Raw genomic sequence first — 57,671 nt, forward strand, 5'->3', positions numbered from 1 at the left:
ACCCATCCTACCCAACATAGGCGTCAAACTGAGAATTGTGCATAGGCGTAAAGAAATATAATCCGGAAAATTCCGCGGTTTCAGTTTTTATTTCTCACCCTTCGGTTTTTTAACCGGCCGCTGCCAGCCCTCGATGCTCAGCTGCCTGGCTCGTGACAGTGACAGTTTATGCGGCGGCGTGTTTTTGGTGATGGTGGAGCCAGCGCCGATGGTGGAACCTTGTGCTACTGTAACCGGCGCAATCAGTTGCGTATCGGAACCGACAAAAACATCATCCTCGATGATCGTCTGGTATTTATTGGCGCCGTCGTAATTGCACGTAATCGTGCCGGCACCGATGTTGACGTTCTTTCCGATGATGGCATCGCCGATGTAACTCAGGTGATTCGCCTTGCTGCCGGCGGCGATGGCACTATTTTTGACTTCGACAAAATTACCGACATGGACGTCGTGGGCAAGCTTGGTTCCGGGACGGATGCGGGCGTAAGGTCCGACACGGCAGTTTTTTCCGATTTCAGCCGCTTCGATCAGGGTGAATGGTGCAATCGCCGACCCGGCCGCAACCTTGACATTTTTCAGGATACAGTGAGCGCCCACTTTCACGCCATCATCCAGTTGCACGTCACCCTCGAAAATGCAGTTGATATCTATTTCCACATCCCTGCCACAGACGAGCTGGCCGCGAATGTCGATACGGGCGGGATCCGCCAGCGTCACGCCCTGCTCCAGTAGTTTTGCTGCGAATTGGTTCTGGTAGATCCGCTCAAGCGCCGCGAGCTGGGTCTTGCTGTTAACGCCAACTGTTTCCCAGGCATGTGCCGGCTGGGCGACCCGTATCCCGACACCATCCTTGACTGCCATCGCAATAATGTCGGTAAGGTAATATTCCTTTTGTGCGTTGTTGTTTTCCAGCTTGTGCAGCCAGCCATGCAAGTACCGGTTCGGGATCACCATGATGCCGGTGTTGATCTCGCGGATTTGCCGCTGGGCCGCGGTGGCATCTTTTTCTTCGACAATGGCGACAACCTCGCCTGTTTCGCCATCACGCACGATCCTGCCGTAACCGGAGGGATCGACCAGCTCTACAGTCAGAAGACCGATGGTTTTTTCGCCAGCAGTCGAGATCAATTTTTTTAACGTTTCGACGCTGGTAAGCGGTACATCGCCATACAGGATGAGTGTCATACCATGCTCATCCAGATGGGGCAACGCCTGCTTCACTGCGTGGCCGGTGCCGAGTTGCGGCACCTGTTGCGCCCAAGTCAGGCTTTTGTCGTCTATCGCCTGCGGCACGGCCTCGCCGCCATGACCATAGACAATACAAATTCCTTGCGGCGACAATGCGCGCGCTGCATCGAGCACGTGTGCCAACAAGGCTTTGCCTGCGAGCGGATGCAAAACCTTGGGCAGCGCCGAGTTCATGCGCTTGCCGAGTCCGGCAGCGAGAATTACGATATTCAGTTTAGACACGTCAATGAAAGAGCGGTCAACGAAAGGAAATTCTGGCGAACAGCAGACGTCTGTCTGATTTATACGCCTTGCCGCACGCATGGCAATGTTCGGGAACACATGCGCGACAACGTCGTACCAATAACTTTGGTAGGCTAATTTATCACATCATGGGATCAGAATCCATCTACTACTTACCTGAACATCAGTCTCGGCGCCATGCCTGGTGTTACGCTTGGCAAGCCTGGCGTTGTGCGAGCGTTTTGTTTTGCAGGCTGCTTGTCGCCGTGCGGCTTATTCCAGACATAAAAAAAGGCGGTTGTCGCCGCCTTTTTTTGTCTGGAATCCCGCTTATCAGTGCCCGCTTTTTCGTAGCCGCTGAATGGTGGCCAATTGCGCGATCGCTTCGGCCAACTCGGCTTGTGCCCGCGCATAGTCCATCGCGGAAGATCGGTCTCTCATGGCTTCCTCTGCCCGTTTCTTGGCATCGATCGCCTTCAATTCGTCGAGATCGGCGCCCCGCACGGCGGTGTCGGCAAGAATGGTTACCACGTCCGGCTGAACTTCGAGCATGCCGCCGGAAACGTAGACCAGTTCCTCTTCTTGCAGAGGCACTTTGATGCGTACCGACCCCGGCTTGATTCTTGTCAGCATCGGTGTGTGTTGTGGATAAATCCCCACTTCCCCCGCCTCCGCCGGCGCTACCAGGAACTCAGCAGGACCGGAGTAAATCGATTCCTCGGCACTGACAATATCAACGTGAAACACACCCATTTTAGCTTCCATCCAGCATTGATTGGCTGATCTCTTTATTGTTCATAAAGAGAAGACCGGATTCATGCATATCTTTTCTATTGTAACGTCTTGGCTTTTTCGACCGCTTCGTCTATTCCGCCAACCATGTAAAACGCCTGTTCCGGCAAGTGATCGTATTCGCCGGCAACTATGCCTTTGAAACCTTTGATGGTTTCCTTCAGCGATACATATTTTCCGGGTGAGCCGGTAAATACCTCGGCCACGTTAAAGGGCTGCGAAAGAAAACGCTGAATCTTGCGCGCCCGGGCCACCGCCAGTTTGTCTTCGGGCGAAAGCTCATCCATTCCAAGAATGGCGATAATGTCGCGCAATTCCTTGTAGCGCTGCAGGGTTTGCTGCACGTCGCGCGCGGTATTGTAGTGTTCTTCGCCAACCACGAGCGGATCGAGCTGCCGCGATGAGGAGTCGAGCGGGTCCACCGCTGGATAAATGCCCAGCGAGGCGATGTCGCGCGACAGCACTACGGTTGCATCCAGGTGACCAAAGGTCGTCGCGGGGGATGGATCGGTCAAATCGTCCGCCGGGACATACACAGCCTGAATCGATGTGATGGAACCGGATTTGGTGGATGTGATGCGCTCCTGCAGCCGCCCCATTTCCTCGGCCAGCGTCGGCTGGTAACCTACCGCGGAAGGCATCCGCCCCAGCAAAGCCGATACTTCAGTCCCCGCCAGGGTGAAACGGTAGATATTGTCCACGAAAAGCAGCACGTCGCGCCCTTCATCACGGAAATATTCCGCCATGGTCAGGCCAGTCAGCGCCACGCGCAACCGGTTTCCGGGCGGCTCATTCATTTGCCCGTAAACCAGCGCCACCTTGTCCAGCACGTTCGAGTCTTTCATTTCGTGGTAGAAATCGTTGCCTTCGCGAGTCCGTTCGCCGACACCCGCGAATACGGAAAAACCGCTGTGCTCGACGGCGATGTTACGGATCAACTCCATCATGTTGACAGTCTTGCCCACGCCCGCGCCACCAAACAGCCCTACTTTTCCGCCTTTGGCGAAGGGGCAGACCAGATCGATAACCTTGATACCGGTTTCCAGCAATTCGGTAGATGCGGAGAGCTCGTCGAATGCAGGCGCTTTCCGATGAATCGACATGGTCTTTTCGGCGCCGATATCACCCATTTCGTCTATAGGCCTGCCGAGAACGTCCATGATCCTGCCCAGGGTCTTGGTGCCGACAGGAACCTTGATCTGTTCGCGGGTGTTCGTTACCATCATGCCACGGCGCAGTCCATCCGAAGATCCCAGCGCAATCGTGCGCACCACGCCGTCTCCCAGCTGCTGCTGTACTTCGAGCGTTAACTCTGTTCCCTCAAGCACGAGTGCGTCATACACTTTGGGCAGTTCTTCGCGCGCAAACTCGACGTCGACCACCGCCCCGATACACTGAACAATTTTTCCCTGGCTCATGTTGTTCCCTAAAATGCTAAATCAAAATATTAAACCGCTGCCGCGCCACCGACGATTTCCGACAATTCCTTGGTAATGGCGGCTTGGCGCGATTTGTTGTATATCAGCGTCAATTCGTTTATGACGCTGCCGGCATTGTCCGACGCAGCCTTCATCGCCACCATTCGCGCGGACTGTTCGGATGCCATGTTTTCCGTGAGCGCCTGATAAATGAGGGCTTCGACGTACCGCACCATGATGTCGTCGATAACAGGCTTGGCTTCAGGTTCGTAAATGTAATCCCATACGCCTCGCTGTCCCGTCGGACCATCGCCCGCTTTGAGCTGTTCATCCGAAAGCGGAAGCAATTGTTCCATCACCGGCTCCTGCTTCATCGTATTGATGAAGCGCGTATAAAAAATATACACGCGGTCGAAACGGTCCTGGGTATAGCCATCCAGCAGAATTTTTATCGCCCCGATCAGTTTCTCGAGGTCAGGCGCATCGCCCAGGCCTACGACGTGCGAAATGACGTTCGCGCCCAACCGGTTCATGAATCCAAAACCCTTGTTGCCGATACAGCACGCTTCGATCTGTTCGCCTTCTGCTTCCCACGCTTTCATTTTACCTATCGCCATGCGCAACACGTTCGTGTTGAGCCCACCGCACAATCCCTTGTCGGATGTCACTACGACGATACCGATCCGTTTCACCGTATCGCGGTCTATCAGGAACGGGTGGCGATACTCGGTATAGGCCCGGCTCATGTGCGCGGCTACGTTACGGATTTTTTCGCCATATGGGCGCGCCTTTTTCATGCGCTCCTGCGCCTTGCGCATTTTGGAGGCTGCCACCATTTCCATGGCGCGCGTGATCTTCTGCGTATTCTTTACGCTTTTGATCTTGTTGCGTATTTCTCTGCTGCCGGCCATGGGTTAGTATGTTCCGTTTTTCTTGAAATCCTGAATCGCGGCGTCGAGCGCCTTCTCGGTCTCCGCGTTCATATCTTTGGTGGTTTCTATCTTGTCCAGGATGGCGCCATACTTGCTGCGCATAAAACCTTTCAGCGCCGATTCGAACGCCAAGGCACGCTTGACTTCAACATCATCCAGATATCCCTTGGTGACGGCAAACAGGGTGAGCGCCATCTCGGATACGCTCAAGGTGGCGTATTGTGGCTGCTTCATCAATTCGGTCACCATCTTGCCGCGTTCCAATTGCTTGCGGGTGGCCTCATCGAGATCGGAAGCAAACTGCGCAAATGCCGCGAGTTCGCGATACTGCGCCAGAGCGAGACGTACGCCCCCTCCCAGCTTCTTGATAACCTTTGTCTGCGCCGCGCCGCCGACACGCGATACTGAAACACCGGCATTGATAGCAGGGCGAATACCCGCGTTGAACAAATCGGTTTCCAGAAAAATCTGGCCGTCGGTAATCGAAATAACGTTGGTGGGCACGAAAGCGGTTACGTCGCCTGCCTGAGTCTCGATCACCGGAAGTGCCGTAAGTGAACCGGTCTTCCCTTTGACTGCGCCGTTAGTAGCTTTTTCCACCCAGGCCGCACTTACCCGCGCTGCGCGTTCCAGCAGGCGCGAGTGCAGATAAAACACGTCGCCGGGATAAGCTTCGCGTCCGGGCGGACGCCGCAGCAGCAGCGATATCTGGCGATAGGCCCATGCCTGTTTCGTCAGATCGTCATAAATGATGAGTGCGTCTCTACCGGAGTCGCGGAAATACTCGCCCATGGTGCAACCGGAGTAAGGCGCAATGAACTGCATTGCCGCCGATTCCGACGCGGTGGCCGCCACCACGATCGTGTATTCCATTGCGCCGTGTTCTTCCAGCTTGCGAACGACGTTGTTGATGGACGAGGCCTTCTGTCCGATCGCAACGTAGATGCAAGTCATATTCTCGCCCTTCTGATTTATGATTGCGTCTATCGCTACCGCTGTCTTGCCTGTCTGGCGGTCGCCAATGATCAACTCACGCTGTCCCCGCCCGACGGGAACCATGGAATCAATGGATTTAAGGCCGGTTTGTACGGGCTGGTTAACCGACTGGCGCCAGATGACGCCGGGCGCTATTTTTTCAATCGGCTCAGAGTGTTTCGTGTTTATCGGGCCTTTGCCGTCGATTGGCTGCCCCAGCGCGTTCACTACCCGGCCTATCAACTCCTCGCCCACCGGTACTTCAAGGATACGGCTGGTACACTTGACGATATCGCCTTCAGTGATGTGCTCGTATTCACCCATGATTACCGCGCCCACGGAGTCGCGCTCGAGATTGAGCGCCAGACCGAAGGTATTGCCGGGAAATTCCAGCATTTCGCCCTGCATCACGTCCGCGAGGCCGTGGACACGCACGATCCCGTCTGTCACCGAGACAACGGTTCCTTGCGTGCGAACTTCCGCGGAAGCGGGGAGCCCTTCAATTCTGCTTCTAATCAGCTCACTGATTTCGGATGGATTCAACTGCATTTCAAATAGCTCCTAGCTTTTAAGTGCAACAGCCATGGCTTCCAGTTTAGCTCGCACGGAAGCGTCAAGCACTTCGTCGCCGATTTCAACCTTCACCCCGCCTATCAATTCCGGATCGATGCTTACTTTGGCTTCTATCTTGCGCTTGAACCTGGCCTCGAGGTCAGCCACCAGGTCTTTCAATTGCGCATCGCTCATGGCAAACGCGGAAGTAATTTTCGCGTCCAATACCCCATCATGACGGGTCTTGAGTTGTTCGAACATTTCGCTCACTTCCGGCAATACTTCGATTCTGCCGTTTTCCGCAAGCAGCAAAACAAAATTACGGCCTTCATCGGTGAGCTTGTCGCCACATATGCCGAGAAGCAACTCCCCCAATCGCTTAGCCGGAACCTTCGGATTACCGATAAGCGCCTGAATCCGCTCATCCACCGCTATTGTTGCCAGAAGCTGCAACATTTCCGACCAGGCGGGTAGTGTGCCACCGGTTTTTGCCAGCTTGAAAACGGCTTCAGCATAAGGCCGTGCGATCGTGCGCGCTTCGGCCATCGCTTAGAGCTCCGCTTTGATGGATGCGAGCAAGTCCGCGTGCGTTTTGGCGTCTACCTCGCGGCGCAAAATTTTAGCAGCACCGGCCAAAGCCAGGTCCGCTACATTCTGCCGCAACGTTTCCCTTGCGCGAAATACTTCCTGCTCGACCTCGGCCTTGGCACCGGTGAGGATGCGGCCGCCTTCATCTTTCGCCGCCGACTTTGCTTCCTCGACAATCTCGGAAGCGCGTTTTTCTGCCTGGGCAATGATTTCGGCCGCCCGCTGCTTGGCGTCCCTCACCACATCGGCGGAACGATGGCTGGCCAATTCAAGTTCGTTCTTGCCTCGCTCGCCTGCAGCCAACCCGTCGGCGATCGTTTTCTGCCGGTTTTCGATTGCGCGCATCAACGGTGGCCAGACAAATTTAACTGTGAACCAGATAAAAATGGCGAACGCCATCGCCTGGGAAAGAAGGGTCAAGTTGATATTCATGGCTAGTCTCTGATAATGGTACCGGGAGCAGGCATTATTACTTGATGACGGCCAGCAATGGATTACCGAATGCAAAGAGCATGGCCAGACCAACACCAATAATGAATGAGGCGTCGATCAACCCGAGCAACAGGAACACTTTGCCTTGCAGTGTCGGAATCATTTCAGGCTGACGCGCAGCGCCTTCAAGGAAGCTGCTGCACATGATACCGATACCGATACAGGCGCCGGCTGCGCCGAGGCCGATCATCAGGCCGATACCAATGCCCGTGTAGGCCTGAATCATCGCCAAGTATTGCAAATTGTCCATCTCGTTTTTCCTCTCTTCGTGGTAGTAAATAGTAATCTGGAAAGCAGGGTTGAAACTGAATCAGTGGGACTCGTGCGCCATGGAAAGATATACGACCGTCAGCATCATGAAGATAAACGCTTGCAGCGTAACGATCAAAATATGGAAAATCGCCCATCCCGCACCAAGCACCGTGCCGAATAGCGTACCGGCCAGGCCGGTGGCAGCCCACATGCCAAGCAGCAGAAAAATAATTTCGCCGGCGTAAATATTTCCGTAAAGACGCAGGGAATGGGAAAGCGGCTTGGAAACGTATTCAACCAGGTTGAACAGCAGGTTGACCGGCCACAGCATGGGATTCTTGCCGAAGGGGGTGCAGACCAGCTCATGTATCCAGCCGCCCAGCCCTTTGACCTTTATGTTGAAAAAAATCATCAACAGCCAGACGGAAAGCGCCAGCGCAAATGTGGTATTCACATCGGCAGTCGGAACGCTACGCCAGTTGTGCAGCCCCAATAGCTCATAGATCGAAGCCATGATATCGATCGGCAAAAAGTCCAGTGCGCTCATCATGAACACCCAGACAAACACGGTTAGCGCCGCGGGTGCTACGAACGCATGCCGGTCGCCGTGAAAAGTGCTCTTCACCTGATTATCGACGAACTCGATGGCCAACTCGACAAACGCCTGGCGTTTGCCGGGAACGCCGGAAGTCGCGCCGCGCACCACCCACCACAGGAAGCCGAAGCTGATGATACCGATCAGCGACGACATCACGAGCGTGTCCACGTGCAGTGTCCAGAACGAGCCTTCACCTACCGAACTGGTCAGGTTCGTCAGATGGTGATCCATGTATGAGGTTGGGGTGAGTTCCTTGTCCGATGCCATTTTTTGCCTATTCAAACTATTTAATTCGGGCAACCTTTGCGTCGTCCCTTACAAACAACGCCATTCCGAAAATCAGGACCGTCAGTGCAAATGTTCCGATAAATCCGGCTGCGACAACATCCTTGTAAAGCGTCAGTACCAGCCAAAGCAGGATAATCATGACGATAACCTTTACCGCCTCCGCTTTTAGCGCCGTTATCAATACACCCGTTGCGGTAGAACCGTTGTACCGCGAAACGATTGCTGAAAAAGCGGCTGCGGAAACCAGGCTGACCGCGCCCCCCAACAATGCGGAAGCGGCACCGTGAAATCCCCACAAAAATCCAAGACCCAGCACCATCGCCATGGTGACGATCAATTGCCAGCGCATGACAATGCGCACTGGCTCGTTTCGTATCAAAGGCATTGTTTTCTAGCGTCTGTCAGAGGCAACCGGCTAGCGTGAAGCCATGCGAATTGCCATTCTGTTTTCGGAAGACCTGATTTTCGTTCCAGCCGGCGCCCTCTTCGGGTTTTTTAGCCCATGCCGGATTGTGGAACCCGACGTTGGCTGATTTCAAAACACGCGGATTCTAAACTTCTTGAGCACGACAGTCAATTAAAACCACCCTGGGAGTAGGTAATACGCGTGAGATTTTGAGGCGCAGAGCTATGCCCAGCATGCGCTCATGGCTATAAACCTAAATCCGGCAGTTGACCGCTCGTTTGTCAACCAAGCGCGATAACCAAAGAAGACTTTTCGTATCCTGTGAGCTCCCACCTTTCCGGTAAGCTCGCTACGGAGCGGATTGAACAGTTTTTGCGGCACAGCGCTGCGTTGCAACTCCTTGAAATGGAATGGCGCCCTGAAGCGTCGCACGAGGGACCCCGCGAAGCGGGGATCGGGTAGCGCAGGGGATGCCGCGATCGCGTTCTACGCGCATGGGGTGCCCGCATCCCGCTTCGGGGTCGCACCTTCCTGCGGAAGGCACTGCTCCGCCCTGCGCGGTCGCATTCCGTGTCGTTGCGCCTTGCTCTGCACCCCAAAAACCGCTCACTCCACCCCGTCCAGCTGCCGGATCTAGGTTAAAGCAGCCGCAAGGACAAGTGAGGAGTATGGAATCATTCTCCATTGACTGTGGATGGTTTTATGAGCAAGAACGCCCGGATTTTACGCATCCTTATCCGGTGCGCGATAAAATTCCACGAAGAAACGTGCAGCGCCCAAAGGTTCCACATGATGCGGAACCTCCGGCACAACGACTCCGACGTTGTCCGTGGATAATTCCATGTCTGCGCCCAGCGCAGCCACGCAATATCGCAGCTTTCCTTCCAGAACCGTTATTTTTGCCCAAGTACCGGTTTTTGTGGAATGGTCTTTCGTCAACGCGGCGGGAACCGATTCCTCCGTAAATACAGGCGTCCGCTTGTACGGAATAAAACCATCGGGCATCTCGAACTTATCGCACCGAACGCAGTTGAGCATTTTTCCGATCATGCTGTTACGGCCTTCCTCGGAAATAACCCACGGGCGATTGATGAACGGTGGATTATGCCGTACATGCTGCGCATGGCCGCAGTTGAGGAGGGCTATCGGGTCGCCTTCGCTGTCCAGGTCGAATCCTGTAATTGGTCTTTCCATAAGTAATGAGGGTACCGTTAAAAGTTATTGGCCGAGTCCTGGAACAGATTGCTTATCAGACTCGTATTCTGAAGAGGCTCCTGCTGCCAAGGCCTGATTCGTTCTGGGAAACAAGCTTAATGAAGCAATCCCGAACTCGGGATATGAAATGCAGATGAGCTTATATGGATGCTGCTAAACCGTTTCCACGGTCCTGAGCATATTTTGAACCATCCGAAGGGTTAAACGCACCGGCCCCCGATCCCATGGGGTAAACCGCGGGAGCTGATATAAATCACTGTCCGTCCTTGCTGCGCCATGAGCAGTTGAAACCGCCGCATCAAAGCCCAGGTCCCTGACCATCCTGACGTGGTCTGGCAAATAGTCTTTTCCCGGTTTTCCGTTTGGATAAGCGAAAAGCCGCACCGGCGCGCGAATAATGCCCTCAAGTATTTCCTTGCCATGGGCAATATCGGCACAAGCTGCGCTATTTTCCATTTTTGCAAGAATGGGATGGCTAGCGGTATGTCCGCCAATTTCCATCCCTGCCTCGTGCAGAACCCTGACTTGATCCGATGTCATCATGAGATTGCCGCTGGAACCGGGGGCGACGGGGATGAGCGAGCTCATCGCCTCTACTTTCGATTGCCTCATCTCGGGAGGCAAGTACTTGAGTTCACCCAACAGATACTCGATGGCTTGACGACGCTGGGGAATAGTCTCAATCTCGAATTGCCCCAACCCCAAACTGCGGAGATCGATTATACCTGCGGTTGCATGGCGGATCAATTCGATGACTGTGTCGTTCCACATCCTCCCCCCATCGAGAAAACGGGCCGCCACAAAAAAAGTAGCCGAAATGCCATGTTTTTTCAAAATCGGCAAGGCGACTTCCGCATTATCGGCGTAGCCGTCGTCAAAGGTGATGGAGGCGGCGCGCGGCGGCAACTTCCCACGGCGCAGGCCTTGTATTGCATCCGAGAGCGGCATTATCCTGAAGCAACCCGCAAGCTGTTCCATGTGCCGGTCAAAGTCTTCCGCATGACCCTCTTCCGGAAATAACGGGTCCCGCCGAGGCAATACACGATGATAGATCAGTATCGACAAACGATTACGCGCGCCGCCGGGAGAAAACAAGTGCAAGAGCGCACGGCTCGGCATTAGGATTCGAGGTTGCATAGGGTTCGGGTGATTTGCAGCGTAATCAGATTCATGCGCCGGCATGGGCGAAATGCTGTAATGCTGAGGCAGGGAATTTACAGGAGAATATCCCTACCGATATACATATCCTTAGCTTGCATATCCTAGCTCGAGTCCCGGGTAATGGGTTGCGGGGATGAAGGTTCCAAAGTACCCAGTTGTCGTGGCGAGCCCGTACCTTTCTTGCCTGTCACGGACAACGCTCTCTGCTTGAGTTCTTTTTCCACCAGAACACGCATGGTTATCATGGCGCCCATGAGGTAATACGGCACATCGAAATAAAGCAGGCTAAGAAATGTTCCACCTACCGCAAAGCCGATAACCGACACCTGGATCATCGTTGCCAGGCTTGAGGCCCACTTGAATTCCTGAAGGTTTTTTGTATTGCGAATGATCCATGAACCCGTCCGCCAGGTATAGAACCCCAGCAGGAGATATAGCCCCAGGCCGACAAAACCATGCTCACCGAGGGCCTGAAAATAAATGCTGTGGGCAGCATGCAGGTCTTGGGGATTAGGCGCATAAGCCCAGAACAGTTCAGGCGTGATAATCTCAAAACCGCCGCCGGTCAACGGGTAGTCCTTGGCCAGGTTGTATGCCATCCACCAGGCATTGAAACGGCCCTGGACGGACCCATCCTCCTCGTAATCGTTAATGGTATCCATCCTTTCCGTCCACTGGGCAGGCATGAATGCGAGCGCTGGCGGAATAGCGAGCATAAACAGCGCGCCCATCCGCACTTTGTGCTGGCTTTTAAGCCACAGAAAAGCGACCATCGCCGCAATCGCCAGCAAGGCCCCACGTGAATATGAACCGAGCGCGGCAAGTGCGCAAAGCATCATTGCCGCCGTCAGGCTGTGGCGCACCCATGGCTTGGGGGAAATCGTCTGCAAATAGTGCATAAGGGGAATAGTCATGATAAGCGCCAGGGCGATTTCGTTATTCCCCCCGATAAAGGTGCCTTCCGGTCCCAGGACCATGTCCACCCCTCCGCCTATTACCGTGAAAATACCCCCCTTGACACCATAATAACCGAGCGAGATCACAATTATCCAGATGAGCCAGTTGATATGGTCTTTTGTCCTGATCAGCATGATGACGACAAAAGTCATCAGCATGATCTTCATCACCTTGTTCCACTGGATAAACGCATCCTCGGGATAAATTGAAAATACCGTGCTCACATTCATCCAAAATACGAATGCAATGAAGATCCACGTCAGCGACGTTTTCGGCAGATTTTTCGGTTCCCGCGTAATTACCAGCGTTACCAACGTGACGCCGCCAATGATAGCGGCAAAGGGAAAGGTGGTCGCAAACCCCCATCCCTGAGTATGGGGATTCATGACGCTGATCCACACCCACATCAATGCCCCCCTGTGCGGCTTTTTGAAGATAGTGGGCAGAAAACCGAAAACGATCAGGGTAACGAGAATGTCTCTCATGTTTGCATGACAAGACCTTAAACTGTTCGCATCTTTTTATGATGCAAGGAAAAGAAAGGGTGGTTCGGAAGAAACGATTACGCCCATGATGGCCTGATTCAAAGACATGCGATCGCGTATCCGCCAATCGTCAATCAGCGGTACCGCTAACGACTCTGCTCCGTCCGGCTTGAAATCTATTTCCGTCCTTGCCGTTCAGGTTCTCCCTGAAGACATTCCGCTGCTTCAGGTATTCAATCACCTGCGCAACGCAATCTTCAAGCGGCAATTCACCCGTTTTGACTGCAAGTTCCGGATTGAGCGGGGCCTCATACGGCGATGAAATCCCTGTAAATTCCTTTACTTCACCTTTTCGGGCGCGATTGTAGAGGCCTTTCACATCACGCTGCTCACACACTTCCAGGCTGGCCTCACAAAAAATTTCGATGAAATCGCCATGCGGAAAAATGCTCCGCGCCCGTTGACGATCGGCCCGAAACGGCGAAATAAAAGCAGTCATTGCGATTACGCCAGATTCGACCAGCAGTTTTGCCGCCTCGCCTATGCGGCGGATGTTCTCGGATCGATCCTGTACCGAAAAACCGAGATCCGAACATAAACCCTGGCGCACGTTATCGCCATCCAGGACAAAAGTGCGGCAGCCCAACTGGTAAAGCTTCTCCTCCACCGCATGAGCCAATGTGGATTTACCCGAACCGGAAAGGCCGGTGAACCACAGCACCGCCGAATGGTGCACATTCAACCGCTCTCGGAGAGCACGGGTTATCGTGGCGCTATGCCACACTGTATTGTTATTCATGTTGTCAACCTGCAACTCCCCGTTTCCGGCTGTCCAGAATCATAGCTGCGCCCGTTCATTAACGGCTCAAGGATCGGAATCTTTGATTTATTCAACCGATCGGCTCGCCCTTGGACTTGAATTGATGGAGAAAATGTTTCTACTGATAAATTCCTGCCTCCAAATTCTGGTGCGGCAAAGGCGATATCGGGTGGGGAATTACTTGATGCAGAAGCTTCTCGCCATGAAAGTTTCTGAAAATTATCCGTGCTTCTGACGAACCCTTGACCTGATCCCTCTATTCACGGATTGAACACAAGGACCGAGGTTTACCATCGAAAAGCTGAAATAATTATGGCAGCAAGCTGCTGCTCACACAATCTGATTTTAGACCCTTTCCGCCTCTTTGATAAATCCTCTTTGATAAATCCCCTTTGATTCCCCTTTGGTGCGACTACCGCCAGTTGGACTACAATGCTTAAACCTGAATCCATTAGTTGCCCGCTCATTTTTCAGTTCGTTGGCAACTTAAGCAGATAGCTGAAAGGGATTTTTTGTGCCGTGAACCTCACCTTCTTTGCAAGCTTGCTGTGGGGGGCAGATTCAGGCTAAACCGTTTCGGCAGGGTCGCCGTTATGTGCATAAGGCGTAATATGGATGAAATGCTGTGCGGACAAGGGACAAGCGTATATGAACAGAGGACTTGAGTGAAAGAGAACAACGCATTGATCATTTTAGGCATGCATCGTAGCGGTACTTCGCTGCTGACGGGGTTGCTGAGCCAGGTTGGCGTCAAGATGGGGAAGCGCCTGTATGCGCCCCAGAAAGGTGTTAACGAAAAAGGATTCTGGGAACATGAAGATATTGTCGATACCCACGATGAATTACTATTGAACCTGGGCACGCAGTGGGATGATTTGTTGCCTTTGCGCGACAAATGGTGGGAGGATCAAGCGATTCAACCATTTGTTACCCGATTGGACAAGCTGGTGAGACGGGATTTTTCGGACGCTTATGCCTGGGCGCTGAAGGACCCGCGGATGTGCCGGCTGCTGCCCTTATGGATTCCCATCCTTGAAGCCCGGCAGGCCAAGCCAACTTTTATCTGCATGAACAGAAATCCGTTCGAGGTGGTTGCGTCCTTACAAAAACGGGATGGGTTTTCCAAGGAAAAAGCACTGGTTTTGTGGTTGAGCCACTCGCTATCCGCCGAGTTTCATTCGAGAGGGTTGCCAAGGATTTTTGTCGATTTTGATCAGGTTGTAAGGAATCCTGTCGAGGTATTGTCAAGAATAGAGCGGGAGGCAAATCTTGTCTTCCCGATAACCGTAAGAGAAGCAAAAGAAAACATTAACGGCTTCGTCTCCCCCGGCCTGCGCCACCATCAGGCCGATGCGGCGCCGAAGCATGCGTATGAGGGATTATCATCGATGGCGCATGAGTTGCACCGTATCTTCACCGTAATGGCCATTGAGAATAATGGCCATTACGAGCAGATCGATAAAATCGCGGCGGATTTCATGGCTTATCAGAAAAAATGGAATGTGGAATTACTTGAGCAGATCCGTAATCTCAATCAGGAACATGCAGACTACAGGATCAAGTTTTTCCGGATTTATACTTCCTGGAGCTGGTTGCTCGTCAAGCCTTTCTGGCTGATAGAGAAAGTATTGCGCAAGTATTGAAAATTGCCTTGCAGTCGCCATTATCGGCACCGCCCATGCGCAGCATTGCTGAGTTTTTTACTCACCAGTACTAACCTAACCGATACTCACCCTTAGCTCACTTAGGCTCACCACTTCGGCCGCCACCCCAGTAAACCTGCAGGAACATATGCAAGCGTTTTCAAATTGATAGGGTGCTTCAGCCAAGCCTGCAGTAAAGAATGATTAGCCGTCTTCAGGTTGCCCGACGCCAGATGCCAAAGGCCAAACTCCCTCTGGTAGCGGGCAATATTCTGCGTGAACTGGCGTTTGGTAATGCAACGGCCGTCACGGCTGCATAAGCCCCATTTCGTGGCTGCATCACCTAACAGCTCAGTCCGGTAGTCGATAGTCCTCGCCATGCGGTTTCCCTGTTTCGGGTGCTGACGATACAGGGTTAACGGCTGATTCAGCTTGATAACGGGATACTCCCTGCAAATACGCAGCCACAGATCCCAATCCTCGCTATAAGGAAGAGATTCGTCGTATGCCCCACATTTATCGAACACTTCCGCGCGTATTAACGCCGCGCTGGTCAAAATCCAGCAATCCAGCAAAAGAAGATGATATATCCAGCCAGAAAATTCCTCATCGATGCCGGGTGGGAATGATGCCCGTTCAAAACTGGCGGGATTGGGAAATACTCCTTTTTCATCCGGATGCCACCAGATAAACGCGCTGTAGACCAATCCGACTTCCGGATGGCCTTCCATCTGCTCCAGCTGAAGCGCAAGCTTGTCGGGAAACCAATAGTCATCGTGATCCATCAGGCAGATGTACCGCCCCGCCGCCTCCCGGATTCCGTAGTTCCGGGCTGCACATACGCCCGAGTTGGCTTGTGTCAGGAGACGAACACGGGGGCCATGGGAAGCGACGATTTCACAAGTGCGATCCGTGGAGCCGTCGTCGACCACGATCAATTCCAGGTTGCCGAGCGTCTGACTGAGCACGCTATCAAGCGTCTCCGCGATATAGGCCTCGCAATTATAGGTGGGAATAATGACGGAAACGATTGGATTGTCTGCCATGCCAGGAAGGTTCTTTTGACGGGATTGGAAGAGGCTTGCCATAACCTCTAAAGGACGTCGAGTGGTTGGTCGTAATAGGGGTCAGGCGATAATTAATATTATATGGCAGGCCATGCATACACTTCGTCTCCTTTTTGACGGCGAGTTCGGTATCATGCAGTGTAGGCGATTTCCCACCAGGCATCGATCGTAGAAAACCCATGATGCCACCCCCTTACAACAAAACAAACAGACAAAGCCGTGGCTAGTTTTAGAGTATCACTGGCTTATTCATACCTGAACAAATATGTGACGCTCGTCATTCATTTCGGGACGAGCATCGTAATGGCGCGCTTGCTTACGCCAGCCGACATCGGCATTTATACTGTTGCGGCAGTGTTTGTGGGGTTGCGCCATTTGCTGCGAGAGTTTGGTATCAACGAATATGTTGTGCAGGAAAAGGATTTGACCCCAGATCGTATCCGGGCCGCCTTTACTCTCAACTTGTTATTTGGCTGGAGTATTGCCCTTATCCTGTATTTTGCCCGAACGCCGATAGGCAACTTCTACAACAGCGAGGGCATACGCGAAGTTATCGGCTTGTTGTGCATCAACTTCCTGCTAGTGCCGATCGGTGCGATTACTTTCGCTCACATCCGGCGAGAAATGCGGTTTCACCATACGATGGTGATTCAGGTCGCCAGTACGGTTGCTTCAGCGGCGGTCGGCATACTTGCCGCGCTTGCTGGTGAAGCCTACCGTAGTCTTGTATGGAGCGCCATCGCCGGCACCTTGACCAGTGTCATTTTCACGCTTGTCTATCGCCCGCCGGGCATGTTGCTGCTGCCGGGCCTGCGCGAAATGCCGCATGTTTTCGCTTTTTGCCGCTATGCCGGCCCTCGGCAACTCATCACCCATGCTGGGCAGACCGCACCGGACTGGATACTTGGAAAATTATTGGACGTAGCCGCGGTAGGCCTATATAGCCGCGCATTGGGCACAATCAATATTTTCAATAAAGCTTTTTTGGAAGGACTGTGGGGCGTCATATTACCCCACTTTTCAAAACAGCATCGCGACGAGGCCATAGATAAGGACCAGTATCTATTTTTGGTAGACTGCATTACCGCGGTTGCCTGGCCTTTCTTTGCGACGCTCGCTGTACTGTCTGAGCCGGTGATACGAATCTTATTTGGCGAGCAATGGCTGGAATCGGTGCCCGTGTTGCGCATCCTCTGCCTCGGGGCCATGTTCGTTTATACGACGGTGCTGGTGGATCAGATTTTGATATCCACTGGGCGCATCCGCAGTTCCTTTCGAATCATTCTCGCTATCCAGGTGCTAATGGTTATGTCGGTATTGATTTCAGCCCCCTATGGCCTGGTTTGGGTTGCCGTAGCGACGGCGGCGGTCAACATGGTTCAGCTTTGCATTTATCAAATTGTTGGTCAGCGTGCCTTCAATATAGATTTTAAGGCGTTCGCGCGCATTTATATCAAAAATATCATGCTAACCTGCGCGACAGCCGTTCCCTCACTCATTGCGGTTCTAACCTTGAACAGCTCACCATTTGTTTTTTTTCCCCATATGGTGGCAGTGGTTGCAGTGACGGGTCTTATCTGGATAGGGTTAATTTGGTTACTTAAGTCGCCTCTGTCGACGGAATTAATCAAAATGCTGTCATACATAAAAACATGGCGTGCCGCTAAAGTGGGCGGCGGATCACCTCGGTGACCGCGATTAGCAAGGCGCTACTAGTCTCCGCATGGCAGCCGACGAGGCCGGGCGCTACCCAAAGCGGGTTATATCGACGATTAACGATAATGATCGATGCGATCAAGCAAAATTGCTCGACGATCGAGGCTCTGTTTTTTTTGCGCCACCAGGATGACAATATCGCGGAAAACCAAGTTCGAGCAGTCGAGCGCGATTTGTCCGACCGTTGGGAGGTGGACGTTCGTGCATCATTTTGTCGGCGCGAACCGCCGAGAAATACCGAGCGCTTTGACCGATATCTCCAATCAGCCAGTAGTTTCTTTCGACTACCGGGTTACAGCGAATTTTCAGGCACGGCTCAGATTGCTGCTGTGGATGATTGCCTTGCGCGCAATCCAGACATCGTCTTCATCCATCGGCTTCAATGTATGACGCCGTTAATGCTGACGAGACAAATTTTGCCACCGGTGTTCTTCGATATCGATGACATCGAGCATGTCGCGATGCTACGTCACTTATCGCAACCTCCGCACTGGTGGCGCAAGAATCTTGCCTACTTACAGTTGCCTGCGCTTTTACGGGGGGAACGTAACGCAATTAAATTATCGTTCGCAACTCTTGTTTGCTCTGATCTTGACCGGGATAAACTCATGCGACTTTGTCCCGTCGGAAATATCATGACGATTCCCAATGCGGTGACGCTGCCAGTAGCCACGAACCCCTCGCAGGAGCCTAGAATCGTCATGTTGGGAAACTATGAATATTCACCCAACCGACTAGGTGCAGAGTTCTTTCTAGACAAGGTATGGCCCATAATATCTGCTGGTTGCCCTAGCGCCGAAGCTATCTTTGCCGGACATCGGGTTGAGGCAATACGGCATTTTGCGCATCCGCCGCCGCAGGTAACGTTTCCTGGATTTGTAGAAGACCTGGACGAACTCTATCGACGAGCCCGTATCGTAATATGCCCGATTCTGACAGGAGGCGGAACCAGGGTGAAGATCATGGAAGCTGCAGCTTACGGGCGTCCAGTTGTGTCAACATGCATAGGCGCTGAAGGAATCGATTTAATTGATGGAAAGGAAATTATTTTGCGAGATTCTGCCGAGGATTTTGCCAATGCGTGTACTGATCTACTTAAAGATTACGAAATGGCACGGATACTTGGGCTTGCGGTACGGTCGGTCGCTGAATGCAGGTATGATCGAAGCAGAATAGTGGCAAAGCTAGCCGGCTTGTTGCACCAAGCGGTAAAGTAGGTATAAGCCTGTTGGGCTTGGTAAGCGAGAACACGGGGGAAAGAACTGCTGCTCAACCGCGCCCTAAATTTGCAAAGGAATCGATAATCCTAGCCATAGAGGTTATGGACTGACTGGACCATTCATTCGCCTACGGTTAATGAACACTGCGTCATATTCGATTACTCTTAAATTTCGATCATGGTTAACGGGGAACATGCCGACGAGATCGAATTCCAGGTTGCGCATTTCTACGATGACCTGCTCTATAGATGGCATTCCCTCATAAATATTGAGTACCGAAACCTCAGTTTGGAGCGCCCAAATATTTTGCAGAGAATTTTTTGCGCCTGCAATGACTTGCATATCATAGCCTTGCGTGTCGAGCTTTAAATAAATCGCCTCCTTAACGCCATCTATTTTCATCTCGGACAACACTTCATCCAATGATTTTACGATTATTTCCTCCGTATGATCTATCACGTTGAGGTCTTGCAGTCCGTCAATGAACTTATGGGTTGGTTGGAGAAATGATGAAAACTGATCTGATTTCATCACGTTTATTTTCTGCGTTGAGTTTTCCTTCCCTAAAGCAAATTGACGTGTATCCCACAGCGGGTCCAACTCAGCTTTTTTTATAAGGGATTGGTAGCAATGAGAAACGGGTTCGAAAGAAATTACGCGTCCTTCATATCCCGCAAACTGCCGCAAAAATCGAACGTATTGTCCTGTATTGGCCCCAACATCCAATACGTAGTTAATCTTGTTGCGTTGGAACAAGTCGGTTAATAGTGTCGTAAAGCCCAGCGTTTCGAACCGCCAACTGGGCACTACTTCATAACCGAGGAGCCTCGCGGTGGAATACGCGATATGTTTGAATTTGTTAGCGATCTTCATTTCACTTGTCGATCCTGCTAGTTTATTGAAAGTGTATGCAATGAGCCCTTCGATCAATTTTATATTCGTGTAACCGCGTTGGCCGGATTATGGCGCAACACAGAAACTCCACTTCCAGCAGCGGCAAACCATGGGAATTGAGCGCTACATACCAAGCCCGCGCTTCTCACGACACGGGCGCTAGGTCGACTATCAGGCGAGAACCTATTTGACGCACCCAACGCTGCCTATTATAAAAAATTAAGGATGCGGACTGAGCTTATCATGAAGGACAATGGATCGATATATCGTTGGGGAAATTTGATAAACTGTTGAGGACACCCTGCATGAGTCTTGAGGCAAGCGTTCGCCGCTTACACAATGTCAAGAGGAATAATAGGAGCGACCGAACGTTCCATGCAACCTATGATGGATGAAAAGGGAGCTTATTCCATACGGTATAGCGCTAAATGTTCGCGAATTAAACTGCTGGGCTGGGCAGTTTTTTTAATTTCGAGCACCGCACTTTAGTAATCAAGATTGCCTTCCGTTATCCCTCAGTAAGCGTGATGACCGCAGATAATATATGAAAACTTGATTAACCAGCCTTCATCAATTACACATCGGCCCGCTGCAAAGAACGGCTTGACCTGCACGGACAAGCCCAGGACATCGCATCTATAATGAAAATCGTCGCCATACTAGCCAGTTACAACGAGCAGAAATTTATCCGCGCTTGCCTCGAGCACTACCTTCAACAGGGGATAGAAGTCTATCTGCTGGATAATGACTCCACGGACAAAACGCTGGACATCGCCCGTGAGTACCTTGGCCGCAACCTGATTGGTATCGAGCGAATCCCCCGCTACGGCATGTATCAGTGGCAGAAAATCCTCATGCGCAAGGAGGAATTGGCGGATGAGATTGAAGCCGATTGGCTAATGCACGCGGATCCGGATGAAATCCGGGTTGCGCCAACCTCGGCCCACACCCTGGCTGAAGCCATTGCCGACGTGGACCGGAAAGGCTACAACGCGGTCAATTTCATGGAATATACTTTTTTGCCGGTGCGTGAGTCGCCCGATCACGACAATGCGGAATTCCAGGAGACGATGCGCTGGTATTATCCTTTTGCCCAGCGCCACCCGCATCGATTAAATGCCTGGAAAAAACAGAGCCGGTGCTGGCCCGGCGCCAAGGCTTTTTTGAGCGAGTTGGCGCGCAACCACCGGACGACACCATCGGTGAATCTGCGCGATACCGGTGGGCATGTGGTTCAATTCCCAGGGATACATCCCTACCCGGTGGACTTCAAGCTGAAACATTACATCGTGCTGAGCCTTGAACATGCAATCCAGAAGTATGTGAAGAAATCTTTTGATCCTAAAGAAATAGCGGGTTCCCATGGCTGGCGCGCAACGGCCAAGGAGCATGAGTTTCTATTGCCTTCCCAATCCCAGATGCGCCTTTATACGTCGGATGATGAGCTGGATGCGGACCGCCCACTCAAAGAGCATTTGCTGGTGCAGCAATAATTGAGCCGGATATTTACGGCGAGCTGGATGCGTTCGGTTGCAGCAGCAATCGAACGTTCGCTATAACGCTCGTGCGCTTCCTAAATCGTTGAAGCTATGACGTACCATGCTACTGGAAGCTCAGGAATCGATGAATCGCTCCTGGCATCGAGAGAGAAGCTCGTTCGTTTGACTGAGGAGGAGTTAGCATGGTGAAACGTACTGCGATCCTGTTCAGCAGCCATCTTCTGGGAGACACGGTGCTGGCGAGGCTGGCAAAGCTACGCGCCGAGGTACCGTCCAATCATGACGTGATTTTTTATTATGATGAGACGAAACTGCGCCATGGACTTGTCAAACGTCGCGCTGGACCGGTGCTCGCGCATGGCAGCGATGACTGGCCGCGCTACAAGCGACCCAGCCATTATTTCCCAGGCAAAATCCCCGGAAATGAGGATGGCATGCTGCTCAGCGCATTTCATCGTTTGCCCGACTACGATAATTACTGGTACCTGGAATACGATGTGGTGTACTCAGGCAATTGGGGAAATTTTTTCGTAAATTTCACCGACAACACGGCGGACATGCTCAGTACCAGCATCACACGGCATGACCAGATTCCTGACTGGCCGTTATGGAAATCCCTGGAACTACCAGGTGAGATAATACTGCCGCGGCAGAAATGGCTACGTTCGTTCAACCCCATCCTGCGCCTGTCGAGGCAAGCTATGGAGACCCTTACCGCTGAGTACGATCGGCATGCCTGGGCTGGCCATTCTGAATGCGTCATGCCAACCGTATTGGAATATCGAGGACTGCGGATAGAAGATATCGGCGGCGAGGGGGAGTTTGTGCCAGAGGGACGGGAAAACCGCCACTATCATAATAACCGGCTCAACAAGGCGCTTACCCCTGGAACTTTTGTTTTCCGCCCGCCCATGGTAGCGCCTGGGCTGGAACCCAATCTCTTGTGGCATCCTGTCAAGGATGCAAATCACCGCACTTGGGATCGGGCTTCGGGGAAATTTGCTTCGCTTTTAATGCGACTACAAGGGTTGCTCAAGCAGTGAACAGGACGACGACGGTCGTAAAATTGTTAAGCGTCGTGAAAATGCTGAGCTCTCATCGTCTACCTGACCTATAACGGCATCTCTGACTTATAGACAGCATCCGATCGAACTGGATCGGAGAATGCTCCCCATTAGGCTAGAAAATTTACAACAGGTTGGATAAATCGTACTGATTTAATAGTTTGTTTCCAGCCAAAACGAAAATCCCTGAAACCCGAACATATGTGTAAGCGCATGCTTATATGCTTTGTGCATTTCCTGATGGTCCCATAATGGCTGAATTTCCTTGCTAAGCTGCTCGTCTTGACTCACAAAGACATTCGGCAACAGAACGTTGAATTTGGGTCCATCAGCGAGAAGCAATGCTGCCAGTAAATATTGCTCGGAGTAGTGCCTTTCTATCCACTGAGGCGGGTAGTCCAACGGCAGGAAAATATCATGAATTTGGACAATGACGCCCTTTTTTAGCCTAGGAAGGATGTCAAGAAATACAACTGTTGCGTCAGAGTTCATAAATACTCTATGGGAATTATCCACAAACAAGATATCCCCCGCTTGCAATTGATCGAACACGGCAGGGTCGATATCTTCTACTGGACTACGAATGACTTGATCGCATATAGCATCTATTTCAACACGCGGATATGGGTCGCACGATATGATTCTAGTGTCCAGTCTATGATCAGTAATTGCTCTCCGGGCAAATTTGGTCGAATTACCAGATCCGATTTCGAAAAAAATTGCAGATTTCTTTAACCGCAGCAGGCTATACAAAGCTGCTGCGTCCAAACCCATGAAATAAGGATTACACCAGATTGGAGCACCTGTGTTCTCGGGATTTTCATTAGAAATTGCGGCTAAATCATCGCTAAATTCCTGGAAAGAATTAAGTAAACTTACATATTTATTTCTATTGCTATCGATGAGATTGTTCAATAGCGTATGAGGCGGTTTACCATAACCATATCGAGGTTGACTGTTGATCGGATAGTCCAACAGGATTGGGTATGCTGGATAGAGCAACGAATCCAGACGCCACGACATATAACGATTAAAGATATAACGTAGAAGTTTATTTTTTTGCATTTCGTTCTCTAACGTTCGTTTAGCTCCGAACGAGGGCTAACCTTTTTGTATTGATTCTCATGGGATTGTTAATCGAGATGAACAATAGTGGTCCCAAGTATCTACGTTGGGTGAAATCAGGATAATAAGTTTCAGTAGGATGGATGAAGCGTAGCGCAACCCATCATTTGGTTATTCCTATACGTTGCCAAGCAAAATCGCCTATACCTGGTTGTGGGTAATATGTCGTATCGCTTATTTTTGATGGGTTGCGCTACGCTTCGCCCATCCTACACAAGCTGCACAGGTGTCGAACCTGAAATGACAGACGCACGAACCGCACACTGGTGGTATGGTCACCGTCGCCTTAACAGCGCATCGTTCCCTATTAACCCTAGCCAACCTTGCTCACAACATAACGAAACTTGCCCGATTTTTCCAGTGGAATTTCATTCACCTCTTCGACAACGATTTCCACTTCCTGGCCTAGCCTGGCCTTGAACCCTTCCTTGATTTTACTGGTCAGCCCGACTTCCAGCCTCTCATCCGAAACCACCCACACACGCGTCAGATTCAGATTTTCCTGGATGATCTTGAAGTTGCGTATCCGGGGCAGGTCACGCAGGATATAAATGAGCGCCAGGCCGTGGATAACCGTGCCATTCTGCGCAACAAGAAAATCGGTACTGCGGCCCTGGATTTCCTTGAGCAGAGGAAGACCTCTTTCACAAATACAAGGCTTGCTGTCCAGTACGCCGATGTCGCCGGTACGGTAGCGGATGAAGGGAAAATCCCCGGTGGCCAGATGGGTGACGATAATCTCTCCGGCCTCTCCGTAGGGCAATGGCGTGCCTTGCTGATCCACAATCTCGACGATGATATCCTCCGCGGTAATATGCATGCCGCCTTGTGGGCATTCATGGGCGATAAAACCGGCATCGCGCCCACCGTAGCCATTGGCCACCGGGCATCCGAATATTCTGCTGATCTGCTGGCGCTGCTCGTCGTAAAGGCGTTCTGAAGTAACGAATGCGACGTGGATGCCCAAGTCGTCCATCCGGCACCCGCGGGCCTCTGCATGGCGGGCGATATGCGATAGCGCGGAGGGATAGCCGAAAAGCATTTTAGGGCGAATGGCTCGGATTTCATGCAGGAACCGATCGAGCTTTTGCGCCGACATTTCGAAGGCGGGGAGCAGGCGGGTCCTGAGCAGCTTGTCGCGAAGTGCGCGAAGGCCGTCCTGGGCGCCAAGTTCAATGGGTGAACCCCAGATGACAACCTCGGGGTCGCCGATATCCACGTTCCACCAGCGTGTAGCGCGCCACTTGGCGGCGACATCATGGCCAACACGCTCTTTGCTGATATAAAAAATCAGCGGTTCGCCACTGGAGCCGCCGGTGTTAAAGCGGGAGAGGTCTCGGCCATTTGCGGACTTCAGCGCTTCGGTGTGGGCGCGAATTTTGGGTTTATCCAGAAGAGGCAGGCGTGACAGGTCTGCGAGGCTGTGCACGTCTGCCGCCTTGAACCCAACGCTTGCGAACAGGTCGCGGTAATAGGGGACGCTTATCTCGACGTGGGCAAGGAGCCGCTGCAGTTTGAGAAGCTGGAGCGCTTCCAGACGTTTTGTATCCCACCATTGCGATAGCTCCATCTCTTTGCGAACCGCAACGCTACTGTGATTTTTGATGCGCTCGTGAAGGGGGAAAACAAGGCTGGAGATCAGTGATGTATATAAGCTCATTTTGAAGGATCTCGCAGACTTGGCGCTGCCTGGTAGCGAATTAGACCGGGAAAGAGATTATGCTTTCGCCGCATCATGGCTGCCAGAAGCGGGAAACCAGGTACTCGGAGCCGGCTTGTGTCAGATGCGAGACATCCCAATGCATCATCGATTCGACGCGATCGCCAACCCTTGTGAGACAACCGTTCATATCGCACAAAATTGTGTATGGCGAGATGAAGTTTGCTCCATGCGCTTCAGCGAATTTTTTCATCTGCGAATCGAGTTGCTTCACCGCAGGGTCCAATCCAAGCGTGGTATGTCGAGGCAGTTCGGAAAAACCCACGCCGAACCTGGTTAGAACAACGGGCAGGGAAGGATGCCACCTGGGCGCGGGGCCTACGATATCTATTCGCTTGATTCCCAGCTTTTTCAACCCTTGCATGGTTTTCTCGAGCTTTTCCCATTTGTAGTTGCCCCATACCGCTGCGAGAATAACCCGATCAGGCATCTCTTCCTTGATTCTCGCGAAAACAAAATCATTGATATCACGGCAACCCGCTCTGGAGTCGCTATTGAGGAATGGGGGGCAGGCGCTGGCTGTCAGGTAGGTAACTTTATGGTCTGCCGCGAGCTGTTTTTTTAGACCCGAATATAGATGTGCGGCGTGGGAATCTCCCCACAGGAACACGGATTCGACAGGGGTAGGCGGCAGTTCCGTGCATTCCCCAAACGAGGTACTGTCCTGCTCCGGCCCCAGGAAACAGGGCTCGCTCGGGAATCCCCTTGTGTGATTCTCGGGGTCGTCGCCAAAAGACATGATCTCCTGCTGCTCAGGAGTAAGCCGATCAGGAAACCCTTCCATGCGGTGCCCGGCAAAACCCAACCCTATAAAGAGCAGCGAACCTGCCACGGACGCAAGAAAGATCTGTTTGCGAGAGAATTTTCGTTTGTCCCTGACAGGTTTCTCTACGAACTGCCAGGTAAGATATCCCATGCCTATGGAAAGAACGCCCAAGGCGGAAAAAACCAGCAGGGATGGCTTGTCCAGGCTATAGATGCGGGCGAATGCGAACAGGGGTTGGTGCCACAGGTAGACGCTGTATGAGATAAGCCCGATACCGACCATTCCGCGCCATGAAAGAAACGTCCCAACCAGGGTATCGCGATTAGCGAAAGCGATGATCAGCGCTGCACCAAGCGTAGGCGGAACCGCATATAAGCCCGGGAATCGGGTTGATTGCTCATAGAGGACGGCGGGTGCCAGAATTAACAGGAGCCCTGTGACGCTGAGGAAATTGCGCAGCATCAGGCCCAGGCGCTGTTCAGGTAGGCCGCTCGCCGCAACGATCGCAAGGAAGGAACCCAGCGCCAGCTCCCAGGCCCGTGTAGGCGCCAAATAAAAGTTGCCTACGGGATAGGCGCGCGAGGCCCATTCGCTGAGCCCGAATGAAACCAGTGCGGTGATGGCGACAAGCAATGTCAGTGCTTTTGGCCCCCATCTCCAGCACAAGAGCACGAGCAACGGAAAGCCAATATAGTATTGCTCTTCGACGCCGAGGCTCCATGTATGGAGCAGCGGTTTTTCATCGCTGTCGAGATCGAAGTAGCCACTCTTCAGGAAAAAATAAATATTCGGCGCAAAAAGGGAGACGGCGACCATGCTTTGCGAGAAAGCCTTGAGGTGGTGCGGTGTCATCCATAACCAGGCAAACGGAAGACTTGCCAACATCACCAGGAACAGGGGCGGGAGGATACGCCGCGCGCGTCGCTCGTAAAAGCTCACGATAGAAAATTTTCCGGCCTTGTGTTCGCTGAGAATTATTGAGGTGATGAGATAACCGCTGATGACAAAGAACACGTCCACGCCGATATAGCCGCCGCTAAACCACTCAAAACCAGCATGGAAAAGAACGACGGGGATTACCGCGATGGCTCTCAGTCCATCCACTTCGGCGCGATATTTGAATCCCCCTGCGTGCTCTTTCACCACGCTTTGTGGTATCACGGCAGCTTCACCTCATGCCTTTAGTTCACGTTATAACGCTAAACTGAATCCGGCAGCTGAGGGTCGTTTATTCGCTCATTTGACAACCAGCCGCTGTAACCGAACAGGATCCTTTTCGCCCCATGAGTTTCATTTTCTTATGAACTCACTACGGTGCACCAGATGAATCAGTTTATCGCAGTCTTGAAGCAAGACGTGGATGGATTTGCGGAATAGCGCCTTGGCAGGGCTGAAAAGCATGAACAGGCTACGTCTCGTCATTTTTGCAGAGCCTGCTTGTAAACCCGGAGCAGACGATCCCGAACATTCGGCCAAGTGTAGCGCTGCACGGCCTCGACGCCGGCCTTGCAGAGCTGCATTGCCTTGGCAGGGTCGTTCAGCAGTGCAAGAATCGCGTTTGCCATGGCCTCCGGGTTTTGCGGGGGGACAAGCAAAGCCGTCTTTTCATGCTCCACCATAAAGGGCACTCCGCCGACATCTGTGCTCACTACGGGAACGCTACTCGCCAATGCTTCCAGCAATGAGATGGGCATGTTATCGACCAGGCTGGGATTGATCATGATATCGGCGCTCTGATATAGAGCGGCCATGCCCTCATTATCCACGCGACCCGTGAAGGTGACCACATCCGCCAAGCCCAACCTGCATGCAAGTTCTTCCAGCATCTGTCGCTCTGGCCCGGACCCGGCCAAGGTAAGTTTTGCCGCTGGAAACGCGTGTTTTACGATATTGAAGGCGCGCAAGGCAGTGGCGTTGTCGTAAATCGGCTCCAGGTTACGGGTAACGATGATATGCGGAAAATCCGCTTTCAGCGGGAACGCGGGGCGCGTTGCCGCCCCGAAGCGGCTAAGGTCGATAATGTTGGGTACGATGCTGGTGGAGAAGCCTCGCTTTCCAAATACCGCTTCGAGAAAGCCGGAAGGAACGATGATTGCATCGGCCCGATGCAGGCTTGGCTTTACCCAGAAAAAAGCCTTATTGAAAAAGACATCTGCCTCACCGCCGCGGTAATTGATAATGACGGGTATGTTTCGGATTCTGGCTATCCAAATGGCCGGGGCGGCAAAAAGGTGCCATGACCAGCCGGAATTAGCCATTACGTGAAATAACTGAACCCTGCTTGCCGAAAACCAGAGGTGAGCAAGATAAGGGAGCAGCCGAAAACCCGCTCTTATCCCCTTGAGCCTGCCAATCCAATGCGGATGGTAGGGGCGGTTGACCTGAATCAACTCCACCGTGGCATCTTCCTCACGCAGCAACCGGGCTAATTGCAGCATCTGGTTCGCCATTCCCCCCGATGGAGGCGGCAGCGGCCCAATCAAACCGATGCGCAAGCCGGTCGCTTTCACGGCGATGACTGCTTTGCGACAAGCGGGGCGTAGACACCCCGATAACGGGCAACGCTGACAGGCCAATTACGCTGCGTTTCTACAAAGCTTCGGGCTGCGTCGCGCAGGCCAGGCCATCGATCTGGACTGGCAAGTAGGCTGAGCACCCTGGATGCCAAGGCATGCGGATCGCCAGCCTTGAAAAGAACGCCGGTTTTTCCGTCCTGGATTAATTCCAGATGGCCGCCGACATCAGACGCCGCGACGAGTCTGCCTTGTGCCATGGCTTCGAGGGGCTTGAGTGGCGTGACGAGGTCGGTGAGCCGCATTTGCAGACGGGGATAGATGAGAATATCGATCAGGTTGTAATAGTGGGGCACCTGCTCATGAGGAATACGGCCGGTGAAGATCACCTTGTCTTCGAGGCGCAACTGTTTGGTTATGGCTTTTAATTCTTTTTCTTGTGGGCCGCCACCCACCAACAGGACGCGAATATCGGGATTTCCGGCCAGCATTTCAGGTAGTGCCCGCAGCAGGACCGCCAAGCCTTCATAAGCATAAAATGAACCGATGAAGCCCAGCAGTGTTTTTCCCTCAACGCCGAGATCTTCGGCAAGCTGCGGATCCCGGCTGTTGCCCACGCTGAAATTTTCGATATTCACGGCATTGGGAATGACCGTTACCTTTTCCGACGCAATGCCTCGCCCCAGGATGTCGCCGCGCAGTCCTTCGCAAATAGTGGTTATTGCGTCCACGCGCCTCAAGGCGTAACTCTCCAGCCCCCGTGTAAGGCGATATCGTATTCCCCACTCGCGACTGGTGCCGTGATCCACGGCCGCGTCTTCCCAGAACGCCCTGATTTCATAGACCACTGGAATGCCCAGCCTGCGGCCCACGCGCAGAGCGGGTATGGCGTTCAGTACCGGGGAGTGGGCGTGCAGGATATCCGGCTGGACCATCTGGGCCACTTCGCTCAGGCGGCGGGTCAGAGTATCGATGACGGAAACCTGATTCAGGACGGGCAGTTTCGCCCCCAAACCTGTTGCCGCCGGCGTTCTATAAAAGTGCCAGCCTTCGATATCTTCTTCCAGCACACTGCAATTTTCCTGCTTTGATCCGGTCAGGTGAAAGGTTTCCCAACCCAGAGCGCGCTGCTCTTTGAGAATGGAGAGCGTCCTGAATGTATAGCCACTGTGGAGGGGAATGGAATGGTCGAGAATATGCAGGATTCGCATCAATTTACTTGGGTTGTCCTTGTATGCTACAGAGTTATTACGGCGGATCAGCGAAAAGATTCAAGTGCTACGCTTGGTTGTGAGCGATATACCATGTTTAATAAAATGATGTGGTACACAACCATTGGTTTTCGGCTTTAACTTTTCCTTGCCATGCTATCCGAGTTTGGCAAGCTGGGCGAAAATTCCGGGGGAAGCAGCTTATTCATCGGGATTTGTTCTGCTGAGGCTTCAGCTTTATTTCCATGCCCATATGCGGCAGTGGAATAACGAGATCACCTGCCTGTTCCTTTCTATCTAGGTAGCGGTAAACCCGGATTGACAGATTATCAAACTCCGGCACATTGGTGAGAACCGGGATTTCCTTGATCATCCGGAACCGGTGATCGTCCATGGCTTTAACCAGGAGTTTGAATTCAGGCAGATCCACTACGTCGCGGCTCTCGATCACAACGATGCCTACCCCGTAACGGTCGATTAACCCGACGACATCTTCTACGTTCTGGACATAGGAGACCATGCCGAATGACTTGTGCACCGCCATGGATACCAGGATCTTGTCGGCTCGCAATACCGCCTTGTTCTTGCCGGGATCGACGGCACGCAGGTGAAAGATGAAATTGCCGTCATGTTTCCCGGCAAACAGAATCAGACCGGTATCGTCCTGCCCGGCGACAAATTCAGCCGCCTGTTCGTATCCGGCGACGTAAGGGTGCGGCTTGGTCGAGCCCGCATATACATTCCAACCGGCGAGCACGGACAGAAACACGAACGCTGTTCGGCGGATAGCGGTGTTCAGCACGACCTCCCGGCTTAACGGCATGCAGGCCAGCAATGCCAACGGGGGCAAGGCATACATCGTGTAGCGCGGAACATTCCCTTCGCCGCTTCCGACGACTAATGTCGTAAACAGATATGAGGCTGTAAGCCAAAAGAATATCAGCGAATCCTGCGGTTTGCCTCTGGTACCCATGCCTGCCCGAAACGCTACGCCTATCAGGATGGCGATACCAAGTGGCCATCCGCAAACACCCCACAGCGCGGACCAGAAATATCCCCAGCGCCTTCCGTTGAACAGTTGCGAGCTATTCGGACCGAATTGATCCACCAGGGAATTGACCGGTACTGCACCGAACTTGAGCGCATGCATTGTGAGCAATGCGATGGCAGTGCCGACGATGATGTATGCCAGCGCAGCTTCCTTGCGCCATAGCAACCGTCCATGTCCGGCCAGCAATGCGTAGGCCAGCAAAGCGGGCAGGATGAATACTGTAGTCTGCTTGAGCAGCAACATGGAGGCCAGCGCAAGCCCGGCAAGTGCGGCGCGGCGCCAACCCGGAAGAGCCAGATAACGTTCGAATGCGAAAATCGACATGATGATCATCGCCACTGCCGGGACTTCCAGCATGACGGAACGTGTCCAATCAAGCACGCCGGGTGCCGAAAGGTAGAGCAGACAGGAAAGCACGGCGGCCGCTCTTCCCCAGATTGGGCTCGTCCACGCATACCACGCCGATACGCCAGCCAGAGCGAACACCATTACCGTGAGATGCGCACTGAATTCGGTAATCCCGAACACCGCAAGAAAAACAGATTCAACGACGGGGAAAAATGGCGGATACCAGTTTAATGCCAGGGCAGGATATTGAGCAAAATACTGAAGAGCGTACTCGTAGGGTGCCTTCCAGGGCATGTCCTGCCAGAGATCAAAAAAGAAGACGCCATTCATGGCGTGGCGCGATTCATCGGTCCACCAGAATTCGCCGGGATGCAGGGACTTCCAGAAGAGCAGGCAGACGCCGCACCACAGGGCCAGCAGAGCCAGCGCATCGCGGGAATTGACACGTACGTCCGATTCAAGCTTTGAATCAGCCTGATCAGTTTGCACCGAATCCCGGACGTCTGGCGTGGTCATCCCTTCATAACTCTGCAATGACCTTCAGGATGACTTCGCTTTGGAACTCTTCCAACCCCAGCCATAACGGCAACCGTACCAACCGTTCGCTCAGCAATTGCGTCTGGGCTAGCGATCCGGATTTGCGGCCGTGCTTTTCTCCCATGGGGGAGCTGTCAAGCGGCACGTAGTGAAAGACGGTCCCTATTCCCTTCTGTTTGAGTCCGGCGATAAAGGTGCTACGCTTGTCGAGATTCGGCAACAAAAGATAGTACATGTGCGCGTTATGCATGCAATCGGACGGGATAACGGGACGGCGTATTTTGCCCTGCATTTCAAGCGTGTCGAAGTTATCATGGTAGGTGTTCCAGATATCCAGCCGACGATTCGTGATGGAATCGGCCTCTTCCATTTGGGCCCATAGAAAAGCAGCGATCAGTTCACTCGGAAGATAGGATGAACCGAAATCAACCCAGGTGTATTTATCGACCTGGCCGCGAAAAAAAAGACTGCGGTTTGTGCCCTTTTCCCTGATTATTTCAGCTTTTTCGGCGAAATTTGGCGCATTTATCAACAAAGCGCCCCCTTCTCCGGAAATGATATTCTTGGTCTCGTGGAAACTTAGAGCGGCGAGATGCCCGATACTCCCCAGGGGTCGCCCTTTATAGGTGGACATGATGCCCTGCGCGGCGTCCTCGATTACCAGCAAGCCGTATCTTTCCGCTATCGACATGATGGTATCCATCTCACAAGCGACGCCTGCATAATGAACTGCCACGATAGCCCTTGTTTTCGGCGTAATTGCCGTCTCTATCAAAGCCTCATCGATATTGAAGGTGTCAGGCCGAATATCGACGAATACCGGTACGCCTCCCCTCAATGCAAACGCATTGGCGGTCGAGACAAAAGTGTAGGAGGGCATGATGATCTCATCGCCGGGATGAATGCCAGCAAGAATCGCCGCCATCTCCAGCGCAGCCGTGCAGGAATGCGTCAGCAATGCCTTCTCGCACCCGATGCGACGTTCCAGCCATGCGTTGCACTTTTTGGTAAAGATTCCGTCACCCGCGAGGTGTCCACTGGCATGAGCCTGGCTTACGTACCACAGCTCTTTTCCGGTCATGTAAGGCTTGTTGAATGGGATCATAGCCGCGCTTGTTTGGGTCGTATTATTCACGAAAAATAAGGTTGCGAGTGTTATGCGCGGGCAATAATAATCAAGCCGCCGACCACCATTATCGTACCTATAATACTTTGTATGGTGAGTGACTCATTCAGGAAAATCACGGAGAAAATCATGACGATGACAAAGGCCAGGCTCATGAAAGGATAAGCGTAATTGAGCTCGAAACGGGTCATGGCCGCCATCCAGGCAAGCGAGGCAAGAAAAGCAGAAAGCAAGCCTGATATGATCCAGGGGTTGAAGAACTGCTGGAGAAGAAATAAAAGCTTATCCAACCCGCCTTCGGGCATGCCACGCGTTTGCGCCATCTGCCACCTGAGCACCAACTGGCCATATACCGTGAACAGCAGGGTCAGCAGGATGTAGATATGTCCTGCCATATCGAATCGTCCGTTCATCTTTTCCTCATGCTTGATATTCGTTCTGATGCCATCCCCAGATGTAACGAGGCGCTTCCGGTCCCACATTCATCAGCAGGTCGAGTATGGTGACGAAGGGCGAGAATGGCGAAAAACATTGCCGATAAGGGGGATATGCCGGATATTCCTTATACACCAGCTCAATGCCGGCCTCCACAAACATGGGCTCATCGATATAATCCCTGGCTGAAGGACCGCTGATATATTTTGTCGCGCCTACGCTCTCTAGGATACCGATTAACCGCTCGGTTTTGCGGCCATTGACGCCGAGAAGCCGACTGTCGGCAAACTGTGTATGAATCCCCAAAATATTGGAGAGATGCCTTATGGCACGCTGATTGTAATCAGAGAGACTTGTTATTGTATTGGCATACAGGAAATCCAGCAGCGGTTGCGATTCCTCGATGAAAGGCGCATTTCTGTAATTCTGTTCAATGATGCTTCTGTGTTGCTGCTTCCAGCTTTGATCCGGGATTTCCACCTCGCATATCAGGCGCTTCAAGTCGTGACCTGCTGGAATGGTAAGCCACCGCGGCCCGTCTCGGGTCATCAATTTGTTCCGGTGGCGCCAGTCGGAATGCGTATATTGGACATCGTCATAAAAGATGAAAAGATCAACGTCATGGATGAGATCGAAATAACCCTTCCAGGGGATATAGTTCGATTGGAGTATGGCAACCTTTTTGCAGCTCGCTTGCATAAAATGATTCGGCTAGAGTAGTGATTGCAACCGTTGGCTGGGGACACCCGCTTCCGGACTGGCTGCAGCGAGATGAGCGGTATTCTCCTTGGTGCTGGCGATAATCAGCGCACCCGCCCCAACCAGGGTCCGCTCTGCCAAGGTGATCTTGTCACGAAGCGTGGCATTTACACCGACGAAACTGTGAGCGCCAATCTTCACGTGACCCGAGACGACTGCATGCGCACCAATGAAACAATTGTCGTCGATTTCGACGTGATGACTCACCAGGCTACCGCACCAGATGATGACATTATTACCTATCCGCACGAAAGGCTGGATTATGTTCCCTTCCATGATGAAACAGTTTTCGCCAATGATCAGGTCGGCCCATGTCACGCTCCTGCTGCTGATATAGGTTGCCAGGCGGTAGCCTCGCGCTTTGGCTTCTAAACACTTTTCCGCTCGAGCCTGATTGAGGCGAGCATAGCCTATCGCCACAAACATGTCATATTCCTGGGGCGCATAGTGTACGTGCACCTCCTCAAAAGGCAGTACGGGTAACCCCATGCATTGATCCTGCTGAAGGTAGGCGCCATCCACGGTGAAGGCGACCACTTGCCGGAGGCTATCATGGGTAAAGTAAAAATAGGCCAGTTGGGCCAGTTCGCCTACACCGAAGATGATCAAAGGCCTATCACGCCGCTCATCATTCATGGGCATTTAATCCGCAGCGCCTCCAACAAGAGGTTCAGGCTGTTTATACCCGCTATTTCCTGGTCATTGAACTCGACGCTGAATTCATCCTCCAGAGCCAGGATCAAATTCATGTGCTTGAGCGAATCCCAGGCCGCAAGCGTCTCGCGGGAAGCATCCACGGAAATATCTTGCGGCGGCATTTGCAGTACTTTGCCCATGACAACACGGGTACGGCGCTCTATATCAGACATAAGGGTGTTACTCTCTTTCGACATGGATAAAAAAAGGGGACGCCATCTCAGGCATGGAAGCCGGCAACCTGTAGCGCCGATCTCCTTTCACTTCTTCCAGCAGCATGAAACCTAACCCGCCCCAGAAATCGGCTACCTGGTTATTCTTGGCTGAGGGCAGGTATTCCGCCTCCCACGCTTGAACTTGCCAGTCTGCCACAATGTGCCGCATGCACTCCAGGACGAACGCGAACTCGAGCTGGCGGCCGAGTGCTCTACAACTCATCAGAAGAGAATCGACCACCGCGGTATCTTGCCGCCGTTGGGCGATAAAAACACCTGTCAACCCAAGAGAGCCAAAGCGATCACGGGCGGATAAGGTATAGACGCGAGCGTCCGGGGAGGCACGAAAGTTCGCGATCTCGTGGTCGGAATAGCGCCGGGTCGTCAAGTTAAACTGGTTCGTTTTCTGGGTCAATTGCGCAACCCGCCTGGCTTCCCCATCGGTGGCGGTGTGAATGGCCGCCACCTGCCCCAGCGATGAAAGATAGTCCTCCAGATTTGCATGCTGGTTTCGCTCGGTTCTCCGCTGCGTCTCGGTCTGATAAAGGCTGGCGCGTATCCTATCCTCCTGGCTGATGATCAGCGTATCGAACAAGCCGTCGCGTAACAGCAATGCCGGGTATTCATAGAGCCGATCCGGTACCTGCAGGGTGGTGACTTGAGGTAATACCTGCCTCAATAATTCCAGCTCCCGAGGATTGTCGTCCACGAATACGAATGCATCGAGGCCAAGATTCAATTCCTTTGCCAGACCCGCCAAGTTAGCGGCCTTGTCGTTCCAGTTGATTCGGAAAGCGGATAGATGGGTGCGCTTGAGCAGGCTCCACGGATGGTTATCCAGTACCTCAAGCACATCCTGTTCGTTGTTCTTGGAACAGAGCGCAATCAGCACTCCGCGCTCGGCCAATTGCAGAACGTTCTTCTGGAAATCATAGTACACGCGGCCTGGGTAATCATGACCATCCAACTGGATACCTTCGATGCCATCCTCCCCGATTACACCTCCCCAGAGCGTGTTATCGCAATCCAGGACCAGGCACTTCTTGCCGCGTCCGTTGAGGGTAAGCACAACCTTTACCAGCTCACGCGCCAGCGCATCAAGAAAGGGCCGTTTGAACGGCGCCTTGGAAATATACCAGTACCGATAGTCCATCGCCCCGGCTTCGCCTATTCGATGTGCAAGCCGATCCCAATCCATTAAACAGAAGCGTGGGCTGTGCTCACGGACAAAGTTGCGCACAAAATCATTCAGCCTGGCTACCTGGCTGGCAACATCCAGCGCAGCGATTAAAGCTCCTGTCTCGGAATAAAAAGGAACGATGAACGTATTGAGGGCGATAGTGGGCACGTCAGTCGCCATCAAGACCGCAAAAATCGCACTCAACTCTTCTTGTGAACGGGAAGCGTCCCAACCGGGCAGACCGTAACTGGAATCCAACTCATCAAGCATGAATGCTGTTACCAGAATGTTCGGACTACATTTGACCAGAGCCGAGTCCGGCGATACGAGGTCCTGACGCAGCGATCCATAACCACCGAAAACCAGAGTCGGCCGCATCCCGATCGCCAGCATGTGGTAGCGCAGGTAAGGCTCAATGCCTTCCAGCGTTATGTTACGCAAGAAGCCGAAGCGATACTCGGGAACCGTTGACGACAGCGCGGCATACATCGTATCGCCGGTACTGATCAGATCGGATAACGCCGGGGGGGGATCCATGGGGAATGTGGAAGCCACTGCAACCACTCTAGTCTGTCGATATCATCAGGCGGGCTCCAATAACTCGATTATGCCAAAATCCTTGATCATGTAGAAGCTGACCTGCCTGTTATTGAAAAGGATCGCGGGCTTGGGAGCCGATATGCAGATCACGCGGAATCCGGCTACCTTCATGGATTCAAGGCTGAGAGCGAGATTTTCCGTTTCGTAACAAAGATGATAGATGCTTTCATTCGATGCAGCGAGGATTGCATCCAGCGGCCCCGGCCCCTCGGCCGGACCGACCAACTCCAAGGTCGGCATGGAGAAGTGGGTACACAGCCAGAGATTCACATTTTGTAGCGGGTCGTAGACCTGCGTGGCTACCTCATGGCCCAATCCCCGGAGGAATCGAAGGGTCTGCTCTGGCCGTCTGCTGGCCAGACCAAAATGGTGAAAGCGAAGAAGAAACGCTTGCATTGAGATATCGTTTCGGTTACGAAGCTGCTTGGAGGGCTCTATATCGAGCACTCAAGAAATTGGTAAATTGCGGTGGGCGGGGATTTGCTGGATATTCCGTCTACCTGGGCCAGCTCGCCCGCATTAATAACGAATTGCACAATTCGGGATAACTGACGCCTACTTTGAGCATGGCCTGCAAAATCGCTTCGCTGAGATTCAAATCGAGCATCTGCTGTGTCGTGATCGGTTTGAGCAAGAGGCCTTCAACCTTGCGCACCTCCAACCCCTCGCTCTGCACCATCGCAAGCAAAGACTCCAGCGTGAAATAGCGTTTATGGCCGAACTCGAGATCCGCTGAGCTTAAAGCGCCCATATCGGCGAGCAAGCCCGCGGCGTGCCCGAAACGGCGATGCAAAGACTCAGCGTTGGGGACAGCAATGTATATCGATCCATCCGGGGATAACAGGCGGGCATACTTTCGGATAATCAAAGCAGGATCGTCCACATGCTCAAGAATAAAGCCCATGCTGACAGCATCGAAGCGCTCGTCGGTCTCGAAGTCCTCGAAATAACCATGGATGATATCGATTCCTTCAGTTGCAAAACGCTCGCGAAAGCGATCGATCATTTCCTGGGAGCCTTCCAGCACGCGATAACGCTGGAATGCGTTGGCAAAGTATTCCGTAGAGAAACCATGCCCCAGACCCAGTTCCAGCATGCTGCCAGTTCGAGCCTGCGCCATGTCCACAACTCGCTGCGGATACCACTGCAGGGTCAGATTATTATCCAGAACATAATTTCGGTCGTACGCGGTTAAATCCTGATCAATTTCCTGGCTCATGGATATTCCTTTGTCATTCTCGATAGATGTTCTTGAGTGTATAGGTCACGCAAGCTCTCCTCTCGAGGCTAACGGCCTCGGGATGGAAAACCTGAATGGCCGTAAAGAGGACTGAAGCATTACCCAGTGGACACAATTTTCTGCCGTAAAGGATGCAAAGCAGCTCATGAGAAGGGTTTGCACACGAGTTTCCACTCCCGGTTCTTCGAAGCCAACCCGTCATTTAATTCCTGATGGATCGTTCTGCCAAATATCTTCTTTCCAACTCCAGGAGATCCCGGCTTCTATTTTTTATTTTTTTGGCTGGCGTCCCGAAATATACCGCCCATGGATCAGTCGACTTGGTTACCATGCTACACGAACCGATTGCGGACCCCTCTCTAAGTATTACACCGGGAACAATAATGCTTCCCGCACCGACAATGGCATGACGACCTATCTCAACCCGCGCTCTCGAGATCTTGCGAAATTCCATGGGTACGGTCGGATTTGTTAACGCGTTTCCGCCATAATCGTCCGATTGAGCAAATATAGTTACGCCAAATGCCAATCCCGAGAAGTCCGCCATGATAATGCCCTCACGGCCAGCGATAACTCGACAGCCATGAGCAACGTGAACATTCTTACCAATCTCGACATTTCCGGAGAGGATACAGAAATCGTCCACGATGGAAAAATCGTCAATCGAGATGTACTCCGGCATGTAAAGACGTGAAACACGGCTTATAAGCACATCCTGGCCCAGTTTCCTGAATTTCATTCCCTCGAGTTCTGGTCTTGTATAGTAACGATCTTTTTCTTGTTGGTTCATGGCATTCCGATAACTGAAAAGAATCGAGCGAAATAATGAAGGGTTATAAAAGGGTGAATGTTCAGCGATAAATATCCCTGACTATATACGTCGGACGGTTTTGCACCTGGGTGAATACTTTTCCGAGATATATACCGACGATGCCCGTCGCCGTGGTCAAAATACCAAGACTAAGCGTCATGACAGTCATTAGCGAGGTGAAACCCAGCAGGGTGTCGTCAAAAAATAATTTCCGAAAGATCAGGTAGAACGCGAAGGAGAAACTTAGCAGGGTTATGGTTACCCCGGTGTTGAACAGCCAAACCAGAGGCTGGGCGGAAAACGAACTGACTGCGTTAACCATCAAGCCTATACGCCGCATGAGCGTATAGGTACTGCCGCCAGCGCGCTGTTTTTTTACGATGGGCAGGCCAATCTGCTGGAATCCGGTCCAGCTCATCATCCCGCCAAGAAACAGGTTACGGTCGCCCATTTGCAACAGCGCTTCGACATAGCGACGCGACATGATCCTTTCGGTAAGGATATTTTCGGGAATCTTTATATCGCTGAGCAAATTGAATCCCTTCCAGAACAGGCTTCCACTTATCTGCTCGAATCGTCCGCCCTTGCGCGCTTCCTGGTAACCAAAAACAACGTCGCAGTCCGATTCACGAAGCTTATGGTGAAACTCAGCCAATATTAAAGGCGATACTTCCAGGTCGCAATCGATGAGGAAGACCAGTTTCCCCTGCGCATGCTGCAATCCGGCTTGTATCGCATGATGATGGCCAAAGTTGCGTGACAGATCAATTATTGCCAGTTGGGAAATGTCAGTCCTGCGTTCCAGCGCATAGGCTAATGAATCGTCCGGGGATCCATCATTGACCAGCAATATCTCAAAGTGATCGCATTTTATATCGGATAAAGCTTGCAGGCATTCGGCAAGAAACCGCTCAAGGAACGGTCGCGATCGATACATGGTAGAGACGATGGTAATATCGGGCAGTATATCGGTAGTCTGGGATTGTTTTGTCATCTAACATTATCCTGCCGCAGGGTAAAGGGTACTCGGGTTGTCTTGGATGTTACGCCTCGAAAAAAACAAATCAAGCTACGGTGGACGAGCGGATTTCCTCACGAAACGCGGCTCGACTTCCGATAGGTTTGCACTATCACATCCAAAGCAGCCATATTTTCCCCCACATCCATCATGCACCGGGGAGTGCAGCAAGTGCAGCAACCCGTTTTTTTGAATTCAACATCTCATTTACGATCCAGGCGACATACGCGATAACAAATGGCATGACCGGAAAGTGATAACGCGACTGTCCGGAAAAAACAAGACTGATAAGAGTGAAATAGATCGCGATTACCAAACCGTAATACATGGCAGGCTTTGCCGGCGTACGCAAGAGTTTCCAGATCGCTACTGCGAAGCCGCTCAACAGGAGAAAATAGTAAATCTGATTGATTACGCGCACCGACCGAAACCATTTGGCATGCTGGTCATACCAGGGGGTACCGGATTGATAGCCCCACTCCCCTTCGCCATCCATGCCCCAGAAGCGGAAGAATTTCTTGGGCATCATACCGATAAACGTGCCGGGGTTTTCGAGAATCCACTCCTTGGCGAGCTTTCGAGCGCGTTTATCCGCCGCGACCTGGTCGGCAACGCTGAACTCGGCTTGCTTGAATAGCGGGTCGGTTTCAGAGTAATCATGCCCATAGTCCCCAACAACGGATGGATTATTCCCGGCTAAAAGAGATGTTCCACCGTTTGTCGAGACAGGAACAAATTCATCAAAAACAAGGTAGTTTCGCAAAGTCCACGGCGCTATTACAGCCAGCATCAGTATTGAAACCGCTATAGCACGGATGACTCCGGCTTTGAGGTCGAGCAGAGTCCAGCCCCGGGAATAAGCAATCGCGGCGAGGATCGGTGCGAGTAGCAGCGTTTGTGTTTTTATTAATGTGGCTAAGCCCAGCGTTATGCCGCATAACAATATGGCCGAGGCAGAGTGACGGCTTAGCATCAATAGACTGACAAATAGGAGCACGCATGTGTAGAGCACTTCGGAAGCCACCAATGGTACATAGGCTGCACTATTAGGATACAGAGTGAGCAGAAAAATACTCAGGCGAGCTGTCGAACTGCTTTTAAAGACTGTTTTCACAAAGTAAAAGAGCAGCCAGAAAGTGCATCCCGCCAGAACCAGATTGGCGAATTGCACCGCAATGAGATGCGGACCGGTGAAAGTAAACAAGAACGCAAGAAATGCAGGATAACCGACTGGCCAGTAAGCGGTTGGAAAGCCCCCTTCAGAATATGAGCCATGCTCTACGATGTTGACAGCCCTGCTGAAATACCACATTGCATCGGAACTTGGTTCTACAGGGACAAAAAGAAGAAGCGCAAGACGGGTTCCGATAAATACGGAAAAGCACACGGGGGTAAACCACGGATGCGTGAGCAGGGACTGAAGCCGTGCAAGTAAGGTATCAACTTTCATCGTATTTGAAAAAGAGCGAAAAAGTTGATCGGGGCGGCTGCTGAAACACCAACATGAGCACCATCTTGAGATTAGTTGATCGGCCGGCGCTCTTTCTTCCTTAAAATATTATCCTTACCCTCATTCTCGAGTATATTGCCGTGGCGGAATTTTTGCCGCCACATCTATTCGGCGGCAGTGTGACGCCTTGCCGACCCCAGAATCTCAGATTCGGAGATGCGCTTATCGAGATCAAGTGCCTGCGTGTTCCAGAGCGTCGCGGAGCCTGACATTCACCCACGATTTGGGGTGAAAACATAGTACCGGCTGCCAAGATAAAAGACGACGGTATAAGGTACTATGCCTATAGTCTGTGCAAGATATGAATTTATTCCGGCGCCATCCCGCAACCCGTAAAGCGTCATCAAGTTTGCAATATAGGCAAGCAGAAAAGCCAGCAGGAAACGCGCAGCGGTGGGATAAATGCCGCCATTGTGGCGAAATGTCCATTTTCTGTTAAAAAAGAAACTCAGCAGCAATCCAAAACCGTATCCGAGCAGATTAGAGACGAAGTCATCGAGTCCTGCGAGGCCTTTTGCAGCAAATATAACCGATAGACCGAATAATGTATTCGCAACCCCCACCAGAATAAAGCGTAATGGTTGCAGTAAGCTTGCAAGCACGTGTGTTCTCCACTGCCGTTGGCGAAAAACGCGACGTAACGGGAAGGCTAGTCACCTTTTGCGGCGGTTACATAATATTGGGCACCAAGCGGTAGCCACCCCAGCGAGGCCTCGATGCTCCGGATAAAACTGAGCAGCTTTGGAAAAAAAACCCGGTAGCTCACCGACGCAGATGAAAAACCCGCTGACCTGAAATTTCTGTACATGGTGCTGGCCCTGATCAGCACGGCATTTTCATCAAAGGGACAGGAATTGACCGCCCGAACGGTAAGCGGATTGAGGGGATTATGCTCATAAATCATAACGATCCCGTTCCGCTTCAGAACGCGCCGCAGTTCCCTCAATAAATAAACATGTTCCTCGGGAGAAATATGATGGAAAACACAACAGGCGTAAGCGGCATCAAAGCTGTTATCTTCGAACGGAAGCGCCCTCCCGTCAAAAGCGATATATTTCGCCATACTGCCGAAATTTGCAGCCGCAATTTCAAGACTGGCTTCTGAAACGTCCAGGCAAGTAAGGTGTGCAGAAGGAAAATACTTGCGGAAGAAAGGCACTGAAGTACCCACGCCCGCTCCAAAGTCGAGGAAGGACCCATCAATCTCAACATCCCGGGCCACTTGAACAATTCTTCTCAAGTCCTTCATTTTGTACTCCGCGAAGTACTCCGGGTTTTCGCCTGAAGCGACTATATTTTCGCGATGAAGCGACTTGTATTCTTCGGCAAATTTATCGAACTCTGCGCGATCCATTTGGGTTACCTGATCGGTTGGTCGTGCCGCTAAATCATTTTCTCAATGATGTATCGGGGCCTGCGTTTCGTCTCAGCGTAAATCTTGGCAATATATTCTCCTATAATCCCCAGGCTTAAAAGCTGGATTCCGCCTAAAAAATACATGGGGATCACAGTGGACGCCCATCCCGGCACGCTTCCATCAAAGAAAAGACGCGCTATCAACGCCCAGCTCCCGATGGCGAAGCTGAACATGGATACGGTGAATCCCAGTAGTGTAATCCATCGCAGAGGAAGCGATGAGAATGAAGTCAGGCCGTCCCACGCCAGGGCAAGCATCTTTTTTAAAGGATATTTTGATTCACCGGCAAAACGCTCGGCCCGCCTGTAATATACATTTTCCGTTTTGAAACCAAGCTGGGGAATAATTCCGCGCAAGAATACATTGGCTTCGCCATACTGCTTCAAGGCCTCTATCGCGTGGTAGCCCATCAGGCGATAATCTGCATGGTTAAATACGATATCAACACCCAGCAGGCGCAGCACCCGATAATATCCTTCTGCACTCATTCTTTTGAATCGCGCATCCGTTCTGCGATCCACCCTGATACCATAGACGATCTCAGCACCTCCCCGATATTTGATCACCATCTCCCTTATCGCCGATAAATCATCCTGAAGATCTGCGTCAACACTAATTATCGCGTCCCCGCTAACGGTCATGAGCCCGGCGATCAAAGCGTTCTGATGCCCGCGATTTCTCGAAAGTTTAATGCCATGCATTGAACTATCACATCTTGCGACATTTTCGATCAGGTTCCATGTTTTGTCTTTCGAGCCATCGTCTATAAAGGTTATCGTACTCTCGGGATCAACCAGTCGCTCGGCTATAAGCCGATTCAGCAGTTCCCGGAGGTGGCTGATCGTGGTTCCAAGCACTTCTTCCTCGTTAAAACATGGAACTACTATTGCGAGATTCATCTATACCTCATCTTTACTCGGTCCATCTCGCGCGCATCGGTAGATTACAAAAGAGAACCGTGCCTCTTCGTATTCCAGCGTTGCGCCTGAGAACTATTTGTTGGAGTGATCCCGATGTAGCTGACGACCATCATTCTTGCTCATCTACGACATATTTGCGGAAATCTGTTGGAGAATAGGCCGAGCATGGCGCCTGGAACCAGTACTGGTCAGAAGGATATTTTGACAGAGCGGAATTATCTCCTTCATAAGAGGCGATTCCGCGTAGTTCACCCGATCAAGAGAGAAAGGATAACCTGTCAGTAATAGTTGAAAATTTCAAATTGCCTGTTACGTGCGGGAGCAAGGCGTGACGTTCCAAAAAAATCGTGTCAAGCACCTCTGACCGAGACTGAGGAGAGTGCGAGCTTTGCTGGCGCTTCGGTCTTGTGCTGACGTCTGCGAGCAAACCATCCAATCATGCCAAGCCCCGCAAGTAAAAGCGCATATGTTTCCGGTTCGGGAACCACCCCCGCGACCGGCTTGTATAACCACACAGCGGCATCCCACGCTCCGCCGTTCTCGGGGGCAATCTGGTCCAGCGCGACGAACGCGCCCAGCGTGGGATCATAATGCCACTTACCGAGAACGCCGGTAGCAAAATCACCATGGGGATGACTTGACGTCGCGCTTTGCATTTCGTGAACTGTCCATGTCGTGTTGGAGCCGATGTTGCCATCTGCGTCGGTGAGAACGTTTGCCTCCCAAACTGTTCCGCCGCCGCCACTTCCATCCCATAGCATAATCATGTTATTGGCCGAATCATAACCAATACCGTAGGTAACACCCATTACGAAATCACTGCCATCGGCGTTTACGAGATTGATTCCAATATCGGCATTATTGTTGGGATTGGCTGTATTGGAATTGTCCAGATCCCATATTGCCAGGTCTGCCGTATAGGGCCCGATATGATTGGCTGTCCGGATGTAAAGGTTGTGCGTTGTATCAATTGTTGCGGTGCCCTGGTATCCCACTGAATTCCATGTAGTGCCAACAGCTTCCCATGAGTCCTTACCGCCGTTCCTCACATCTCCCACTTCATAGCGGTAGAGTACTGGAAAGCCTGATGCATTCGAGTCCGCGGTAACGTAGACCACGTCTTTGCCGTTCTCGGTACGGTAGGCGGTGGTGGCGTTAACGTAAATAGGCGGTTCAGATCCGGTCCATTGCCCCTGCCGGTCGGTCCACATGTTGCCGCCTTGCGCAACATTGACCATATTCCAACCCGAGCCGGTCGTACCACCGACCTTATTGGGATCCGCCTTATCAGGATCCCACAGGAAAGGGCCAGCGCGAGTCACATTCTTGCCATCCGTCTTCTCGAAATTTCCACCGTTCTGCGCCGCCCCCCCGAAAGTAATGAACATGTTATTGACGGGCAGGTAGTTGTTGTTGTCGTAGGTATGCGCGGATTGCGGCGCCGCGCCGTCGACGATAAACCCATGGGCGTCTATTCTGCTTGGCAGAGAACCACGTCCCCAATCGCCTGTCGCGCCATCCCACACGTACATCTCATTACCAACGTAATTCGCATGGCCGCCACCCCAAAGCATCATCTTTCCATGAGTTGAATCCCAGGCGAAAGAACTCCAGGCATTAACAATAGCGCCAGGCCAACTATTCGGTACCGCATCGGCGCCTACTGGCCAGGCATCAGAAAAGAGGTTGGAGCTTGCCTTGACCCAACCACCCTCGGGCGTCGCTGCCAACAGGGACGACAAACGTTCGAATGAGGTCTCCGCATGTGCCGGTGCCATGAAGAATGGCGCTGAACTGGTAACCAGGAGAGCGGAAAATGCAAAATTTGCCACCTGAAAATTGTTCCGCGCATGCATACTCATGTTGCCTCCCTGTTTTTCTTTTTCTGTACGTTAAGTTTATGATGCCGCTGTTCTGTTCCGCAATCTGGGTAATTTTTTTGAAGCGTACAAGAAAATACATTGAAAAGTAAAGCGATTTCTACTTTTACGAATTAACCCTCCATGACTTATAGTACTATTGACGCGTTTTTACCAAGAGTAACAAAATAACGGCAAACAGAGCAGAACCGGAATGATTTTCTACCGGGATCATGACGATTTGGTATCAGAAAACACGCTTCCGCGCTAAAGGTTGCAGCAGCGGAATTACCAAAGTCTACGAATAAAAATCCGGATTGAAGGCGCTGGACGCTTCATTCCGGATTTCGCTTATAAAATGCTCAGGCCAGCAGCCCAGTCTTAATATGCCGTAGTTTTTCACTGCCACCCGTATTTAATATCTTGGCTACTCAACGGTTTTGCATGATGACCTCAATAGCAGGGCGAAAAAAAGAATTTCATCAGATGTTACAGCACTGGGGTTGGTTCAATGTTGGGCTTTTCGTACTCAGCAAGTTTTTGGGGAGGATATCAGGAGGGAAAGTTCGTCTATACAGGTATTATTTAATCGCCCAACCAGTCGCCAAGACCGCTTTACTTCCGCCGGGAAGAGGCAGAAAAATAGAAATCCGGCTGATCCAAGAACAGGACGAAATCATCCGGGAATTTCCCAGACCTGCCGCGGCAATCCAAGCCAGGTTCAAGCAAGGCGCCAAATGTCTGGTCGCTTTGAAGGAGCAACGCTTTATTGGCTTCCTGTGGTTATTGCTGGGAAGCTATCAAGAGGATGAAGTGCGGGCTCGTTACATACCGTTACCGGCAGAACGAGCCGCTTGGGATTTCGATGTGTATGTGGAACCGGATCTACGACTGGGATTGACTTTTCCGCGCTTATGGGAACAGGCAAACCGCATCTTGACTGAAAATAATGTTTTATGGTCGTGTAGCCGCATTTCAGTGTTCAATTCCGGTTCCCTGGATGCCCATGCGCATTTTGGAACGTTGTCCCTGGGCAGTGCACTCTTTTTTTGTGCCGGCCGGTGGCAAATTACGTTCTCCTCCATATCGCCGTACTTTCATTTGTCATCCCACCCCGATTCATTCCCTCAGTTTCGTCTTCATACTGAGGGGCTTGAGGCATCTTCCTGCTCGAAAAGATAAATCAACCATGGAGTAAACATGCAGCATTTCGAAGAAGTAAAGAATATTCTGTCCGATGTACTAAGCCTTGGGGAACGAAAAAATTCCCTCAAGGAAGATTCCTCCCTGCTCGGCAGCATTCCCGAACTGGACTCCATGGCGGTGGTTAATCTGATCACTGCCATGGAAGAGCATTTTGATATCACTGTGGATGATGATGAGATTACCGCAAGCACCTTTGAAACCGTTGGCACACTGACGCGCTTTGTCGAGCAAAAATTGGCTGAATGAACTCATCCCTGGTTGGCGCCCCTGCCATGCCTTTTTTTTTAAAAGTGGAACCGGGCGAACGTTTTTGCCTTTACCATGCTCCTCCTGCCAGTCGGGAATGCCGGGGCGTGCTGATTTATGTTCACCCCTTCGGTGATGAAATGAATAAATCGCGCCGTATGGCGGCGATGCAGGCCAGAGCTTTTGCCGCAGTTGGGTTTGGCGTGTTGCAGATAGATCTTTTCGGATGCGGAGACAGCAGCGGCGAATTCGGGGATGCAAGCTGGAATATCTGGAAGCGGGACCTGGCTGCTGCATGGAGTTGGCTGGAGAACAGGGTTGCCGCTCCGATCAGCCTCTGGGGCCTCCGTCTGGGAGCCCTGCTTGCGCTCGACTTTGCCAGGAGTTCTGAAAACGCAATTAACCGGATTATTCTCTGGCAACCTGTAATAAGCGGAGAATCTTTCCTGACCCGGTTTCTGCGCCTTCGGCTCGCCAATGAAATTCTTTTAGGCGACGCCAGTACAGAAAAAAATACAGGAACGAATGCAATGCGCGATTCTTTGAGGGCCGGAAATCCGCTTGAAGTAGCCGGCTATGAACTCGCACCGGACATGGCTGCCGCCATCGATATCTTGCAAGCGGCTGAGCTACTCGTAACACGATGCCCCGTTCACTGGTTCGAGGTTGTGGCTGAACCGGGCCGTTCCATGACAGCGGCCGGAACGAAGGTTGTCACCGCATGGAAGCAGAATGGTGTTGATCTGCATTTGCAGCTTGTGCCTTGCTTACCGTTTTGGGCGACACAGGAAATCTCGGACTGTCCTGAACTCGTGTTGGCGACAGCCGATATTTTTGCTGAGCAAGTCAGATGAATTTCGAGGAACGCGCGCTCACTCTTCGGTGCAATGATTCATGGATGTATGGAATTTTGAGCCTGCCTGAGCGAACCGCTTCGAGAGGTGTGCTGATCGTTGTGGGCGGGCCGCAATATCGGGTAGGAAGCCATCGCCAGTTCACATTGCTTGCTCGTCACCTCGCCTCTCTCGGCATACCTGTTCTACGTTTCGATTACCGGGGAATGGGAGATAGCGAAGGCGCCCCGAGAACTTTTGAAGATTTGGAAGATGATCTTCACTGTGCGATAGAACGTTTTTTTGAAGAAGTGCCCGCGCTCAGTAATTTGGTGATTTGGGGCTTATGCGATGCTGCCTCAGCTGCGCTTTTCCATGCGCACCGCGATCGGCGCATAACTGGCCTGGTATTACTGAATCCCTGGGTAAGAACAGATCAAGGTGCTGCAAAAGCCTATCTAAAACATTACTATCTCGCTCGTATTCTCGACCCTGAATTCTGGGGCAAGGTGTGGAGCGGGCGTTTTAATTATGCCAACGCAACTCAATCTCTTGTGAAGACTGTCGAGAAAGCCCTGCCGGGTCGAAAAATTGCAGCCACGAGGGATAAGGCTGGCGATAGATCCTGTGATTTCGCCAGCTTGCCGGAACGAATGCTGGATGCACTCAGTCGTTATAAAGGAAAGATACTGCTAATAACGAGCGGGGACGACCTCACCGCCCAGGAGTTTCTGGAGCTGGTTAAAAGTTCGCGTAAGTGGCAGCGACTGCTGGCGGCACCAGGTGTATCGCGTCTGAATTTACCGGAAGCCAACCATACTTTTTCGCGGCGCGCATGGCGCGATGAGGTAGCCGTTGGGACGAGCGACTGGATTCAGTCGTGGTGAAAGATTAACGATTGTTTTCGATCGGGCCTTACTCGACATGAACGGTTTCTCGGCATGAACATCCGAGTGCGCCAATGGAAAAAACCTGACGTACTCGCGAGTCAGGAGTCATAATTGATACACCTTTCCGGAAAGCGCTGGATGAACTGTACTGCGCTTAACTGTACTGCGCTTGTTGAAGCGTCCTCCGAAATACGCTAATTGTAAGGAACGTTTATGAAAGCTATGCCGTTCATTGTTATATTAGTCGTCTCGATTATTTCAGCAGACCTCAAGGCGGCCCCCGCTCCCTATTGTGGAGAAGTCATACCAGGAGGTGCGGGAGGTGATTATACGAACCTCGACTATAGAGGAAATCTGAAAACCGTTGAAGATTATCATTTTACGCCTAATGTCGAGAAACTGATCAGTGGCAACACCGGATACATCGGCGGAGACTTGAGCTATACACTTCTGCTGTTTCCGAATCATCATCGCGCATTGGCAGCAATGGGTAAACTTGCCTTAAAGGAGAAAACCTTAAAGCCGAGCGGCTCCAAATATTCGGTTGAATGCTTTTTTGATCGAGCCATGCGGTTTAAACCAACCGATGGCATGGTTCGTATGGTATATGGCAATTATTTGATGAAAGCAGGGCAAATTGATAAGGCCACGGAGCAGCTTCAGATAGCGGCTGAGCTCCAGCCAGAAAACCCTACCATCAACTACAATCTCGGCTTGCTCTATATGCAGAGGAAAAACTATGAACAGGCAAAAACTTATGCAAAGAAAGCATACGAACTGGGCTTTCCCCTTCCGGGTCTGAAAAATCAGTTGATAAAAGCAGGAAAATGGGATGGTGATTGAAAGGCGCGACGGATCAGCTTTGAGAAAAGCCCGAATATACGATAAAAATGTGTATCTAAGCCGATTCGCCCGTTGCCTCTTCCTCGGGCGCAAGATGGGCGATATACCAGGCCATGGCTTGCTTAAGCCCTTCATCTATCCGATGAGTCGGCTCAAAACCCAACATTTTTCTGGCCTTGGAAATGTCCGCCTGAGAATGTCGTACATCGCCCCTGCGAAAATCCGCGTACGTGGGCTTATGGTTCCGCAAGTCGGGAAACTTCTCCACAAGTAGCGCGCAAATCATCTCATAGAGTTGGTTCAGACTTGTACGCTCGCCAACTGCCACATTGTAAATCTGATTGACCGCCTCGGAATTTTCAGCCAGCGCCGCAAGAAGATTGACTTGAACGACGTTCTCGATAAAGCAGAAATCCCGGCTGGTTTCGCCATCTCCATTAATGTATAAAGTCTGACCTCGGATAAGCGCGGCGATCCATTGAGGAATCACTGCCGCATAAGCTCCGTTTGGATCCTGCCTGGGGCCAAAAACATTAAAATAGCGTAACCCTATGGATTGCATGCCATAGGAGCGCGCGAATACATCTGCATAGAGCTCGTTGACATACTTGGTAACGGCATATGGCGAAAGGGGCTGGCCAATTACCGACTCCACCTTGGGCAGACCAGGATGGTCGCCATATGTCGAACTGGAGGCTGCGTAAATGAAGCGCTTCACCTGGGCGTCACGTGAGGCCACCAGTAAATTCAGGAATCCGGAAATATTGCTTTCATTTGTCCGGATAGGATCTTGAATAGACCGCGGCACAGATCCAAGCGCGGCCTCATGCAGCACATAATCCATGCCTTTGCATGCATCCCTGCATGCTTGCAGATCCCGGACATCCCCTTCGATAAAGCTGAAATTGAGCCAGGCCTCTTCCCCCACCAACTCCCTTATCTGCTCGAGATTATGCCGGTGACCGGTCGAAAAGTTATCCAGACCTGTTACCTTTTGATTCAGCTTGAGCAAAGTCTCCAGTAAACTGGACCCGATAAACCCGGCAACGCCGGTGATCAGCCAGTGATATGGGTGATTCTTCAAATGCTGAAGCACGTCTTGATATCTTGTCATTATTCGATCAGCCCTTTCCTGAAGAATCTGTGAATAATTTCCGATTTTACCAGCTCAGTCGTCAAATAAGCGCTCCACGAAAGATTTGTTCAGTGCTCTTCATTTTCTTCAAAGCCGCCAGACGTTGAAACCGGCCTCACGCAGGGCTGCTGGGTCAAACTGGGATTTAACATCGATAAAGCAACCATTATCGGTAATTTTGGATTGGAAATCGGTCAAGGGTCTATTCATAAATTGCCGATGCGAGACGGCAACAATGAGTGCATCAGCGCGTGGAAGATTTTCCCATGACTCAAGTTCCAGGCCATATTCATGCCGAGCTTCTTCGGGATCGGCCACAGGATCATGGATGTGAATTTCTATGCCATAAGACTTGAGTTCGCTGATCAAGTCGGCAGTTTTAGAGTTTCTGAGATCGGGGCAGTTCTCTTTGAAGGACAAGCCCAGCACATTCACTCGGGCGCCCTTGACATTAATGTCAGCCTTGATGATGTGCTTTATGGTTTGCTCGGCAACAAATTTGGCCATACTGTCGTTGATACGGCGGCCAGCCAGAATAACCTGCGGTATATAGCCGATCATTTCAGCCTTGTGGGTAAGGTAATATGGATCGACACCAATGCAATGGCCCCCAACCAGGCCTGGGCGAAAAGGAAGAAAATTCCATTTTGTGCCGGCAGCCTGAAGAACCTCCATGGTGTCGATTCCCAGCTTATCGAAAATGATGGCTAGCTCATTCATCAATGCGATATTCAAGTCACGCTGCGTATTTTCGATCACTTTAGCGGCTTCGGCCACCTTGATACTGGATGCACGGTATACGCCGGCGGTAATTATGCTTTCGTAAAGCGCGGCGATTTTCTCCAACGTATCCTGGTCATCTCCTGACACAACCTTCAAGATACTGGTAAGCGTATGCTGCTTATCGCCAGGATTAATACGTTCGGGAGAGAAGCCGACGTGAAAGTCATCTTTCCATTTCATACCAGAGTGCTTTTCGAGAACCGGAACGCAGATTTCTTCCGTTGCGCCTGGGTAAACCGTAGATTCGTAAATAACGATGGCGCCCCGCTTTATATGTCTTCCGACGACCCCGCTGGCGCCGATGAGCGACGAAAAATCGGGCTGATGAGCAAGATCTACCGGGGTGGGAACTGCAACAACGATATAATCAGCCTCGGACAGCTCAGCCGGATCGGTAGTAACAGACAAGTGACATGCCGCTTGTAGATTATCAAAGGAAACTTCGCCGGTCGGATCTATGCCGCGCTTGTAGCTGTCGACTTTGCTGCTGGAAAGATCATATCCTATGGTTCGCCGCTTTTTTCCAAATTCAACTGCCAAGGGTAACCCTACATACCCCAATCCAACTACAGCCACCAGGCTCATCAGTTATCTCCCACTCCGTTTATCATTCATATCGGCAAAGTGCCCTGCCGTACTGTACTCCAACTCCCTATCATCCGGCGGTATCTCCTTGAATAACATTGTACTAAAGTGCAATTTCCACAAGGCTTATTTCAGATATCATGCCGGCAGGTGACTCAGAGCAAGAGCATGGGAAAATCCAGCAGCAAATCAATTTCAGGAGGAACAGCCTGAGCAACGCGCCGACCGGGGCCGTAAGTACTTCGCGCCTAGAGGCAAGGATCGAAAACGCAACAAACACGACATGGCCCCGGCAAGAATAAAACAGGGCGAAGATTGTTACCTGGGCAGGAGAACTATTACTTGATACGCCGCCGCTTTCGCAAATCTGCCGGGCACAGGTATGGTCAGCTTGCTTCGAGCGGATGCATTCATTTTTAGTAGCTTGCTTCCTGTCGGCCTTATATGTTTAGGCATGATAACGCCCATTGCCTGACATGTTTATTGGAGTTTCAGTTTTTTTGTCCGTGGCGCAACAGCAGCCCGGTTCTTTATCAGGCATTTCTTTGTCTGCGTACGCTATCCTCAAACGTTGCATCAGAATTGGCTACGTCAGCTTGACGTCCATGGGTATTTGCAGACGCTTCACCCCAAATCCGCCGCAGTGCATCCCACATGCTGGTCCGCACCGTCTTCAGATAAAGTGTGTTGTCGCTCAAACCATTCACGAGACGTCGTTGGGCCTCACCGAGGTTGTGGTAGGGCAAGCTCATGAAAAGATGGTGGGTCGCATGATAGCGCAAGCCAACCGGGGCCCATAAGGCGGTAATGAACAGGTTGCCCGGAACATTTATCGAGTCGAGGTATTGCTCGTGAAATTCCATGGGTTGATCGCCGGGATTGCGATAGGCATGTGCGCTTAGCGTACGCAAGGAATTTATAAAAAAGATGAACATTGCAATGACATACCAGAAGACCAGAAAGTGGTAGGTCAGCACGCCCAGCGCAATACAGGCAACCACCGCTGTTATGAATACAAAAGCGGAAAACTCCTGAAGCTTCCAGTGCTTGTCGCTGCGAATCGCATTCTCCTCACGCTTGTAATTCATATCGATGGTGAGAGAAGAAGCCCGTTCCCAGACCAGTTTACGCAGCGGGGGGATGAAATACGATAACGGTGTGAGAACCAAAAAACGGATGATGAAAAAGAGCGGCAGAATAAATGAGAGCAGTACATAGCCGACCATGATCACCGGCCTCAAGGTAGCAAAAGGGACGTATTCCCCATCCTTGGCGGTGCCATAGACATCACGCTTGTGATGATCGTTGTGAACGCCGTCATAGGTAAAAGAGGGAATCAGCAACGGTATGCCGCAAGTGACATTCCACACCAGGCGGAATAGCCCGAATGTTCCCGTTTTCAGGTGGGCCAGTTCGTGAATGAAAATAGCTGCACGATAAAACGCAAGTGTAGCGATAATAAAAAGTGGAAGTTGCCAGGCAGAAAACAGCGGCATGGACAGGACTGCCAAAAAAGCGGCCCAACCCAACGAGATATGAAAGAGAAAATCCGCCCAGTAAATCCAGGGATTGGGCGTCATGAGATCGCGGACAAGACTGTGCGCCTCCCGCAAGGGAAATTCCCGGCCCGCTGTCGTTTCTATCATTCCTGGATACTCATAGAATCGTTCGTTTTGTGATTGAATCAGGATTGTCGGGCATTTACCACTTGATCAAATCATCCATGTTTCCTATGTCGATACACAACCCGAAGGGTTCCTCGGCTTGGCACACCACAAGATTGCAGGCTGAGAAGCCTCAAGATACCTCGGCATCAGCCAGCGTTGGTGCAATTGCGTCTTTCGCCGAAATAATGGGTTGCGCACCCGCTTCAACTGGCCATGAAATCGCAATTTTCGGGTCATTCCAGACAATGCTGCGCTCAAAGTCGGGAATGTAGTAATCCGTAGTTTTATACAAAAAATCGGCACTTTCGCTCAACACGTAAAAACCATGGGCAAAACCCGGTGGCACCCATACCTGACGGTAATTATCTTCGGTTAATTCCACCCCGACCCACCGGCCAAAGGTTGGAGATGATTTGCGGATATCGACCGCCACATCAAAAACCGCACCGCGTACTACACGCACCAGCTTGCCCTGAGGCTGTCGGATCTGATAATGCAAGCCGCGCAATACACCTTTGACGGAGCGGCTATGATTATCCTGCACGAAGTTTACGCCAAGCCCGGTAGCCTGGCTGAAATTTTTCTGATTGAAGCTTTCGAAGAAGAATCCCCGGCTATCACCAAAGACTCTCGGTTCGATTATCAGCACGTCCGGAATGGCGGTGGGAATTACCTTCATATGACCACCCGCTCATTCAAGAGACGCAATAAATACTGACCGTAGCCGTTTTTTTCCAATGGTTTCGCCAGCTTCTCAAGCTGCGCGGCGTCTATAAAACCTTGACGATAGGCGATCTCTTCCGGACACGCTACCTTGAGACCCTGGCGGTGCTCAATGGTTTCGATAAAATTGCTGGCTTCAATCAGGCTTTCGTGAGTACCTGTGTCCAACCATGCATAACCACGTCCCATGATTTCGACGTTGAGCTGGCTGTGTTCCAGGTAGCTTCGGTTTACATCGGTGATTTCCAGCTCGCCCCGAGCGGAAGGCTTGAGCCTGCTCGCAATATCGACAACCTGGTTATCGTAGAAATACAGGCCGGTCACAGCATAGTTGCTCTTGGGCCGGACCGGTTTTTCCTCCAGTGAGGAAGCCTGATTATGACTATCAAAAGCAACCACGCCATAGCGCTCGGGGTCTTGTACGTGATAGGCGAATATAGTCGCCCCTTCCTGCTTTGCCATGGCGCGCTGGAGTCGCAGGTGCAAATCGTGTCCATAAAAAATGTTATCGCCGAGCACCAGGGCGCTGGGATTATGCCCGATAAAGTCTTTACCAATGGTAAAGGCCTGAGCCAACCCATCCGGACTGGCTTGCACGGCATATTGCAAGTTTAGCCCCCAATCGCTTCCATCGCCCAGCAGTTGTTCAAAACGTGGCGTGTCCTGCGGCGTGGAGATGATGAGGATATCGCGAATACCCGCCAGCATGAGCGTACTTAACGGATAATAGATCATCGGTTTGTCGTAAATAGGCAGCAGTTGTTTCGAAACTGCCTTTGTGACTGGGTAAAGCCGAGTACCGGATCCGCCGGCGAGGATAATGCCTTTACGCTGGGTCATCGATTCTTCTCAAGGGTTTCAGTGAGCATGCGTGCTACACCCGTTTGCCATGAAGGCAAACTCAAGTCGAAGGTGCTTTGCAGTTTTTCGGTATCCAGGCGCGAATTTTTCGGTCGCGTGGCGGGTGAAGGAAATGCACTGGCAGGGACCGGGAGGATATTTTCTGGCGCCACCTCGAGTCTGACCCCAGCTTGACGAGCAAAGTTTAATACAAACCGGGCGTAACCGTACCATGAGGTTTCGCCCGCTGCAACCAGATGATAAAGGCCGGATACGTTCGGCCGCTTCACAGCCGTCCGAATGGCATGGGCAGTAATATCGGCCAACAGATCGGCACCGGTGGGCGCGCCGATCTGATCGTCGATAATGGTGAGACGATCGCGCTCCTGTGCCAGGCGCAACATTGTTTTTGCAAAGTTACCGCCACGCTCGGCAAAAACCCAACTGGTGCGGAAGATCAGATGGCGGCAGCCAGACTCTGAAATTGCGTTTTCGGCTTCCAGTTTTGTCCGACCGTATACATTCAAAGGTCCGGTAGGGTCGGTTTCTACCCAAGGTTTGCTCCCCCTGCCGTCAAATACATAATCAGTGGAGTAATGGACCAGCCAGGCGCCAAGCTTACCGGCTTCTCCGGCAAGAGTAGCCGGAGCAAGGGCGTTAATAACACGAACCCGTTCCGGCTCGTCTTCAGCTTTGTCCACAGCGGTATGTGCGGCCGCATTCACTATCACATCGGGTGAAACCGTCCGAACGGTTTGCGCAATACCATCAAGGTTTGTGAAATCACCGCAGAAATCCTGGCTGTCAAAATCGACCGCTATCAATTCGCCTAACGGCGCGAGACTGCGCTGTAGCTCCCACCCCACCTGCCCATTTTTACCGAATAGCAGAATTTTCATCAGGTGCGCCCATTGTAATTCTTCTCAACCCAGGTCCGGTAGGCGCCGGACTGAACATTGGCGACCCAGGACGGATTGCCAAGATACCATTGCACGGTTTTGCGTATGCCTGTTTCAAAAGTCTCAGCAGGCTTCCAGCCCAGTTCGCGCTCGATTTTATTCGCATCGATTGCATAGCGGCGGTCATGGCCAGGACGGTCAGTGACAAAATTGATCAGGTTACGGTAAGGATCGCTGGCTCGAGGTCGTAACGTATCCAGCAACGCACAAATCGTATGGATGATGTCGATGTTGGGTTTCTCGTTCCAGCCGCCTATATTGTAAATCTGCCCGGGAATTCCCGCTTCCAGCACACGACGGATGGCGCTGCAATGGTCTTTTACATATAGCCAATCGCGAACTTGCTGACCATCTCCGTACACAGGCAAGGGTTTGCCGGCAAGCGCGTTGACGATGATCAACGGGATAAGTTTTTCGGGGAATTGATAAGGACCATAGTTGTTGGAGCAATTGGTGGTGAGCACAGGCAAGCCGTAGGTATGATGATATGCACGCACCAGATGGTCGCTGGCGGCTTTGGTTGCCGAGTATGGGCTATTCGGCTCGTAGCGGTGCGCCTCATTGAAGGCTGGCGCGTCCTTGGCGAGGGAACCATAAACTTCGTCGGTCGAAACCTGGAGGAAGCGAAAATCCCGCTTTGCATTTTCATCCAGGGCATTCCAGTAACCGCGTCCGGCTTCCAGAAGACGAAAGGTACCGACGATATTGGTCTGTATGAAGTCTTCCGGGCCGTGAATAGAACGGTCGACATGGCTTTCAGCGGCAAAATTGACGATGGCACGGGGTCGATAGCGTCGGAGTAGATCAGTTAAGAGGGAAGCGTCGCCTATATCGCCTTTTACAAAAATGTGCCGCGTATCTTCCACCAGCGTGGAGAGATTCTCCAGATTACCCGCGTAGCTGAGTATGTCGAGGTTGATTACCGCTTCGTCAGATTGCGCCAGCCAGTCCAGCACAAAGTTTGCACCAATGAATCCGGCGCCGCCCGTTACTAAAATCATTGTTATCCTTCGACTTGAGAGACTAATCACATGGCATTTAGCGGGAACACCGGGTCAAAACTCTTCACCATGCCGCAAAAAACGCCATTTTTCTACCGGCAGGTCAGCCAATTTTACCCTGCCGATGCGGACGCGCTTTAACCCAGTGACTTTCAGTCCGACCAATTCGCACATTCTACGGATCTGGCGTTTCTTGCCTTCGCGTAGAATAAAGCGCAATTGGTCCTTATTTTGCCGGATCACTTCGGCGCGCTTTAATACCTGACCATCGAGGCTCAGGCCATGGTTCAGCAGATCCAATGCGGGCTTCGACAAGATTCCCTCGATGCGCACCAGGTATTCCTTCTCAATCCCCGATTCCGCGCCGATCAACTGTTTGGCAATGCGGCCGTCCTGCGT

General features: G+C 51.8%; 55 protein-coding genes (1 of these 55 running past the window's edge). 9 read left to right on the forward strand and 46 right to left on the reverse strand.

Translation table 11 applies throughout. From position 1 onward, the window contains the following. Positions 1-87: 87 nt before the first annotated feature. The 14 genes from glmU to cysC all read right to left on the reverse strand — a co-directional run bounded on the left by glmU (position 88) and on the right by cysC (position 13,380). A complete protein-coding gene (glmU, locus tag KJS40_RS13045) occupies positions 88-1,470 on the reverse strand; it encodes a bifunctional UDP-N-acetylglucosamine diphosphorylase/glucosamine-1-phosphate N-acetyltransferase GlmU (RefSeq protein WP_244859606.1) in 1,383 nt (460 codons plus the stop codon). 333 nt (positions 1,471-1,803) lie between these two features. After that, a complete protein-coding gene (locus KJS40_RS13050; RefSeq protein ID WP_213539858.1) occupies positions 1,804-2,223 on the reverse strand; it encodes a F0F1 ATP synthase subunit epsilon in 420 nt (139 codons plus the stop codon). Between the two features lie 77 nt (positions 2,224-2,300). Beyond that, complete coding sequence (gene atpD / locus KJS40_RS13055) at positions 2,301-3,680, reverse strand: F0F1 ATP synthase subunit beta (RefSeq protein WP_025040881.1); 1,380 nt, start codon at positions 3,678-3,680, stop codon at positions 2,301-2,303. Positions 3,681-3,709: 29 nt separating this feature from the next. Next, positions 3,710-4,591 (reverse strand): F0F1 ATP synthase subunit gamma, encoded by an 882-nt coding sequence (gene atpG, locus KJS40_RS13060; protein ID WP_025040882.1) that lies wholly within the window; start codon positions 4,589-4,591, stop codon positions 3,710-3,712. A 3-nt stretch (positions 4,592-4,594) separates the two neighbouring features. Further along, positions 4,595-6,136, reverse strand: coding sequence for a F0F1 ATP synthase subunit alpha (gene atpA / locus KJS40_RS13065; protein ID WP_107729672.1), 1,542 nt, complete (start codon positions 6,134-6,136; stop codon positions 4,595-4,597). 12 nt (positions 6,137-6,148) lie between these two features. Continuing rightward, positions 6,149-6,685 (reverse strand): F0F1 ATP synthase subunit delta, encoded by a 537-nt coding sequence (locus tag KJS40_RS13070; RefSeq protein ID WP_213538318.1) that lies wholly within the window; start codon positions 6,683-6,685, stop codon positions 6,149-6,151. A gap of 3 nt (positions 6,686-6,688) precedes the next feature. Continuing rightward, positions 6,689-7,159: a F0F1 ATP synthase subunit B gene (locus KJS40_RS13075; protein ID WP_025040885.1), complete on the reverse strand. Its 471-nt coding sequence runs from the start codon at positions 7,157-7,159 to the stop codon at positions 6,689-6,691. A gap of 37 nt (positions 7,160-7,196) precedes the next feature. Further along, the gene (gene atpE, locus KJS40_RS13080; protein ID WP_004180856.1) at positions 7,197-7,469 is read right to left on the reverse strand and encodes a F0F1 ATP synthase subunit C; all 273 of its coding nucleotides are present in this window, start codon (positions 7,467-7,469) and stop codon (positions 7,197-7,199) included. Positions 7,470-7,529: 60 nt separating this feature from the next. Then, positions 7,530-8,336 carry a F0F1 ATP synthase subunit A gene (gene atpB / locus KJS40_RS13085; RefSeq protein ID WP_025040886.1) on the reverse strand — a complete coding sequence of 269 codons (807 nt, stop codon included), beginning with the start codon at positions 8,334-8,336 and terminating at the stop codon, positions 7,530-7,532. A 16-nt stretch (positions 8,337-8,352) separates the two neighbouring features. Next, positions 8,353-8,742 carry an ATP synthase subunit I gene (locus KJS40_RS13090; RefSeq protein ID WP_025040887.1) on the reverse strand — a complete coding sequence of 130 codons (390 nt, stop codon included), beginning with the start codon at positions 8,740-8,742 and terminating at the stop codon, positions 8,353-8,355. A gap of 744 nt (positions 8,743-9,486) precedes the next feature. Then, entirely contained in the window at positions 9,487-9,957 is a 471-nt protein-coding gene (locus KJS40_RS13095; protein ID WP_213538319.1) for a DUF3565 domain-containing protein, read from the reverse strand. A 174-nt stretch (positions 9,958-10,131) separates the two neighbouring features. Continuing rightward, complete coding sequence (locus KJS40_RS13100) at positions 10,132-11,115, reverse strand: polysaccharide deacetylase family protein (RefSeq protein ID WP_244859607.1); 984 nt, start codon at positions 11,113-11,115, stop codon at positions 10,132-10,134. A gap of 125 nt (positions 11,116-11,240) precedes the next feature. Next, the gene (locus tag KJS40_RS13105; protein WP_213538321.1) at positions 11,241-12,581 is read right to left on the reverse strand and encodes a putative O-glycosylation ligase, exosortase A system-associated; all 1,341 of its coding nucleotides are present in this window, start codon (positions 12,579-12,581) and stop codon (positions 11,241-11,243) included. 130 nt (positions 12,582-12,711) lie between these two features. Further along, on the reverse strand, positions 12,712-13,380 hold the full coding sequence (gene cysC / locus KJS40_RS13110) for an adenylyl-sulfate kinase (RefSeq protein WP_213538322.1): 669 nt from the start codon (positions 13,378-13,380) through the stop codon (positions 12,712-12,714). A 686-nt stretch (positions 13,381-14,066) separates the two neighbouring features. Here cysC and KJS40_RS13115 point away from each other — a divergent pair. Beyond that, a complete protein-coding gene (locus tag KJS40_RS13115) occupies positions 14,067-15,044 on the forward strand; it encodes a sulfotransferase (RefSeq protein ID WP_213538323.1) in 978 nt (325 codons plus the stop codon). Positions 15,045-15,151: 107 nt separating this feature from the next. On the opposite strand, the gene KJS40_RS13120 is transcribed toward KJS40_RS13115, so the two are convergent. Then, complete coding sequence (locus tag KJS40_RS13120; RefSeq protein ID WP_213538324.1) at positions 15,152-16,090, reverse strand: glycosyltransferase; 939 nt, start codon at positions 16,088-16,090, stop codon at positions 15,152-15,154. Positions 16,091-16,330: 240 nt separating this feature from the next. On the opposite strand from KJS40_RS13120, the gene KJS40_RS13125 reads away from it, so the two are divergent. Continuing rightward, on the forward strand, positions 16,331-17,803 hold the full coding sequence (locus tag KJS40_RS13125) for an oligosaccharide flippase family protein (protein ID WP_213538325.1): 1,473 nt from the start codon (positions 16,331-16,333) through the stop codon (positions 17,801-17,803). Beyond that, entirely contained in the window at positions 17,800-19,044 is a 1,245-nt protein-coding gene (locus tag KJS40_RS13130) for a glycosyltransferase (RefSeq protein WP_213538326.1), read from the forward strand. Before KJS40_RS13125 ends, KJS40_RS13130 begins: the two co-directional genes overlap by 4 nt. A gap of 102 nt (positions 19,045-19,146) precedes the next feature. Here KJS40_RS13130 and KJS40_RS13135 read toward each other — a convergent pair whose 3' ends face one another. Next, the gene (locus KJS40_RS13135) at positions 19,147-19,920 is read right to left on the reverse strand and encodes an FkbM family methyltransferase (RefSeq protein WP_213538327.1); all 774 of its coding nucleotides are present in this window, start codon (positions 19,918-19,920) and stop codon (positions 19,147-19,149) included. A 662-nt stretch (positions 19,921-20,582) separates the two neighbouring features. Between KJS40_RS13135 and KJS40_RS13140 the strand changes: the two genes are divergently transcribed. Together KJS40_RS13140 and KJS40_RS13145 are read left to right on the forward strand one after the other, a co-directional pair. Further along, on the forward strand, positions 20,583-21,434 hold the full coding sequence (locus tag KJS40_RS13140; protein WP_213538328.1) for a glycosyltransferase family 2 protein: 852 nt from the start codon (positions 20,583-20,585) through the stop codon (positions 21,432-21,434). 188 nt (positions 21,435-21,622) lie between these two features. Beyond that, entirely contained in the window at positions 21,623-22,483 is an 861-nt protein-coding gene (locus tag KJS40_RS13145; protein ID WP_213538329.1) for a hypothetical protein, read from the forward strand. 174 nt (positions 22,484-22,657) lie between these two features. Here the strand turns inward: KJS40_RS13145 and KJS40_RS13150 are convergent, their stop codons facing one another. The 22 genes from KJS40_RS13150 to KJS40_RS15515 all read right to left on the reverse strand — a co-directional run bounded on the left by KJS40_RS13150 (position 22,658) and on the right by KJS40_RS15515 (position 46,662). Then, entirely contained in the window at positions 22,658-23,569 is a 912-nt protein-coding gene (locus KJS40_RS13150; RefSeq protein ID WP_213538330.1) for a class I SAM-dependent methyltransferase, read from the reverse strand. A gap of 373 nt (positions 23,570-23,942) precedes the next feature. Then, on the reverse strand, positions 23,943-25,289 hold the full coding sequence (locus KJS40_RS13155; protein WP_213538331.1) for an AMP-binding protein: 1,347 nt from the start codon (positions 25,287-25,289) through the stop codon (positions 23,943-23,945). A gap of 73 nt (positions 25,290-25,362) precedes the next feature. Continuing rightward, a complete protein-coding gene (locus KJS40_RS13160) occupies positions 25,363-27,276 on the reverse strand; it encodes an acyltransferase family protein (RefSeq protein WP_213538332.1) in 1,914 nt (637 codons plus the stop codon). 257 nt (positions 27,277-27,533) lie between these two features. Then, on the reverse strand, positions 27,534-28,625 hold the full coding sequence (locus tag KJS40_RS13165; protein WP_213538333.1) for a glycosyltransferase family 4 protein: 1,092 nt from the start codon (positions 28,623-28,625) through the stop codon (positions 27,534-27,536). Beyond that, positions 28,622-29,839, reverse strand: coding sequence for a TIGR04063 family PEP-CTERM/XrtA system glycosyltransferase (locus KJS40_RS13170; RefSeq protein WP_213538334.1), 1,218 nt, complete (start codon positions 29,837-29,839; stop codon positions 28,622-28,624). Before KJS40_RS13170 ends, KJS40_RS13165 begins: the two co-directional genes overlap by 4 nt. A gap of 205 nt (positions 29,840-30,044) precedes the next feature. Then, entirely contained in the window at positions 30,045-31,754 is a 1,710-nt protein-coding gene (locus tag KJS40_RS13175; RefSeq protein ID WP_213538335.1) for a glycosyltransferase family 39 protein, read from the reverse strand. 4 nt (positions 31,755-31,758) lie between these two features. After that, positions 31,759-32,880 carry a dTDP-4-amino-4,6-dideoxygalactose transaminase gene (gene rffA / locus KJS40_RS13180; protein WP_213538336.1) on the reverse strand — a complete coding sequence of 374 codons (1,122 nt, stop codon included), beginning with the start codon at positions 32,878-32,880 and terminating at the stop codon, positions 31,759-31,761. Positions 32,881-32,930: 50 nt separating this feature from the next. Then, the gene (locus KJS40_RS13185; RefSeq protein WP_213538337.1) at positions 32,931-33,314 is read right to left on the reverse strand and encodes an EamA family transporter; all 384 of its coding nucleotides are present in this window, start codon (positions 33,312-33,314) and stop codon (positions 32,931-32,933) included. A 7-nt stretch (positions 33,315-33,321) separates the two neighbouring features. After that, positions 33,322-34,035, reverse strand: coding sequence for a WbqC family protein (locus KJS40_RS13190; RefSeq protein WP_213538338.1), 714 nt, complete (start codon positions 34,033-34,035; stop codon positions 33,322-33,324). Between the two features lie 12 nt (positions 34,036-34,047). Further along, the gene (locus tag KJS40_RS13195; RefSeq protein WP_244859608.1) at positions 34,048-34,737 is read right to left on the reverse strand and encodes an acetyltransferase; all 690 of its coding nucleotides are present in this window, start codon (positions 34,735-34,737) and stop codon (positions 34,048-34,050) included. Beyond that, positions 34,728-34,964: an acyl carrier protein gene (locus KJS40_RS13200; RefSeq protein WP_025040909.1), complete on the reverse strand. Its 237-nt coding sequence runs from the start codon at positions 34,962-34,964 to the stop codon at positions 34,728-34,730. The genes KJS40_RS13195 and KJS40_RS13200 overlap by 10 nt, the downstream gene beginning before the upstream one ends. Before the next feature lie 7 nt (positions 34,965-34,971). Further along, complete coding sequence (locus KJS40_RS13205; RefSeq protein ID WP_213538339.1) at positions 34,972-36,741, reverse strand: HAD-IIIC family phosphatase; 1,770 nt, start codon at positions 36,739-36,741, stop codon at positions 34,972-34,974. 27 nt (positions 36,742-36,768) lie between these two features. After that, on the reverse strand, positions 36,769-37,182 hold the full coding sequence (locus KJS40_RS13210; RefSeq protein WP_213538340.1) for a VOC family protein: 414 nt from the start codon (positions 37,180-37,182) through the stop codon (positions 36,769-36,771). Between the two features lie 100 nt (positions 37,183-37,282). Further along, positions 37,283-38,005 carry a class I SAM-dependent methyltransferase gene (locus KJS40_RS13215; RefSeq protein ID WP_090457924.1) on the reverse strand — a complete coding sequence of 241 codons (723 nt, stop codon included), beginning with the start codon at positions 38,003-38,005 and terminating at the stop codon, positions 37,283-37,285. A 223-nt stretch (positions 38,006-38,228) separates the two neighbouring features. Further along, complete coding sequence (locus KJS40_RS13220) at positions 38,229-38,816, reverse strand: acyltransferase (RefSeq protein WP_213538342.1); 588 nt, start codon at positions 38,814-38,816, stop codon at positions 38,229-38,231. Between the two features lie 61 nt (positions 38,817-38,877). Continuing rightward, positions 38,878-39,831, reverse strand: a complete 954-nt coding sequence (locus KJS40_RS13225; protein ID WP_244859609.1) for a glycosyltransferase family 2 protein — start codon at positions 39,829-39,831, stop codon at positions 38,878-38,880. Between the two features lie 172 nt (positions 39,832-40,003). Then, complete coding sequence (locus tag KJS40_RS13230) at positions 40,004-41,305, reverse strand: glycosyltransferase family 39 protein (protein ID WP_213538343.1); 1,302 nt, start codon at positions 41,303-41,305, stop codon at positions 40,004-40,006. 272 nt (positions 41,306-41,577) lie between these two features. Continuing rightward, positions 41,578-41,967, reverse strand: coding sequence for a GtrA family protein (locus tag KJS40_RS13235; protein ID WP_025040916.1), 390 nt, complete (start codon positions 41,965-41,967; stop codon positions 41,578-41,580). 47 nt (positions 41,968-42,014) lie between these two features. Next, positions 42,015-42,719, reverse strand: coding sequence for a class I SAM-dependent methyltransferase (locus tag KJS40_RS13240; protein ID WP_213538344.1), 705 nt, complete (start codon positions 42,717-42,719; stop codon positions 42,015-42,017). Between the two features lie 29 nt (positions 42,720-42,748). After that, positions 42,749-43,681 carry a glycosyltransferase family 2 protein gene (locus KJS40_RS13245; RefSeq protein WP_025040918.1) on the reverse strand — a complete coding sequence of 311 codons (933 nt, stop codon included), beginning with the start codon at positions 43,679-43,681 and terminating at the stop codon, positions 42,749-42,751. A gap of 371 nt (positions 43,682-44,052) precedes the next feature. Continuing rightward, the gene (locus KJS40_RS13250) at positions 44,053-45,564 is read right to left on the reverse strand and encodes a PEP-CTERM sorting domain-containing protein (RefSeq protein ID WP_244859610.1); all 1,512 of its coding nucleotides are present in this window, start codon (positions 45,562-45,564) and stop codon (positions 44,053-44,055) included. Positions 45,565-46,536: 972 nt separating this feature from the next. Beyond that, entirely contained in the window at positions 46,537-46,662 is a 126-nt protein-coding gene (locus KJS40_RS15515; RefSeq protein WP_280520237.1) for a hypothetical protein, read from the reverse strand. Between the two features lie 99 nt (positions 46,663-46,761). On the opposite strand from KJS40_RS15515, the gene KJS40_RS13255 reads away from it, so the two are divergent. The 4 genes from KJS40_RS13255 (at position 46,762) to KJS40_RS13270 (ending at position 49,579) form a co-directional block, all read left to right on the forward strand. After that, positions 46,762-47,013, forward strand: coding sequence for a phosphopantetheine-binding protein (locus KJS40_RS13255; RefSeq protein ID WP_213538345.1), 252 nt, complete (start codon positions 46,762-46,764; stop codon positions 47,011-47,013). Positions 47,014-47,039: 26 nt separating this feature from the next. Continuing rightward, the gene (locus tag KJS40_RS13260; protein ID WP_244859611.1) at positions 47,040-47,867 is read left to right on the forward strand and encodes a hydrolase 2, exosortase A system-associated; all 828 of its coding nucleotides are present in this window, start codon (positions 47,040-47,042) and stop codon (positions 47,865-47,867) included. Between the two features lie 44 nt (positions 47,868-47,911). Beyond that, positions 47,912-48,733, forward strand: a complete 822-nt coding sequence (locus tag KJS40_RS13265; RefSeq protein ID WP_244859612.1) for a hydrolase 1, exosortase A system-associated — start codon at positions 47,912-47,914, stop codon at positions 48,731-48,733. 216 nt (positions 48,734-48,949) lie between these two features. Next, positions 48,950-49,579 (forward strand): tetratricopeptide repeat protein, encoded by a 630-nt coding sequence (locus KJS40_RS13270; protein WP_213538348.1) that lies wholly within the window; start codon positions 48,950-48,952, stop codon positions 49,577-49,579. Positions 49,580-49,634: 55 nt separating this feature from the next. Here the strand turns inward: KJS40_RS13270 and KJS40_RS13275 are convergent, their stop codons facing one another. The 8 genes from KJS40_RS13275 to KJS40_RS13310 form a co-directional block, all read right to left on the reverse strand. Further along, positions 49,635-50,693: an SDR family oxidoreductase gene (locus tag KJS40_RS13275; protein ID WP_213538349.1), complete on the reverse strand. Its 1,059-nt coding sequence runs from the start codon at positions 50,691-50,693 to the stop codon at positions 49,635-49,637. A 108-nt stretch (positions 50,694-50,801) separates the two neighbouring features. Next, complete coding sequence (locus tag KJS40_RS13280; RefSeq protein WP_213538350.1) at positions 50,802-52,082, reverse strand: nucleotide sugar dehydrogenase; 1,281 nt, start codon at positions 52,080-52,082, stop codon at positions 50,802-50,804. A 533-nt stretch (positions 52,083-52,615) separates the two neighbouring features. Then, complete coding sequence (locus KJS40_RS13285) at positions 52,616-53,728, reverse strand: fatty acid desaturase (protein ID WP_213538351.1); 1,113 nt, start codon at positions 53,726-53,728, stop codon at positions 52,616-52,618. 151 nt (positions 53,729-53,879) lie between these two features. After that, entirely contained in the window at positions 53,880-54,428 is a 549-nt protein-coding gene (gene rfbC / locus KJS40_RS13290) for a dTDP-4-dehydrorhamnose 3,5-epimerase (protein WP_213538352.1), read from the reverse strand. Next, on the reverse strand, positions 54,425-55,312 hold the full coding sequence (gene rfbA, locus KJS40_RS13295; protein WP_213538353.1) for a glucose-1-phosphate thymidylyltransferase RfbA: 888 nt from the start codon (positions 55,310-55,312) through the stop codon (positions 54,425-54,427). Before rfbA ends, rfbC begins: the two co-directional genes overlap by 4 nt. Beyond that, the gene (gene rfbD / locus KJS40_RS13300) at positions 55,309-56,211 is read right to left on the reverse strand and encodes a dTDP-4-dehydrorhamnose reductase (RefSeq protein WP_213538354.1); all 903 of its coding nucleotides are present in this window, start codon (positions 56,209-56,211) and stop codon (positions 55,309-55,311) included. The genes rfbA and rfbD overlap by 4 nt, the downstream gene beginning before the upstream one ends. Beyond that, complete coding sequence (gene rfbB / locus KJS40_RS13305; protein WP_213538355.1) at positions 56,211-57,272, reverse strand: dTDP-glucose 4,6-dehydratase; 1,062 nt, start codon at positions 57,270-57,272, stop codon at positions 56,211-56,213. The genes rfbD and rfbB overlap by 1 nt, the downstream gene beginning before the upstream one ends. A 54-nt stretch (positions 57,273-57,326) precedes the next feature. Further along, positions 57,327-57,671, reverse strand: partial view of a pseudouridine synthase gene (locus KJS40_RS13310; protein WP_213538356.1) — the final stretch only. The gene runs 387 nt beyond the window's last position; the window shows 345 of its 732 coding nt (coding positions 388-732); its start codon lies beyond the right edge, outside the window; it ends in the stop codon at positions 57,327-57,329.

The organism is Nitrosospira sp. NRS527 (assembly GCF_018406445.1).
GTDB lineage: Bacteria > Pseudomonadota > Gammaproteobacteria > Burkholderiales > Nitrosomonadaceae > Nitrosospira > Nitrosospira briensis.

What these genes read in the sequence shown, in the direction of transcription:
- KJS40_RS13050 (WP_213539858.1), bottom strand. Translation starts at nt 2,223, where the DNA reads ATGGGTGTGTTTCACGTTGATATTGTCAGTGCCGAGGAATCGATTTAC.
- atpD (WP_025040881.1), bottom strand. Translation starts at nt 3,680, where the DNA reads ATGAGCCAGGGAAAAATTGTTCAGTGTATCGGGGCGGTGGTCGACGTC.
- atpG (WP_025040882.1), bottom strand. Translation starts at nt 4,591, where the DNA reads ATGGCCGGCAGCAGAGAAATACGCAACAAGATCAAAAGCGTAAAGAAT.
- atpA (WP_107729672.1), bottom strand. Translation starts at nt 6,136, where the DNA reads ATGCAGTTGAATCCATCCGAAATCAGTGAGCTGATTAGAAGCAGAATT.
- KJS40_RS13070 (WP_213538318.1), bottom strand. Translation starts at nt 6,685, where the DNA reads ATGGCCGAAGCGCGCACGATCGCACGGCCTTATGCTGAAGCCGTTTTC.
- KJS40_RS13075 (WP_025040885.1), bottom strand. Translation starts at nt 7,159, where the DNA reads ATGAATATCAACTTGACCCTTCTTTCCCAGGCGATGGCGTTCGCCATT.
- atpE (WP_004180856.1), bottom strand. Translation starts at nt 7,469, where the DNA reads ATGGACAATTTGCAATACTTGGCGATGATTCAGGCCTACACGGGCATT.
- atpB (WP_025040886.1), bottom strand. Translation starts at nt 8,336, where the DNA reads ATGGCATCGGACAAGGAACTCACCCCAACCTCATACATGGATCACCAT.
- KJS40_RS13090 (WP_025040887.1), bottom strand. Translation starts at nt 8,742, where the DNA reads ATGCCTTTGATACGAAACGAGCCAGTGCGCATTGTCATGCGCTGGCAA.
- KJS40_RS13095 (WP_213538319.1), bottom strand. Translation starts at nt 9,957, where the DNA reads ATGGAAAGACCAATTACAGGATTCGACCTGGACAGCGAAGGCGACCCG.
- KJS40_RS13100 (WP_244859607.1), bottom strand. Translation starts at nt 11,115, where the DNA reads ATGCAACCTCGAATCCTAATGCCGAGCCGTGCGCTCTTGCACTTGTTT.
- KJS40_RS13105 (WP_213538321.1), bottom strand. Translation starts at nt 12,581, where the DNA reads ATGAGAGACATTCTCGTTACCCTGATCGTTTTCGGTTTTCTGCCCACT.
- cysC (WP_213538322.1), bottom strand. Translation starts at nt 13,380, where the DNA reads ATGAATAACAATACAGTGTGGCATAGCGCCACGATAACCCGTGCTCTC.
- KJS40_RS13120 (WP_213538324.1), bottom strand. Translation starts at nt 16,090, where the DNA reads ATGGCAGACAATCCAATCGTTTCCGTCATTATTCCCACCTATAATTGC.
- KJS40_RS13135 (WP_213538327.1), bottom strand. Translation starts at nt 19,920, where the DNA reads ATGAAGATCGCTAACAAATTCAAACATATCGCGTATTCCACCGCGAGG.
- KJS40_RS13140 (WP_213538328.1), top strand. Translation starts at nt 20,583, where the DNA reads ATGAAAATCGTCGCCATACTAGCCAGTTACAACGAGCAGAAATTTATC.
- KJS40_RS13145 (WP_213538329.1), top strand. Translation starts at nt 21,623, where the DNA reads ATGGTGAAACGTACTGCGATCCTGTTCAGCAGCCATCTTCTGGGAGAC.
- KJS40_RS13150 (WP_213538330.1), bottom strand. Translation starts at nt 23,569, where the DNA reads ATGCAAAAAAATAAACTTCTACGTTATATCTTTAATCGTTATATGTCG.
- KJS40_RS13155 (WP_213538331.1), bottom strand. Translation starts at nt 25,289, where the DNA reads ATGAGCTTATATACATCACTGATCTCCAGCCTTGTTTTCCCCCTTCAC.
- KJS40_RS13170 (WP_213538334.1), bottom strand. Translation starts at nt 29,839, where the DNA reads ATGCGAATCCTGCATATTCTCGACCATTCCATTCCCCTCCACAGTGGC.
- KJS40_RS13175 (WP_213538335.1), bottom strand. Translation starts at nt 31,754, where the DNA reads ATGACCACGCCAGACGTCCGGGATTCGGTGCAAACTGATCAGGCTGAT.
- rffA (WP_213538336.1), bottom strand. Translation starts at nt 32,880, where the DNA reads ATGATCCCATTCAACAAGCCTTACATGACCGGAAAAGAGCTGTGGTAC.
- KJS40_RS13185 (WP_213538337.1), bottom strand. Translation starts at nt 33,314, where the DNA reads ATGAACGGACGATTCGATATGGCAGGACATATCTACATCCTGCTGACC.
- KJS40_RS13190 (WP_213538338.1), bottom strand. Translation starts at nt 34,035, where the DNA reads ATGCAAGCGAGCTGCAAAAAGGTTGCCATACTCCAATCGAACTATATC.
- KJS40_RS13195 (WP_244859608.1), bottom strand. Translation starts at nt 34,737, where the DNA reads ATGCCCATGAATGATGAGCGGCGTGATAGGCCTTTGATCATCTTCGGT.
- KJS40_RS13200 (WP_025040909.1), bottom strand. Translation starts at nt 34,964, where the DNA reads ATGTCTGATATAGAGCGCCGTACCCGTGTTGTCATGGGCAAAGTACTG.
- KJS40_RS13210 (WP_213538340.1), bottom strand. Translation starts at nt 37,182, where the DNA reads ATGCAAGCGTTTCTTCTTCGCTTTCACCATTTTGGTCTGGCCAGCAGA.
- KJS40_RS13215 (WP_090457924.1), bottom strand. Translation starts at nt 38,005, where the DNA reads ATGAGCCAGGAAATTGATCAGGATTTAACCGCGTACGACCGAAATTAT.
- KJS40_RS13220 (WP_213538342.1), bottom strand. Translation starts at nt 38,816, where the DNA reads ATGAACCAACAAGAAAAAGATCGTTACTATACAAGACCAGAACTCGAG.
- KJS40_RS13225 (WP_244859609.1), bottom strand. Translation starts at nt 39,831, where the DNA reads ATGACAAAACAATCCCAGACTACCGATATACTGCCCGATATTACCATC.
- KJS40_RS13230 (WP_213538343.1), bottom strand. Translation starts at nt 41,305, where the DNA reads ATGAAAGTTGATACCTTACTTGCACGGCTTCAGTCCCTGCTCACGCAT.
- KJS40_RS13240 (WP_213538344.1), bottom strand. Translation starts at nt 42,719, where the DNA reads ATGGATCGCGCAGAGTTCGATAAATTTGCCGAAGAATACAAGTCGCTT.
- KJS40_RS13245 (WP_025040918.1), bottom strand. Translation starts at nt 43,681, where the DNA reads ATGAATCTCGCAATAGTAGTTCCATGTTTTAACGAGGAAGAAGTGCTT.
- KJS40_RS13250 (WP_244859610.1), bottom strand. Translation starts at nt 45,564, where the DNA reads ATGAGTATGCATGCGCGGAACAATTTTCAGGTGGCAAATTTTGCATTT.
- KJS40_RS15515 (WP_280520237.1), bottom strand. Translation starts at nt 46,662, where the DNA reads ATGAAAGTACGGCGATATGGAGGAGAACGTAATTTGCCACCGGCCGGC.
- KJS40_RS13255 (WP_213538345.1), top strand. Translation starts at nt 46,762, where the DNA reads ATGCAGCATTTCGAAGAAGTAAAGAATATTCTGTCCGATGTACTAAGC.
- KJS40_RS13260 (WP_244859611.1), top strand. Translation starts at nt 47,040, where the DNA reads ATGCCTTTTTTTTTAAAAGTGGAACCGGGCGAACGTTTTTGCCTTTAC.
- KJS40_RS13265 (WP_244859612.1), top strand. Translation starts at nt 47,912, where the DNA reads ATGTATGGAATTTTGAGCCTGCCTGAGCGAACCGCTTCGAGAGGTGTG.
- KJS40_RS13270 (WP_213538348.1), top strand. Translation starts at nt 48,950, where the DNA reads ATGAAAGCTATGCCGTTCATTGTTATATTAGTCGTCTCGATTATTTCA.
- KJS40_RS13275 (WP_213538349.1), bottom strand. Translation starts at nt 50,693, where the DNA reads ATGACAAGATATCAAGACGTGCTTCAGCATTTGAAGAATCACCCATAT.
- KJS40_RS13280 (WP_213538350.1), bottom strand. Translation starts at nt 52,082, where the DNA reads ATGAGCCTGGTGGCTGTAGTTGGATTGGGGTATGTAGGGTTACCCTTG.
- KJS40_RS13285 (WP_213538351.1), bottom strand. Translation starts at nt 53,728, where the DNA reads ATGATAGAAACGACAGCGGGCCGGGAATTTCCCTTGCGGGAGGCGCAC.
- rfbC (WP_213538352.1), bottom strand. Translation starts at nt 54,428, where the DNA reads ATGAAGGTAATTCCCACCGCCATTCCGGACGTGCTGATAATCGAACCG.
- rfbA (WP_213538353.1), bottom strand. Translation starts at nt 55,312, where the DNA reads ATGACCCAGCGTAAAGGCATTATCCTCGCCGGCGGATCCGGTACTCGG.
- rfbD (WP_213538354.1), bottom strand. Translation starts at nt 56,211, where the DNA reads ATGAAAATTCTGCTATTCGGTAAAAATGGGCAGGTGGGGTGGGAGCTA.
- rfbB (WP_213538355.1), bottom strand. Translation starts at nt 57,272, where the DNA reads ATGATTTTAGTAACGGGCGGCGCCGGATTCATTGGTGCAAACTTTGTG.